This is a genomic window from Mycobacterium sp. UM_CSW (genome assembly GCF_000455205.1).
GTDB lineage: Bacteria > Actinomycetota > Actinomycetes > Mycobacteriales > Mycobacteriaceae > Mycobacterium.
The window spans coordinates 1-42,269 of the sequence record NZ_AUWQ01000030.1 but is presented as its reverse complement, the minus strand read 5'-3'; the positions used below and the strand labels follow the sequence as shown (position 1 = coordinate 42,269).

Sequence of the window (42,269 nt, the reverse complement as noted above, 5' to 3'; positions counted from 1 at the left end):
CCGCCGTCGCCGCCGTTGATAGAGCCGGCGGTGCCCGACAACCCGGTGCCGCCGGTCCCGCCCATCCCGCCGGTGCCGCCGACACCGCCGTTGCCGAAGAGGACGCCGCCAGTGCCGCCCGCGCCTCCGACGCCGCCGGTTGCGCCGGCCCCACCGGCACCGCCGGCCCCGCCGTTGCCGAGCAACCCGGCGTTGCCGCCTCGGCCCCCGGGTTGCCCCGGCAGGCCAGACCCGCCGTTGCCCCCGTTGCCCCATAAGAGCCCGCCCGGCCCGCCGGGCTGCCCGGTCCCCGGCGCCCCATTGGTGCCATTGCCGATCAACGGGGTCCCCAGCAACAACTCGGTGGGCGAGTTGATCGCGCCTCGCACGTCTTGCCAAACGGCTTGCAACGGCGAAACATTCGCCGCCTCGGCCGCCGCATAGCCCGAGGCCGCCCCCCGCAAGGTCTGCGTGAACTGGTCGTGAAACGCCGCCGCCTGCGCGCCGAGTCCCTGGAAGTACTGGCCGTGGGCGGAGAACAGCGCCGCGAGGGCCGCGGACACCTCATCGGCCGCCGCGGGCAGCACCCCCGTCGTCGAGAGGGCAGCCGCGCGGGCCGCGCCGAGCGCCGAACCGATACCGGCCAAATCCGCTGCGGCCGACGCCAGCGTCTCCGGTGCGGCGATTACGAACGACATGTCGGTCCACCTACCAGCTAGCCCCGTTTGTCACTAGCCCGGCGGTCCTCCATCCGTCAGGTGCAAGCAACGTAGCAGGACGGCCGAGGGCAAGCCCGAGGTTTGGCTCAGGGCCGGCACCGCAATGAAGCCGGCGGCAGTGCGCCCGCGACGAAGTAACGCACCACCGCGGTATCCACGCACTGGTCGCCGTTGAACACGGCGGTGTGCTGGGTGCCGTCGTAGCTGATCAGCGGCGCGCCGAGCTGCCGGGCCAGGTTGACGCCGGCCTGGTACGGCGTGGCCGGGTCGTGCGTCGTGGAGACGACGACGGCCTTGCCGGGCGCGACGGGCGCCGCGGCGTGCGGCCTCGAGGTGGCGGGCACCGGCCACAGCGCGCACAGGTCGCGCGGCGCGTTTCCGGTGAACTGCCCGTAGCTCAGGAACGGGGCGACCTGGCGCATCTTCTGATCGGCGGCGACCCAGGTCGCCGCATCCGTCGGTGTCGGCGCGTCGACGCAGCGCACGGCGTTGAACGCGTCCTGGTCGTTGCTGTAGTGCCCGGCCTTGTCGCGGCCCTCGTAATCGTCGGCCAGCATCAGCAGGTCGCCGGCGTCGGTGCCGCGCGCCAGCCCGAGCAGGCCACTCGTCAGGTACTTCCAGTGCGCCGGGGTGTAAAGCGCGTTGATGGTGCCGGTGGTCGCGTCGGCATAGCTCAGCCCGCGCGGGTCCGACGTCCGGCCCGGCTTGGCGACCAGCGGGTCGACCAGGGCGTGGTAGCGGTTGACGAATTGAGCAGGATCGGTGCCCAGCGGGCATCCGGCCGAGCGGGCGCAGTCGGTGGCGTAGTCGTTGAAAGCCGTTTGAAATCCGGCCATTTGGTTGACGTTCTCGGTGACCGGGTCCACGGTCGGGTCGATGGCGCCGTCGAGCACCATCGCCCGCACGTGATCGCCGAACGCCTCGAGGTATGCGGTGCCCAGCTCGGTGCCATAGCTGTAGCCGAGGTAGTTGATCTGTTCGTCGCCCAGCGCCTGGCGGACCGTGTCCATGTCGCGCGCTACGGATGCGGTGCCGGCGTTGGCCAGGAACGCGTTGCCCATCCGGCTGGCGCATTGCTGGGCCAGGTGCTGGTTGATCTGCTCGATGTGCGCCACGCCGGCCGGGCTGTAATCGACCATCGGTTCGCGGCGGAACGCGTCGAAGTCGGCGTCGCTGCGGCAGCGCAACGGCGGGGTCGAGTGGCCCACCCCTCGAGGGTCGAACCCCACCAGGTCGAAGTTGCGGGTGATATCGCTGTTCTCCAGGTCCGATGCCATGCCGGCGACCATGTCGACCGCGGAGGCGCCCGGGCCGCCCGGGTTGATCAACAGCGATCCCATCCGTCGTCCCGTCGCGGGCACGCGGATCACCGCCAGCTTGGCTTGCGCGCCGCCCGGATTGGCGTAGTCGACGGGGACCGACACGGTGGTGCACTGGGCGGTGGGGACGTCGCTGGTGTCGGTCAGGAATTGGCTGCAGCTGCCCCAGTTCTGCGGGCGCGCCGCAGCGGCCGGCGGAGCCGGGGTCGGGGTCTGGCCCGCACCCGGTTCCGGGGTCGCGCCGGCCACCGGCAGTGGCAGCACCGGTTGTCCCGCAACCAGAATCCCGAACGACAGCAGCGCCGAGCTCAACGGTCTCAGGCGCGACATGGCTGTCAATATTTGCAGCATCGAATACCCGTCCGAACGCGAAATGGTCACGGCTTGATCTCGCCTCGGCGCGTCGCCGCCTGGTCGCGTCGTCGGGCGTTGGGTGTGAATCGTGGGCGTTCCATGTGAGCCTAGGGCGGGAAAATCGCCGAAACCCCGCCCTAGGCGCACACCGAAAACCGCCAGCTCACAATCAAGGCCCAGTGCGGCGCCGCAAACCCTCTAGCACTTGGCGCCGCTCGGCGGCGTGTCGCCGCCGATCAGGTATTCCGTCACGTAGTCGTCGATGCAGCTGTCGCCCTGGAAGACCACCGTGTGCTGGGTGCCGTCGAAGGTCAGCAGCGAGCCGCGCAGCTCCTGCGCCAAATCGACGCCGGCCTTGTAGGGGGTCGCCGGGTCGTGCGTGGTCGACACCACCACCGTCGGCGCCAGGCCGGGCGCCGTGATGGCGTGCGGCTTGCTCGTCGGCGGCACCGGCCAGAACGCGCAGGTGCCCAGCGGCGCGTCGCCGGTGAACTGCCCGTAGCTCATGAACGGGGCGATCTCGCGTGACCGGCGGTCCTCGTCGATCACCTTGGCGCGGTCCGTAATCGCCGGCTGGTCAACGCAATTGATCGCGACCCGGGCGTCGGTGGCGTTGGTGTAGTGGCCGTGCGGGTCGCGGCGCATGTACATGTCGGCCAACGCCAGCATGGTGTCGCCGCGATGGTCGGCCAGCTCGGACAGGCCGTCGGTCAGGTGGTGCCACAGCGACGGCGAGTACAGCGCCATGATGGTCCCGACGATGGCGTCGGCATAACTCAACCCGCGCGGATCCTTGGTGGGTATCGGCCGGCCGACCATCTCGTTGTTCGGGTCCACCATCGGGTCGACCAGGCTGTGATACACGGTGACCGCCTTGGCCGGGTCGGTGCCCAGCGGGCAGGTCGGCTGCTTGGCGCAGTCGGTGGCGAAGTCGTTGAACGCGTCCTGAAATCCCTTGGCCTGACGCAGATCCGCCTCGATCTGGTCGGCGTTCGGGTCGACGGCGCCGTCGAGGATCATCGCGCGCACCTTGGTGGGATAGGCCTCCGCGTAGGCCGAGCCGATCCGGGTGCCGTAGGAGTAGCCGAGGTAGGTCAGCTTGTCGTCGCCCAGCGCAGCGCGGATGGCGTCCAGGTCGCGGGCGACGTTGACCGTCCCCACGTTCGCCAGGAAGTCCTTGCCCATCTTGTCGATGCAGCGGCCGACGAACTGCTTGGTCTCGTCCTCCATGTGGGCCACGCCGGCCGGGCTGTAGTCGACGTTCGGCTCGGTGCGCAGCCGGTCGTTGTCGGCGTCGGAATTGCACCAGATCGCCGGCCGCGACGAGCCGACCCCGCGCGGGTCGAAGCCGACCAGGTCGAAGCGTTCGCGGATGCGCTTGGGCAACGTCTGCACGACGCTCAACGCAGCGTCGATGCCGGACTCACCGGGGCCGCCGGGATTGATCACCAGCGAGCCGATCTTGTCCCCGGTCGCGGGAAACCGAACCATCGCCAGCGTCGCCACGTCGCCGTCGAGGTGGTCGTAGTCGACGGGCACCGCCAGCCGGCCGCACATCGCGCCGCTGGGGATCTTGGCCTTGGGGTTGGACGAGCGGCACGGCGTCCATTCGATCGCCTGACCCAGCTTGGGCCCCGCCATGACGGCGCGCCCGCCGACAACGCGGAGACAGCCGCCGAGCAGCATCGCCACGGCGGCGAGCGCCATCCAGATCAGCAGCGTGCGCGCGACCTTGTCGCGGCGAGACAACCCCATGCCCACATATGCTGCCAGAGCCAACCTGAGATTCTGATGAGCGCCTCCAGCGGCGAACTAACAGACGGCCGCGAGCAGTTCTTCCATCGCCACCGCGAAGTCGTCGGCCATCTCCCACAGGTCCGGCAGCAACTCCGGGCACGAGATCAGCCCGACGTCCAACGTCCCGTTCAGCGACATCACGGTGATGTTGAGCCCCGAGCCGTGGAAGATCGGACCCAGCGGATACATCGCCTTGACCTCGCAGCCCAGGAAGTACAGCGGCTCCTGCGGACCCGGGACGTTGGAGACCACCAGGTTGTGCACCGGCATGGTCTCGGTCAGCCGGGTCCGGGCGTACAGCCGCATCGCGACGCCGAAGACCGCCGGCGCGGCGAACTGCGTCCAGTCCTGCAGCAGTGAGGCGCCGATGGCCGAACTATGTTCCTTGGCAAGCGAATTCGCCTCGGCGATGGCCTTGAGGCGCTCGACCGGATCGGCGATCTCGGTGTGCAGGCTGGAGAACATGGCCGAAACCTGGTTGCGGCCCGGGCGATCCGACTTTCCGTGCACCGACACCGGAACGGAGGCCACCAGCGACGTGTCGGGCAACGCGTCGCGCTCGGCCAGGTACTGGCGCAGTACCCCCGACACCAGGGCCATCACCACGTCGTTGACCTTGACGCCGAAGTGGTTCTTGACGGTCTTGACGTCCTCGAGGTCCAGCTGCGCGTACGCGATGTTGCGCCGGCCGGTGATGGAGGCGTTGAACGCCGTCCGCGGCGCGGCGAACGGACGCGCCATCGCCTGGCCCTCGACAGCCTTGCGCACCGTCGCGACCACCGAGGACACGGTCTGAGGCACCACGTTGGCCAGCCGCAGCGGCCGGCTGGCGAACCGGACCAACCCGCCCGCGGCGATTTGCCATCCGCTGCCGCCGCCGACGCCGTCCACCGGATCGGGTGCGGGCGCGTCGGCCTCGGTGGCGCACAGCTGCGACATCAGATTCGCGCCCGTCACCCCGTCCACCCCGCAGTGGTGCACCTTGGTCATCACCGCCAGCCGATCGGAATCGGCGCCCGCCACGCCTTCGATGACCCACATCTCCCACAGCGGCCGGCTCCGGTCCAGCGGCAGCGACGCGATGTGCCCGCAGATTTCCGACAACTCGCTGCGGCCGCCCGGCGGCGGCAACCCGATGCGGTGCAGGTGGCGGTCCACGTCGAAGCTCTCGTCCTCCACCCACACCGGGTGATCGAGGTTCAGCGCGCTGTCGGCGAGCTTTTCGCGGAACTGCGGCATCGCCTTCAGACGCAGCGTCAGCGCGTCGCGCAGCCGGTCGAAGGTGTAGCCGCCCGGCATCGTCGACGTGTCCACCTCGATGATCGAGCAAACATGCATAGGCTGCGCGGCGGTCTCGAGGTACAGGAAACTGGCGTCGAGGCCGCTGAGCCGCTGCATGCGGAGAATGGTATGACTCACACCACACGGGCGGTGCAACCGCGCACCCGAGATGGCAGAATGGCGGGAGTCAGCGAACCCGGGGACCGCAATGGCCACGAGGATCGATCCGACCACTACCAGGGACAATGATGTCTGAGCAAAACCCTTATGGTGCCAATCCGGCTGCGCAAGCCAAGCCGCCGATGCGGATTCGCACCCACCACCTGCAAAAAATGAAGGCCGAAGGCCACAAGTGGGCCATGCTCACGGCCTACGACTATTCGACCGCCCGGATCTTCGACGACGCCGGCATTCCGGTGCTGCTGGTCGGTGATTCGGCCGCCAACGTGGTGTACGGCTACGACACCACGGTTCCGGTCTCGATCGACGAACTGATCCCGCTGGTGCGCGGCGTCGCGCGCGGTGCCCAGCAGGCGATGGTCGTCGCCGACCTGCCGTTCGGCAGCTACGAGGCCGGCCCGGCCGCCGCGCTGGCCGCCGCGACCCGGTTCATGAAGGAGGGCGGCGCGCACGCCGTCAAGCTCGAGGGCGGCGAGCGGGTGGCCGACCAGATCGCCTGCCTGACCGCGGCGGGCATCCCGGTGATGGCCCACATCGGCTTCACGCCACAAAGCGTGAACAGCCTCGGCGGCTTCAAGGTGCAGGGCCGCGGTGACGCCGCGGAGCAAACCGTGCACGACGCGATCGCCGTCGCCGAGGCCGGCGCGTTCTCCGTCGTGATGGAGATGGTGCCGGCCGAGCTGGCCACCCAGATCACCGGCAAGCTCACCATCCCGACCATCGGGATCGGGGCCGGTCCCAACTGCGACGCCCAGGTCCTGGTTTGGCAGGACATGGCCGGCCTGAGCGCCGGCAAGCCTCCGCGGTTCGTCAAGCGGTTCGCCGATGTCGGGGCCGAATTGCGAAAGGCCGCAACGCAATACGCGCAAGAGGTGGCCGCGGGTTCCTTCCCCGCCGAGGAGCACTGCTTCTGACGGCCGCTTAGCCGAAAGGCGCGCAACCCGCCCTTTCCCCCGCGTGAAGCGGCGGCCTCGGTCATGCCGGGGATTGCTGAAACCTCTTGTGTGACACCGCTGGTAGGGTTGCTGCTATGGGCGACCGGGGCTCGTGAGCGGGGTTGAAGAAATCGTCGGCAGTAATCGTGGTGGCCTCGTGCACCGCCGAACGGTCCTGGCGTTGCCGCTGGTACTGGCGGGCGGCGCCGCACTGACGCGAGTGCCCCGCGCCGCCGCGCAACCGGCCCCCGGCCCACCGGAATCGAGCCGGTGGTCGACCGAGCGCGCCGACCGCTGGTACCGGGCGCAGGGCTGGCTGGTCGGTGCCAACTACGTCACGTCGAACGCGATCAACCAGCTGGAGATGTTCCAGCCCGACACCTTCGACCCGCTGCGCATCCACGTCGAGCTGGGCTGGGCCCGCTCCGCCGGATTCAACGCCGTGCGGGTGTTCCTGCACGACCAGCTGTGGACCCAGGATCAGCGCGGCTTCCAGGCTCGCCTCGCCCAGTTCGTCGCCATCGCCGCCGACCGCGGCATCAAGCCGCTGTTCGTCTTGTTCGACTCGTGCTGGGACCCCTTCCCCAAGGTCGGGCCGCAGCGGTCCCCGACGCCCGGGGTGCACAACTCGGGCTGGGTGCAGGGCCCGGGCGCCGAACGCCTCGGCGACCGCGGCTACCTCGACACCATGCGGGCCTACGTGACCGGGGTGCTGACCCAATTCCGCAACGACGACCGGGTTTTGGGTTGGGACCTATGGAACGAGCCCGACAATCCCTCGCACCACTACGCGTCGGTCGAGCGGCCGGACAAGGAGCAGCTCGTGGCGGACTTGCTGCCGCAGGTGTTCGCGTGGGCCCGTTCGGTCGATCCCGTCCAGCCGTTGACGAGCGCGGTGTGGCAGGGCGAATGGCCCGACGCCGGAAGCACCAGCGCGATCGCCGCCATTCAGCTGAGCAACTCCGACTTCCTGACGTTCCACTCCTACGGCGAGCCGGCCGGCTTCGAGAACCGCATCGACGAGCTCGCCTCGCAGGACCGGCCGATCGTCTGCACCGAGTACCTGGCCCGGCCGTTGGGCAGCACCGTCGCGGACATCCTGCCAATTGCCAAGCGCCGCAAGGTCGGTGCGATCAATTGGGGGCTCGTCGCGGGCAAGACCCAGACGTACTTCCCGTGGGACTCGTGGGATCACCCGTACGCCTCGATTCCCGACGTGTGGTTCCACGACCTGTTGCAACCCGACGGGCGGCCGTTCCAGGAAAGCGAAATCCAAACGTTCCGTCAGCTGACGGGCGGGGCGATGCATCTCAATCAGTAGCACCGCGATATGGCACCCTATGGGTTGCCCATCACGCCGCGTCAATGGAGCCGAGAATGCCTGTAAAAGCGCCGAAAACCTCGCGTCATCTGGAGGTGGAGCGCAAGTTCGACGTCGTGGAGTCCACGGTATCGCCGTCGTTCGAAGGCATCGCCGCGATCGCTCACGTCGACAAGTCGCCGGTCGAATCGCTGGACGCGACGTACTTCGACACGCCGGGGCAGGACCTGGCGCGCAACAAGATCACCCTGCGCCGCCGCACCGGCGGTCACGACGCGGGCTGGCACCTCAAGTTGCCGTCCGGCCCGGAGGCGCGCACCGAGGTCCGCGCGCCGCTGGACGCGTCGGATCCCGACACCGTGCCGGACGAGTTGCGCGATGTGGTGCTGGCCATCGTCCGGGAGCGCCCGCTCGTACCGGTCGCCCGCATCAGCACCGAACGCGAAACCCAGGTGCTCTACGGCGCGGACGGGGCGGCGCTGGCCGAGTTCAGCAACGACCACGTCACCGCGTGGGCGGCCGGCGACTCCGACGCCCAGCCCGCCGAACAGGAGTGGCGCGAGTGGGAACTCGAGCTCGCCGAGGGCAACGGCGCGGCCGACACCGAGCTGCTGAGCCGGTTGAGCAACCGACTGCTGGACGCCGGTGCCGCGCCCGCCGGTCACGCCTCCAAGCTGGCCCGCGTGCTCGGCACGCCGACGCCTCCCGACGGCGCGGCCGAGCCGGCCGACCCGGTGCACCGGGCGGTGGCCGAGCAGGTCGGCGAGCTGCTGGTGTGGGACCGGGCGGTGCGCGCCGACGCCTACGACGCCGTGCACCAGATGCGGGTGACCATCCGCAAGATCCGCAGCCTGCTGGCCGACTCCGGTGACTCGTTCGGGTTGTCCGAGAACGCGTGGATCCTCGACGAGCTCCGCGAGCTGGGCAACGTGCTGGGCGCGGCCCGCGACGCCGAGGTGTTGGCCGAGCGCTACCAGCAGGCCTTGGACAAGCTGCCACCCGAGCTGGTGCGCGGACGCATCCGCGAACGCCTCGTCGACGGGGCGCGCCGCCGCTACCAGACCGGGCTGCGGCGGTCGCTGATCGCAATGCGCTCGCAGCGATACTTCCGGCTGCTCGACGCCCTCGAGGCCTGGGTGGCCGAAGCTCCCGCGGCGGTTCCGGGCGAAGAGGCTGCGCCGGTGAGCCTCGATGCGGCTTACCGCAAGGTCCGCAAGGCTGCGAAGGCCGCCGCCCAGGTGGAATCCGGCGACGAGCACGAACGAGACCTGGCGCTACATCGAATTCGCAAGCGCGCCAAGCGACTTCGCTACACCGCTGCGGCGACCGGCGCCACGCAGGTGTCCGAGCAGGCGAAGGTCATCCAGACGCTGCTGGGCGATCACCAGGACAGCGTCGTCAGCCGCGAGCACCTGGGCCATCAGGCCGAGGCCGCGCACACGGCCGGCGAGGACACCTTCACCTATGGGCTGCTGTACCAGCAGGAGGCCGACCTCGCCGAACGGTGCCGCCAGCAACTCAACGACGCGCTGCGCAAACTCGCCAAGGCGGTGCACTAAGCGCCGAAGCGGTGGGCGGACGAGTTGGCCTGTAAGCCGGATTCTGTTCCCCGCCGCCGCGGCATGAGCAACGGCGGCGGGGCGGCGACCATCCATCTGGACACTCCGTTGCCGGGTGCCTCGAGCGGCCTACCCGCAGGCTCGGGCGAGCAACCCTCGAACGCCTGCGCAGCCGCACCAGGTGCGGCCTTCTTGGCCTTGCTTCGGGTGGGGTTTGCCTAGCCACTCCGGTCACCCGGAATGCTGGTGCGCTCTTACCGCACCGTTTCACCCTTACCACCGCGAGGGTGGCGGTTTGTTTTCTGTGGCACTTTCCCGCGAGTCACCTCGGATTGCCGTTAGCAATCACCCTGCTCTGTGAAGTCCGGACTTTCCTCGACTCGACATGCGAGCCGCGGCCGCCCGGCCAACTCGTCCGCGACGGTCCACGGTACTCGCTGGAGAATCTGCTGACCAGCGGCATTCGGGCATATCAGCAATTACCTAATCATTGCCTAAATAGCGAAGTTGGTGTCACATTGAACGTCATGACAGAAACCGAAGGGTATGTCGATCAGGCGTTCGCGGGACTCGCCGATCCGCAGCCGATGTACAAGGCGTTGCGCGAAACCACCCCGGTGTTCCGCTCGCCGACGGCGTGGGTTCTCAGTCGTCTGGCCGACATCGAGATGGCCCTCAAGCACACCGAGTTGTTCTCGTCGAACATGGACGCCGTCGACCTCGGCAACGTCCGACCGATGATCCCGCTACAAATCGACCCGCCCGATCACGCGAAATACCGCCGCGTCCTGGATCCGCTGTTCACCCCGCGGGAGATGGCCCGGCGTGAACCCCTCGTCAGCGAGCTGGTGAACGAGATGATCGACCGCTTCGCCGGTCGCGGCGAATGCGACTTCCACGAAGAGTTCGCTGTTCCCCTCCCCTGCACCGTATTCCTTCAATTGCTCGGCCTGCCGCTCGAGGATCTCGACCAGTTCCTGGAGTGGAAGGATGGCATCATCCGGCCAGCGGGCGACTCGGGCTTCGACCGCCGCCACGAGTCCGGTGCTCCGACGGCGCAACAGATCTACGAGTACTTCGACCGTGCCATCGACGACCACATCGCCAATCCGCGCGACGACGTGCTGTCCGCCATGATCGCGGCGAACGTGGAAGGCAAACCGCTGACGCGCGAGGAGCTGCTCGACATCTGCATCCTGTTCCTGATCGCGGGGCTCGACACCGTAACCGACTCCCTGGACTGCTTTTTCGTGTTCCTTGCCCGCCACCCCGAGCACCGTCGCCAACTCGTCGAGCAGCCCGACATCCTGCCGAGCGCCATCGAGGAGCTGTTGCGCTGGGAGACGCCGGTGCCGGGCGTGGCCCGCGTCTGCGTCCAGGACACCGAGGTGGGCGGATGCCCGATCAGCAAGGGCGAACGGATCAGCCCACTGCTCGGCGCGGCCAACACCGACCCCGCCGAGTTCCCCGATCCGGAGGTGGTGGACTTCACGCGCAATCCGAACCGGCACCGCGCCTTTGGCGGCGGCCCGCACCGCTGCCTGGGGTCCCACCTCGCCCGCATGGAGCTGCGAGTGGCGCTGCGCGAATTCCACCGCCGCATCCCGAATTACGAGGTCAAGCCCGGCACGCAGCTGACCTATACCGCCGCGCTGCGGTCGGTGGAGACGCTGCCGCTGGTGTTTCCGGCGTCATGACCCGCATTGCCGTCGACCCGGACCGCTGCACGGGACACGGCCGCTGCTACACGTTGGCGCCCGACGTCTTCGACGCCGACGACGTGGGTCACTGCGTGGTGCTCGTCGAGGAGGTCTCGGGCGAACTCGAGGCGCAGGCCAAAACGGGTGAGCAGAACTGCCCGGAGCAGGCAATCACGCTGTCGCCCTGAGGATTACGCGAAGCACACCACGCTGCGGGCGCCGCGCCCCGCGGACATGTCGGTGAACGCCGCCTCGACGTCGTCGATGCCGATCCGCCGCGTCACCAACGCTTCGAGGTCGAGCTTGCCGCGTTGGGCCAGCGCGGCCAGCACCGGGATGTCGCGCGCCGGGTCGCTGGCGCCGTAGACGCTGCCCTGGACCGCCTTGCCGTCGGCCATCAACGACAGCGCGGGAAACGTCACCTCCTCGGCGATCCCGGCGGCACCCACCAGGGTCACCTTGCCGCCGCGGCGGGTGGCCTCGTAGGCCAGGCGCATGGTGGCGGGCTTGCCCACCACCTCGATCCCGTGGTCGACCCCGAGGCCGCCGGTGAGGTCGCGCACCGCGGCAACGACATCGGCTTCGCTGGCGTCGATGGTGTCGGTTGCCCCGTTGGCCACCGCGGCTGGAAGCTGGCCGGCGGCCCGGTCGGCGGCGATGATCGGCGCCGCACCGGCCAGCCGCGCACCTTGGATGGCGGCCAAACCGACACCGCCGCAACCGATCACGAGCACGCTCTCCCCAAGGCGCACGGCCGCGGTGCGCATCACTGCGCCGACCCCGGTGGTGACGCCGCAGCCCAGCAGCGCCGCGAGGTCGAGCGGCAGCGACTCGTCGACCCGCACCACCGCCGCGGCCGGCAGCAGCGTCTCCTCGGCCAGCGACCCGACGCCCATTCCCGGCCACACCGGCGCACCGGCGCCCTCCGCGTACGGGCCGCCGTAGGCGTGGTCGTAGCCGTGCACACACAGCTGGGCCTCGCCGCGCAGGCAATGCGGGCAGGAGCGGCATGGCACGTTCCACGTCAGCACTACGTGGTCCCCCGGGCTGACGGTCGTGACGTCGGCGCCCACCTCGGCGACGATCCCCGCCCCCTCGTGCCCGAGCGTCGACGGCAACAGCGTCGGTATCGCCCCGTCGCGCAACGACAGATCGCTGTGACACACCCCGCTGGCGTGCAGCCGCACCCGGACCTCGTGGCCGGCCAGCGGTCGCAGCGCGAGCTCCTCCACCGCCGTGGGCTGTCCGACCTCGCGCAGCACGACCGCTTTCATCGGACCAAAAATGTGATCGGCGTCATAGCGACTTACGATGGCGGGACAACCGCACCGGGTCAAGGGAGACGGGCGATGACAACTACAGTCCACAAAGCGCCGGCGACGGATTCGGTCCTGACCATCGGCGGCCAGCCGCAGGAAGGCGCCGCGGGAACCTACCCGGTGCACAACCCGGCCCGCCCGGCCGAGATCGTCGGCCACGCACCCGCCGCCGACCGTGCCCAACTGGACGCCGCGGTGTCGGCGGCGAAGCGGGCGGCCCCGCAATGGCGCGCGCTCGGGGTCGCGGAGCGGGTCGCCGCCATCTCGGTGGCCGCGGCCACCGCCGCCGAACAGCTGGCCGCCCGTGACGGCGCGCGGCTCTACACCTGCGAGCACGGCAAGGTGCTCACCGAGGCGAACTTCGAGATCAGTACCGGGCCGGGCCTCGCCGCCCTGATCGGCTCGATGGCCGAGGCGGCGCTGGCACCCGAGCAGGTCGACCCCGGCTCCGTTTACCCACGGCTGCACCGGGAGCCGTTCGGCGTGGCCGCGCTGGTGCTGCCGTTCAACTGGCCACTGGCGCTGACGATGACGAAGCTCGCGTCGGCGCTGACGGCGGGCAACACCGCCGTCGTCAAGGTGCCGCCGAGCTGTCCGCTGGCGGCGCTGCAGCTCGCCGGGGCGGTGGCCGCGGCGCTGCCGCCGGGCGTGGTGAACGTCCTGTCCGGACCGGGCAGCGAGCTCGCGCAGGCGCTGGTCACCCATCCGGGCATCGACCTGATCTCGCTGACCGGCGGCGTCGCCACCGGGCGCGCCGTCATGGCCGCGGCCGCCGCGCGCCTCACCCCGGTGCTGCTCGAGCTGGGCGGCAACGACGCGGCGATCATCGCCCCGGACATCGAGGTCACCGACGAGCTGGTGGAGCGGCTGGTGACGGCGACCTATACCACCGGCGGCCAGGTCTGCATGGCGATCAAGCGGCTGTACGCGCCCGCCGGCAAGGTCGGCGAGCTGGCCGAGGCGGTGCTCGCGCGCTGCGAGCGCGAGGTGATCGGCGATGGCCTCGCCGACGAGACCACGCTCGGCCCGTTGCACACCGCCGCCGGACGCGACAGGGTCGCCGCCCTGGTCGGCGACGCCGAGGCCCAGGGCGCGTCGGTGCGCACCGCGGGTCGGATCCGCGAGGCCGACGCCGACTCCGGCGGTTACTTCGCGCTGCCGACCGTCGTCACCGACCTCGCCGCCGATTCGCGGCTGGCCACCGAGGAGCAGTTCGGTCCGGTGCTGCCGATCTTCGGTTACGACGACATCGACGACGCCGTAACCGCCGCCAACGCAACCGAATTCGGCCTCACCGCGTCGGTCTGGACTGGGGACGACGCGCTGGCTGACCGGATCACGGGCCGGCTCGTCGCGGGCACGGTCAGCGTCAACTGCCATGGCCTGGCCGCCCAAGACCCGCGCCTGCCGTTCGGCGGCTGCGGCCAGTCAGGCCTCGGCCGGGAACTCGGTGTCGACGGGATCCGGGCGTTCACCCAGCCGCGGACGTTCGTCCGGCATCCGGTGCCGAGCTAGCCGCTACCGGCGATCGGCAGTCCCGGGCACAGCTTGACGTAGCCCATATCCGGCGACACCCAGTCGCGCCACTGCTGACGGCTCATGTTCGAGGTCAGCTTGGCGCACAGCATCTCCGGCGAGGCATCCGCCGGCCATAGCCGCACCGTGGTGTCGGCGCCCGCGGAGGCCAGCCGTTGCCCGTCGGGGCTGTACGCCACGCTGAGCACCGGGCCGGTGTGGCCCTCGAGGTAGGCGCCGAACGGCTGGCCGGTGGTGGCATCCCAAAGTTGCAGCGTGCCTTCGCTTTCCGCGGTGGCCAGCCGCCGTCCGTTGGGACTGAAGGCTACGGCGTTCACGGTGTCGCCGGTTCCTCTCAGGGGGTCGCCGACCGGTTGTCCGGTTCCCGCGTCCCACAGCCGCACGGTCTGGTCGCCGCTCGCGGTGGCCAGCCGGCGACCGTCCGGGCTGAACGCCACGCTGAACACCGGGCCGGCGTGGTCGGCGAGGACGGCGAGCGATTGGCCGGTGCCCGCATCCCAGAGCCGCACCGTCTGGTCGACACTGGCCGAGGCCAGCCGGCGACCGTCCGGGCTGAACGCCACGCTGTCCACCCTGCGGGTGTGGCCGGTGAGGGCGATCGACTTACCGGTGGCGGCGTCCCACAGCCGCACCGTCTGGTCGTCGCCGGCCGACGCCAACTGGCGGCCGTCGGGGCTGAACGCCACGCTGAGCACGGGGCCGGTGTGGCCGCGCAGCGGCGCGCCCACCGGTTGGCCAGTCCCGGTGTCCCACAGCCGCACCGTCTGGTCGTCGCCCGCCGAGGCGACGCGCCGCCCGTCGGGGCTGAACGCCACGCTGTTCACGTTGCCGGTGTGGCCGCGCAGCGGCGCGCCGACCGGTTGGCCGGTGCCGGCGTCCCACAGCCGCACCGTCTGGTCGTCGCTGGCCGAGGCGAGGCGGTGTCCGTCGGGGCTGAAGGCCACACTGTTCACTTTGCTGGTGTGGCCGACCAGCGGTGAGCCGAACGGCTGGCCGGCGTCCCACAGCCGGACCGTGGCGTCGCTGCTGGCGGTGGCCAGCCGGCGCCCGTCCAGGCTGAACATCACGCCGTTCACGATGCCGCTGTGGCCGACGAGCAACGGGCCGCGGTCGTGTCCGGCGTCGGCGTCCCACAGCCGCACGGTCTGGTCGGCGCTCGCGCTGGCCAGCCGGTGTCCCGCGGGGTCGAACGCCACGCTTTGCACCGGCCCGGTGTGACCGGTGAGTGGCGCGCCCACCGGTTGACCGGTGTCGGCATCCCAGATCCGGACCGTCGTATCCATGCTCGCGGAAGCCAGCCGGTGCCCGTCGGGGCTGAACGCGACGCTGAGCACCGGGCCGATATGGCCGACGAGGGGGGCGCCGATCGGTTGGCCGGTCCGGGCGTCCCACAGGCGGACGGTCTGGTCGTCGCTCGCGGAAGCCAACCGCTGCCCGTCCGGGCTGTACGCCACGCCGACCACCGAACCCGTGTGGCCGACGAGCCGGGGACCGGGCGTGTAGCCGGCCCGGACGTCCCACAGCTGCACGGTGCGATCGCTGCTCGCGGAGGCCAGCCAGTTCCCGTCCGGGCTGAACGCCACCCCGAGCGCCGAACCGGTGTGACCGCGCAGCGGTGCGCCAACCGGGTGGCCCGTCTCGGCGTCCCAGATTCGGACCGTCTTGTCCATGCTCGCGGAAGCCACCCGGCGCCCGTCCGGGCTGAACGCCACGCCGATCACGTTGTCCTGATGACCGGTCATCGCCGCGCCGACCTGTTGGCCGGTCTCGGCGTTCCACATCCGCACCGTCTTGTCGAGGCCGACGCTGGCAAGCCGGCGCCCGTCGGCGCTGAACGCCACACCGTTCACCGCGCCGGTGTGCCCGGTGATGATTTTGAGGGTGCTGGCTCGTTGGGCCACAGCGGTGTAGAGCGGCCCGTCGTCGGCGGGAGTGAGCAGGGCGCGCGCGGCGAGGATCTGCTGGAAGGCGCGCGCGTCCCCGCCGGGCTGGGTGCCGGCCAGCATGTCCTGCGCCTCGGCGATCAGGATCTGCCGCTGGGTGAGCAGCTTCTGGTGCAGCTGGCTCTGCGCCTCGTGTCGCGCTTGGACGGCCTGCACACCGAGCATCACGGCAACGAGGGCGACGACGGCGGTGACCGCCAGCGCGGCAGCGAGGATCTGTAACCGTTTCCGTAGGGCAGCGGCGCGCCGCTGGGCGGCTTCGAGTCCGACTTGCGGGCCGTCGGCGCGGGATGCCAAGGCGGCCTTGGTCTTTCCCGTACGTCGCCGGTCTCGGTGTTCGCGGACCGCGTCGGTGAGCACATCGTGCGTGAGTTCGATGCGCTGCGCGCCGTAGTGTTCCTGCAGCCGTAGCAGCCGCGACCCGATCAGCCGGGACAGTTCGTCCTCGGTGAGCCGGGACGGCACCGCTTCCTCGCGGACATAGCTGTCGCGGAATCCCTTCTCGGTGATGAGCTCGGACTCGATGAACTGCGCGACGCGCGGGGGAAGGTCGCGCACGCACGACAGGTAATAGTTCGACAGGATGTCTCGCCTGGCGTCCTGGACCAGCCGGTCGTCGAAGTGGCTCTGCCCGCGCCGCTTCCGCTCCTCGTTGAGCTCGCGGCAGAACAGGCTGAGCAGCGCGGGTTCGACCTCCAGGGCGTCGAAGTCGTCGGCGGGACGATCGACGTCGGCGAACGGGACGCCGCGGGCGCGGTGCAGGTCCTCGCCGGCGACGATCCCCACCACCCGGCGCGCGAGCGGACGGGGCATCAACTCTTCGGCCGGCTTGTACACCGTGTCGACTGCCTCGCTCGTCCCCATCGGCAACAGGCGCATCCGTGACTGCCCTAGCGACGGGATGAGCTGGTGCCAGTCGTCAAGATCCGGGACAGATTCCTCCCGCAGGCAGAGCAGTAACTTGTAGCTGCCCTTCCGTTCGGCCAGCTCACCGAGCTCATCCCTGAATTCCCGAACGAGATCGGCAACCCGCTGAGCGGGTGCAACGAGTTCCTCGAACTGGTCGACAACGATCACCGGCGTCAGTAGCTCGCCCCGCTCGCTTCGGAGCTCGAAGTCGTCGCGACGCAGATATTCCGAAAGAGATTCGTCCTCCGCAGGCAGCACCGGATCGGGCACCTCGGCCCGAATCGAGTCGAATAGCGATTGCCGCAATTGACGAGTCAGCGGTGCGGCGCCCGGCGCAACGTCAAGGCGCACATAGACCGGCAGAAAGTCGTTGTCGCGCAGCAACGGGAATAGCCCCGCGCGCAACAACGACGTCTTGCCGACGCCGGACCGCCCGTACAACAGGGTGATCGGAGCGTCGAGAACGCAGCTCAGCAGCGTCGTCGATTCGTGGCCGCGCCCGTGGAAGAACGCGCTCCCGGATTCCTCGAACGACTCGAGCCCCGGCCACGGGTTTTCGCTGTCGAGCTGTTCGGCCGCCGTTGCGCGCGTCATGCCGCGTCGCCAAACGCCAAGCGCCCGAAGGCATCCGGATCCCGCAGCGCTGCGCGCTCCGCATTCGCCAAGACAACCGGAATCGACGAACGGATCGTTCGGCGGATCGCGGTCAAGTCTTACGCTCCCATGCGTCCCCCGGGCCTACAAAAGCCCAAGATATGCGGATGGCCAGGGTGTCGGAGGCTAAATCACTTTTTTCATATCTGCAAGCCGAAGCGGGTATCGGCGATTTCGAGACTACCCGTGCGGTCGGTTCACCGGTTTTCCTGCACGGCAAGGTGTTTGCGGGGCCCAATCGGGGCGGTGAACGCGGGTAGAGTGGCTCGATGGCCGTCGCCCCGTCGAATGAGCGGATGATCGCGGGCGTCGCCGCTGCGTCTGTCTCGCTCGGAGTGGCCCAGCTGGTAGGCATCCCATTCGGCGCGCAGGCCGACGCGCGTGCCGCGATCGGCGCGGTGGCCGTCGACGTGACACCGGGGCCCGTCAAAGAGTGGGCGATTCAGACCCTCGGCTCCCTGGACAAGCCCTTCGTCGCCGTCGTCGTGCTCGTGGCGATCGCCACGATCGCCGCCATCGCGGGGAGCTTCGAGACTGCGCGCCGCCCCATCGGGAGCGTCACGATCGCAGCGGCGGGCGTCCTCGGATGCCTCGCGGTCTTGTCGCGGCCGGGCGCGACGGCCGTCGACACGATCCCGACGCTCGCCGGCGCCGCCTGCGGCGTGGCGACCCTTCGTTTGCTGACCCGTCGGATCCGGTCGGGGTCGGACGGCGGGGCCACCGACGACCCGGACGCGGGCAGGCGCAGGCTGGTCATGCTGGGGCTGCTCGGATTCGGAGTGGTGGGCGGCGTGGCGGGTGCGGTCGTCACGCGGTTGGTGCATTCGGTGGCCGCCGACCGCACCGGCTTTGCGCTTCCCCGCCCGCGCACGCCGGCGCCACCGATACCCGCCGACGTGCAACCGAACGGCGTTGCGCTGCCGAGCTTTATCACGCCCAGCGCCGACTTCTACCGGGTGGACACAGCACTGACCGTTCCCCAGCTCAGCCACGGCGACTGGCGGCTGCGCGTCCACGGCATGGTGGACCGCGAAACCACCTATAGTTTCGACGACCTGGCCCGCTTCGACGTCGTCGAAACGGTGACGACGCTAACCTGCGTATCGAATCCCGTTGGCGGAAACCTGATTTCGACCGGCGTCTGGACCGGCTACCGGGTGGCCGATCTGCTTGCCGCGGCCGGGGTGCACGCGGACGCCGACATGGTGCTCTCGACGTCGATCGACGGGTTCACCGCGGGCACGCCCGTTCAGGCGCTCACCGACGGCCGCGCGGCACTGCTGGCGGTGGGCCTGAACGGTCAGCCGCTCCCGATCGAGCACGGCTACCCGGCCCGGCTGGTGGTACCCGGGCTCTACGGCTACGTGTCGGCGACCAAATGGGTCGTCGACGTGGAGCTGACCCGCTTCGACAGGGCGAAGGCGTACTGGACGCGGCAGGGCTGGGCGCCGCGCGCGCCCATCAAGACCGAGTCGCGAATCGATGTGCCGAAGGATGGTCAGCAGGTGCCCGTGGGCCCCGTGGTCTTCGGCGGTGTCGCGTGGGCACAGAATCGCGGCGTGCGGGCGGTCGAGGTCCTCATCGACGACGGGGTCTGGCAGGCCGCCGAGCAGGGCGCCAGTTATTCCAACGACACGTGGCGGTTGTGGCGCTTTCCGTGGCAGGCGAAAAGCCCTGGGAAGCACACCATCTCCGTGCGCGCCACCGACAACACCGGCGCCACCCAGACGGCCGATCGGGTCGGTAGCGTCCCGGACGGCGCCACCGGCTGGCACACGGTGGACTTCACCGTCGTGCAGGCGTGAACTATTTTGCCGAAAGCTTGCGCCAGCTGAACACCACGATCGCGAGGCCGACCAGCACCGTGATGGGCCCGATGATCGACCAGGTCGTCGTGTTGCTCATCGGGCTACCGAGGAGCACGCCAAAACCCTGCAGCGCCCAGATCAGACCGAACAGCGCGACAATCACCCCGAACGCGAGCGTAACGACGAAAGTCCTTCGCATAGGGGCAGGCTACGCCGGTGCACTCATCGCATAGCGTCGGCCGTCGCAATGTGCCCGTCGAAGCCGAACGTCGTCGCCAGATCGCGGTAGCGACCCACGGACTCGCGATATGCCCCCTCATGGCCGCGGGCGCGCGCCACCAGCGCCCGCATGCGCAGCAAAGCGAGTTCGTTGACGACGAAGCCCGGCTCGACCGGCGTGGCCGCCAGCCGGTCGATCACTGTTTGCGCCTCGTCCACGTCGGTGTCGTTGCCGCGCAACAACAGAGCGGAAACGAGCGCGGCACTGGCGGCGCCGCGCACCAGCATCTCTCCGGATTCGGTCAGCTCGTTCACCGTCGCGCGGGCAATCGCGATAGCGTCGTGGACGTCGCCGGCGGCGGCCTTCAACTCGGCGATGCGAATGTCGGCCATCGCCACACCGAGCAGGTTGCGCTGTCGCAGCTGGGCCTCGCGTCCTTCGCGCAGCACGTCCAACCCGGTGTGCGTATCCGCCGGCGCCGCGTGGGTCAACAGCAGCCCGTGGGCCACCTGCGCGAGCGCGACGGCAACGTCCTCCCCGGACCTTTCGGCGTTGCCGAGCACGTCGGCCGTTTCGGCCAGTGCGGCGGCATCCGGCAACAGCAAGCCGTTCGTGACGGCGACGGTGTAGCCGTAGGTGATCACGATTACGAGACCGGAGGGCCCCCGCAGGCCTTGCTGTATCGAGATGGCGCGTTTGAAGTCGGCGCGCCAGGACCGCTGACCGAGCGCCGCGCGGGCATGCGCGCGGTAGATGAGCGCGACCGCCAGCGGAGATCCCAGCCCGGATACGTTGCCCTTCGAGCCGTCTTCGCCGACCAGCTCGATCACTCGCTGCGCCACGCGCAGCGCCTCGGCCGCTTCGCCCACATGGAGCTTGGCGAACATCGCCGCGGACATCACCGCGAAGTGGTTCATCTGGTCGTCCGCCGAATCGAACAGGGCGATCTGCTCCGACGCCAGCCGGGCCGATTCGTGATGGCGATTGGCGGAGGTCAACGACAACATCACGCCGGACAGGCTGGCCACCAGCCAGACCCGGTTGCCCGATGCGGTGCACAACTCACGCAGGTCCGCGAATCCGGTCTCCTCGGCGGTACCGCCCACCCGCCACGTGCTGTAGCACAGCATCGTCCTGGGGTGGATCTGCAGCGCGACGCGCTCTGGGAGCTCCGAAGGTAGCGCGTCTGCGACTGTGCGGGCCCGCTCCCAGCTGCGCCGCGCAGCGACGATATCCCTGGCCATCAACCACGCGCCGGCCCGCATGTGCTGCGCGTAGGCGCCGAGCGAATCGCCGGCGGCCTCCAGATGTTCGGCTATCAACGCGGCGTTCTCGTCGGCCGATCCCGGATCGTGTGCTCCCATCGCCGCGGCCAACCGGCGATGCAGCGCGGCGCGGTCGGACTTCAATTGCGATTCATAGGCCACCGCGCGGATGAGGGGATGGCGAAACGCGTACTCGATGCGCGGCGCCGCAGCCACTTGCTCCATGAGGTCGGCCTCGATCAGCGGGGCGACTTGCGGTCCGTCCACAACGCCGGCCAACAGGTCGGCGTCGAGCCGCGATCCGATCACCGCTGCGGCGTTCAGGGTTCGTTTTGCCCTGACATCAAGGCGGTCGATGCGGGCCGCGAGCGTCGCATACAGGCTCGCCGGAACCGTCACGTCGGCGATGTCGCTGGCGCTGCGGTAGCCGCCGCGCTCGCCCTCGAGGACACCGCGTTCGGCGAGGTCGCGCACCATCTCCTGGGCGAAGAACGGGTTGCCTCCGGCACGCTCGGAAATCAGCGCCTTGATGGCCGTAACCGACGGATCCGGCCCCAACAGCTGACCCAGCAATGCGCCGGTCTCTGCGCCACTGAGCGGGGCGAGTGAAATGGTCTGCGCACCAGGCGCATCGAACAACGGTCCGATGTATTCGGGGCGGTAGGTGATCAACACCGCGGAGGGCGTCTGGCGAACGACGCTCAGGAGCTCACCGAACATCGACTCGCTGACGCGGTCGATCCAGTGTGCGTCTTCGACGACGTACAGCGCCGCTGTGGTTTGCGCCAGCCATGCCGAGCGGAGTAGGGCGGTCAGCCGTCGTCGCCGCGCGTCGGGGTCGACGTCCGGGAGCGTTGCCTCAGGGTCCCGTATGCCTAGCAGGTCGTCCAACAGCAGCAGATCTTCGGCGTCGCCGGTGGGAATGCGATCACGCACACGCGTCCGCGCCTTCGCGCTGTCGATGTCGTTGAGTCCCAGGCGACTCCGCAGCAGGCCCGTCACCGCGTGGAACGGCACGTCGCTGGTGTGGGACTCGCAGTAGGTGACGAACACCTCCGCACCGAGGTTGCCGGCCAACGCGGCCGACTCGGCGACGATGCGGCTCTTGCCCATTCCCGGCGAGCCAAGGACGCCGATCACTCGTCCCGCACCGCCGAAGGACTCCTTGAAGATTTCACCGATGGTGCTCAGCTCCCATGTTCGCCCTACCAGCGTCGGGTCGTTTCGCCGGCCGTGCCGGTGCTCGAGGACGCCGACCAAGCGGCACGCGGCCACCGAAGCGCCGGCGCCCTTGATACGCACCATCTCCGGCGCGGCGAGCACCACGGCGTCCTCAACCAGCCGGGCAGTGGACAGGCTCAGCATCACACCACCGGGAGGCGCGGCCGACTCCATCCGCTGGGCCATCCCCACCTGCTCACCGATCGCCGTGTAACCCATTGCGCTCGAACCGATCTCACCCGCGATCACCTGGCCGGAGTTGAGGCCCACGCGCATCCGCAAGTTCACGCCGTCGCGGCGGCCGATGTCGTCGGCGAGGCCGGCAACCGCCTCCTGGATCCCCAGTCCCGCCAGGCAGGCTCGGAAAGCGTGGTTTTCCAACGCAATTGGCGCTCCGAACACGGCCATGATGCCGTCGCCGGTGAACTTGTCCACAGTCCCGCCGTAGCGCCGCACCACTACCCCACAGCGGTCAACGAGTTCTGCCATGATCTCACGCAGACGCTCGGTACCCACGCGCGCTGCGATCTGCATCGATCCGACCACGTCGGCGAACAGAACGGTGACTTGCTTGTACTCGGCGCGGGTCTCGGCGTCGCCGACCGGTGAACCGCAACTATGGCAAAACCGCGCGTTCGCCAGACGCTCGGTGCCACATGTCCGGCACGCCGATGCGGTGGGCGACCGATCATTGGCGGCTTCCGCGAAACGCGGCGCGTCGGCACTAGGCGTGGTCATGGGCTTCCAGTCCGCACGGCAGCCCGCGTTGACGTACCCAGGCATGGTGACGCTTGCCCAGCGGCGTCACCGGTTCGGCGACGCCATCGAGGTCGTCATAGATTGACCGGGCATCGAGGGTGGCCCCCAGCGCGGCGAAGAGTGTGTTCATGCCCAACGTCAGTCTCGGGAAGAAGACGAAATCGCCGGGAATCGATAGGCGCCGAGCAGGATGATCCGCAGAGCGAGCATCAACCAGTCCCCGGGTTACCCGCATCGAGCCGTCGTGGGTATACGTGACCGGCTGCGGTGCTAGCAGCTCATGCAGAATCTCTGCCCACCACTCGTACGCCTCGTCGGCCGTGAGTGTGGAGTCGCCGGCCAGGAAACCGGTTTGGATCATCAGGTCGCGCAGTTCGTGTTTCCGCCCCTCGACCGCGGCACGAGCCATCCCGACGAAGCTGCGGCGCTGACGCTCGGACAGGACCTTGACGCAGCCGAAATCGACGAATCCGACCCGCCCGTCGGTGCCGAAACGATAGTTGCCTGGGTGAGGATCGGCCTGAAACAGATTCGCGTGCCGGAACGAGCCGGCCATGAATCGCGAGATGGCCTCTGCCCAGGCATTTTTCAGGTCTTGGTCGGCCTGTCGCGCCGATGACCAGTCCAATCCGTCGAGGTATGTCATGGTGAGCACCCGGTCACCGGACGCCTCGCCAATGACCTCGGGTACCCGGATGAAGGGATGACCGCGGTAGAGCTCGCTGAATGCGGTGATATTTGAGGCTTCGTGGCGGTAGTCCACTTCTTCGGCGATGCGCGTCGCGATCTCGCGTGTTGCAGGCCGCAGATCGGGCATCGTGGCACCCGCGGCCGACGAGAGGAATCGCAGGACGGTTGTCAACAGTTCGTGGTTCGCCAGATCGTCACGGATCGCTTCTGCCGCACCGGGATACTGAATCTTGACGGCCACCTCGCGACCGTCACGCAGCACCGCACGATGCACCTGCCCGATGGATGCCGCCGCGATTGGTTCATTGGTGAATCGCGAAAATACCTCCTCTACCCGTCGGCCCAGATCGGTGAACACGATGTCTTTGGCGAGGTCGGGGTCCATCGGCGGCGCATCGGCCTGCAACCGCGCCAGCGCGGCCTGGTACGGCCAAAACGCGCCGCCGACCGAATTCGCGTCGAACATGGAGAGAATCTGCCCGACCTTCATCAGCACGCCCTTGGAGTGCCCAAGCAGCTGCGAGTACCCCTCGGCGGTCCGTTCGTGGAAACGCGCGACGGCCCCAGCGTCGCCCGTCTTCTCGCGCAGCCCCGCCACAATCCGTCCTCCCGCCGCGCGCGCAGTGAATCCCGCTAGCGGCATGGTTCGGCGGATTCGGCCGCGCGGTATCTCGCCTCTCGTGGTCGGCGTCGCGAACCTTCTTGGCGGAGAATCGACCTCAAGTGAGGTCATCGCTTCGGCCATTGCCATGTGGCCCTCAAATCCGAGCGACGTTGCCAAGGCGCCGTAGCGCTGCACCAAGTCACGGTAGCCGATTTCGTCCCCGCGAGCCCGCGCCACCAGCGCCCGCAGTCTGAGCAGCCAGATCTCGCGGAGCACCACTCCCCCGCCCGCGGGGCCGGTCGCCAATCGGTCGATTGCGCTCCGGGCTTCGTCTATGTCGGCGTCTGCCCCGCCGGCCAGCAGCGTGTCGACCAGAACGCTGGTGGCCCAGGTAAAGTAGCCGCGCTGCCCCCTGAAGTACAAGTCGTCCACCGCTTTACGCATCAGCGGCAGAGCGCCGTCGCGATCTCCACCCGCAGCCCTGTCGCGTGCCGCATACACCTCAAGGATCGGGAGCTCGGACATGTAAAAGCGCTCCCGCAGACACATCTCACGGACCTCCGCCAGCACCGACGATCCCCGCTCACGCTCCGTCTGCGAATCCCGGTGCGCCAGTGCGATCCCCATAGTCATGCGCGTCAGGCCCAGCGCAATGTCGTCGCTGGATCGCTCGGCGACTCGCAGCGCCTCGCCGATATTTGCGAGCGCGGAGTCGTCGGCCAGCATGATCCCCATTGCTATCGCGGAGGCGTATGTCACGCTCACGACGTAGCCGTACACCATTGGATCGGCCCCCCATCCCATGGCGACGGCCTGGTCGAAGTCGTCTCGCCACCCGGAATGGCCCTCAGCCCAGCGGGCGGTGCCGCGGACCGCCAGGGCGCCGGCCACCAAAGGCTCGACGAGAGGGTTGTTTTGGGCCGCGTCGATCGCAGCCTGTGACCAACGCAGCACGTCGTCGATATGCCCGGCTTCCAGCGTGGTCGGGAGCGCCACGAAGGACAGCAGAATGGTGAGCGTCGGATCGCCTATCGACTCCACCAGGGTCATGTACTCGGATGCCAGCTGCGCGGCTTCTCGCACCCGCCCGCGCAGCATCAGCATCGGAAGCTGGCCGGCCATACCGAAGGCCAAAGACCCCTTATCGTCGGCCGCCTCGCACAGCTCCTGCAGTTCCTCGAAGCGTGCCTCAGCATCGGGCGCACGCACCCGGCCGGCGTTGGCGCACAACATCGCACGTGGCGCTATGCGCGCCGCGGTGCGGTGGTCGTCGTCGGTCCGTAGTGCGTCGGCGAGGTCCCGTGCCCGCGCCCAGCACCGGTCGGCCGCGACGACATCCCGCTGGGACAGCCACATCCCGGCGCGCATGTGCCACCCATAGGCCCCAGCGACGTCGCCCGCGGCCTCCAGATGTTCGGCGATCAGCGCTGCGTTCTGGTCCAGCGAGGCCGGGTCACGTGCCTCGATTACTCGCGCCAGGCGCCGGTGCAACTCAGCGCGATCGGATTTGAGCTGTGATTCGTAGGCCACGGCGTGGATCAACGGGTGGTGGAACACGTACTCCCCACCCCGCATGTCGCTCGCCTGATCGATCAGCTTGGACTTGACCGGCTCATCAACGGCCGGCTGCACCTCCAGCGCGGTGAGTAGGTCGCTGTCGAATCGCGACCCGATCACGGCCGCGGCGCTCACGCACCGCTTGGCCGCCGGGTCCAAGCGGTCTATGCGGGCGGCGATGGTCGCCTGCAACGTCGCGGGCACATTGACGTCCGCGACAGCCGTACGGCAGACATAAGCGCCCGGGTCTCCGACGAGCACCTCGCGCTCTGTCAGGTCGCGAACGATCTCCTCGGCGAAGAACGGGTTTCCCGACGCGCGATCGGCGACGATCGTGGTCAGCTCGGTTACGGATGAATCACTGCCCAGCAGCTCAGTGATCAGCGCCGTGGAGTCTGGATCGCTCAGGGGTGCAAGGGAAATCGTTCGTGCGTCGGCTGTGCGGGTCAATGCTCCCCGGTATTCCGGGCGGTGAGTAATCACCACCATGATGGAAGTCTGCGATACCACCGACAGGAATTCCGCCAGCATCGACTCGCTGGCGTCGTCCAACCACTGGCCATCTTCGATGACGAAGACCGCCGGCGTGGAGCGGGCCAGCCAGGCGCCGTTCACGAGTGCCGCCAGTCGCCTCCGGCGGGCATCCGGGTCGATGCGAGGGGCCGCGACGTCAGGGTCGGCGATGCCCAGCAGGTCGTCGAGCAGCAGCAAGTCCTCGGCATCGGCGCCGGGAAACCGGGCGCGCACCTGAACGCGGGCGTCGGCGCCGTCGATGTCACCTATCCCGATGGCCGCGCGCAATAGCTGCGAAACGACGTGAAGGGGGATCTCGCTGGCGAGTGACTCGCAGAAAGTCCAGATAACGTCGACACCGCGGGCGCGGGCGATCGCGGCAGCCTCGCGCACCAGGCGGCTCTTGCCGATTCCGGCGTCCCCGACCACCCCAACGACCACGCCGTGACCGCTCATCGAGCGGTCGAGCAGCTCGGTGAGGGCGCTGATTTGCTGTTGGCGCCCCACCAGGGTCGATCGTCCGCGATCGAGGGGACCCCGTGCCGTCATCCCGACAAGACGGCGCATGGGTACCGGAACGTCGGCGCCCTTGATGCTTACCATCTCCCGCTCGCTGAGCATCGCAACATGCTTGACCAGACGGGCGGTTGACTCGCTGACGACGACACCACCGGGCGAGGCGGCGGATTCCATCCGCTGTGCCATGCCGACTTGCTCGCCGATGGTGGTGTAACCGAGCCGCCCGGAACCGATTTCGCCGGCGATCACCTGACCGGAATTGAGGCCCACCCGCAATTGCAGACTCACACCGTCGCGGTAGTGGACCTCGGCGGCCAACCGGACGGTCTCGTCTTGGATGGCAAGCGCCGCGCGACAGGCACGAATCGCGTGGTCTTCCAACGCAATTGGGGCGCCGAACACCGCCATGATGCCGTCGCCGGTGAACTTGTCCACGGTCCCGCCGTAGCGCCGCACCACTGCCCCACAGCGGTCAACGAGTTCGGCCATGATCTCACGCAGACGCTCGGCGCCCACCCGCGCTGCGATCTGCATCGATCCGACCACGTCGGCGAACAGAACCGTGACTTGCTTGTACTCCGCCTGCGTCCCGGTGCCGCCGACCGGTGAACCGCAACCATGGCAAAACCGGGCATTCTCCAGAGGCTGGGCCCCGCACGTCCGGCATGCCGCTCCGGTCGCCATCCGACCCTCCGCTGTCCCGGGCCCCCCAGCGTTTGCAGTGGTCCTCACAGAATAGGTGGTTGGGACACACCCGCGAGAGGAACTGAGGTAGTCCACTACGCGTGTGATGCGCTCCCCCGCCCCCAAGACTTCGTGGTGAAAGCACGACACCGACGACCTCTGGGGAACACCATGACCATCGCGGTTGATGCGCCGATCTGCCCGAGCGTGTTCGAGGCGGGCCTCCCGAGGATCAACTACGAGCACTGCCAGAGCCCGGACGAGGCGCACGAAATCCTCCGGGCAGCGCGACGCCAGGCGCCGATCGCCGTCAGCCCGCACGGGCCGGAGCTGCTGACCTACGAACTGGTCAGAAGCGTGCTGCGCGACCCCCGATTCCGGATGCCTCAGGGCATGTTCCTGGCCTCACAAGGCATCACCAGTGGCCCGTTGTGGGAGCGGGTGGCAGCCAGCCTGATCAGCCTCGACGGGCCCGAACACCAACGGCTGCGACGACTGGTCTCCCAAGCCTTCACACCGCGCGCCACCGCACGGCTGCGCACGACGATCGTCGATGTGATCACCGAACTGGTGGACCGCTACGCCGCTACGGGACGCTGCGAGGTGGTCGGCGACATCGCTCGGCAATATCCGATCCCGATCATCTGCGCGCTGCTGGGCGCGCCGGCGGAGGATTGGCAGCTCTTCTCGGACTGGACCGACGACATCTTCAAGGCCTTCAGCTGGGACGTCGCCGCCCACGAGCGGACCATCCTGACCGCGTGGGAGGATCTCGACGCCTACATCGACGACATGGTCGCCCAGCGGCGCCACCGGCTGACCGACGACCTGATCTCCGAGCTCATCCGGGCCGAGGACGACGGCGATCACCTCAGCGCCGACGAACTACGGATGCTGGCGGCCGGCCTGCTGATCGCCGGCACCGACACCACCCGCAACCAGCTGGCGGCCTCGGTGCAGGCGTTGTGCGAGCACCCCGGCCAGTGGGAGCTGCTGGCCCAGAATCCCGAGCTCGCCAACAAGGCCGTCGAAGAGACGATGCGCCACTCACCGATCGCGGCCGCCACGCTGCGCACAGCGCGCGAGGACGTCGAAATCGCCGGATTCATGATCTCGGCCGGCACGCTGGTCATCGCCAACACCGCCGCCGCGAACCGCGATCCCGCCGTGTACGACGAACCCGACCGCCTCGACATCACCCGCGACGGCGCCCCGCCAATGCAAACGTTCGGCGCCGGCATGCACTACTGCCTGGGCGCCAACCTGGCCCGACTTGAGCTGGCCGAAGCACTCGCGATCATGACCCGGCGCATGCCCAACGCCCGCCTCGCCGGTCCGGCCCCATGGAAGCCCCTCAGCGGGCTGAGCGGACCCATATCACTGCCGATCGAATTCGAGCCCGGGCATTAAATGCGAATTTGTCCCGGCTATAACGCCTCGTTGTTACGATTCGACTTTCGCTGATCGCTGGCGGCCGGTGTCACCGGCCCTGCGAGAGGGGACAAGATTATGTCGCTGCTCAGCATCGCGCTGGACGTAATTTCGGCCGCGAGTGGGAATTTGCAGAGTTTGGGCGCTGAATTGAATCGCGCGAATGCGGCCGCGGCGAGCCAAACGACCGCGATCGCGGCACCCGCGGCTGATGAGGTGTCGGCGGCGATTACCTCATTGTTTGGCGCGCACGCCCAGGAATTCCAAGCCTTGAATGCGCGGGCCGCAGCCTTCCATGCCGCGTTTGTGAACCTGTTGAGCGGCGGGGCCGCGCAATATGTGAGCACCGAGGCGGCCAACGTCCAGCAAGCTTTGACAAGCTTGTTCAATGCGCCGGCCACCGGTCATTCTGCCGCGGTTCCCGCCGGCGCGCCGCTGCCTGGCCCTTCCACCCAGACGTATGAGTTGGGCCCCATCGGGACGACGGTGACCTCGACAACCATTCCTCTTGCTACCCCCGGCACCTCCCGAACGGACTACTACGGAAGCGTCAACCTAAACACTCCATTCGGCAATGTGCCGGTGACGTCGTTCCACGGCACGACCGTCGACACCGTCCAAGGCGCGTTCGCGCAGAACGGATATGTCAACACTCCGCTTGGCCCCGTCGGGGGATCGATGACCGTCGATGAAAGGAACGGCGGAATATTGGAGCCCACCCACGCGTCGGTGACCGTATTCGGGTACACCTTCGGGGATCCGGGCTATTAGGAGCCGTTCGACTTCGTCTTGGTCTGATCGATTTCGTCGCTCGCTATCGCACGGTTCGGATGACGAACGCGTCGATGCTCTCGTCGTAACCGACCGTCTCGTCCACGAACAGTTCCCCTACCGTGTGGCCGTCCTCGGCAACCGCGATAAAGCGCGCTTCTTCCTCGTCGTATGTCACCGACCCTTGCACGAACACCGCCGCCACCTCGTGCCCGTCGGCTCCGAAAACGACAAGCTTCAACCCTCCGGCTTCCTTGACGTACTGCGCCGCTTCGGCACGTGTCTTGGCCATCGCAGGGATTCCTTTCTGCCGGTGCTGTGGTCAATGCTTACGGCATCGCCTCGGCCCACTTCATCTGGCCCTCGAAGCCCAGCGATGTTGCCATGGCGCGGTAGCGGTCGCGACTGTCGTGGTAGGCGGCCTCGTTTCCGCGGGCACGGGCCAGCAGCGCACGAAGTCGCAGCAACGTGATCTCGTGCACGACGAAGCCGGGATCGGTCGGCACGGCCGCCAACTTGCCAATCGCGCTGTCGGCCTCATCGAGATCGCCGTCACCGCCACGTTGCAGCAGCGCCTCCACGAGGACACTGGTGGCCAGCGCGGTCCAGATGCACCCGCCGGAGTTGAACAAATCGTCGGCGACGACGCGGGCCAATTCGATGGCGCCGTCGATATCGCCGGTCCGCGCCTTTTCCCGGGCGACGTGGGCGTCGATCAACGGCAGGTTGGTTATGGCGAACCGGTTGTTCGCGGCCCGCTCTCGCACTTTGGCGAGCAACTCGAAGCCAAGTTCGCGCGCGGGGCCGTCCTGATACGACAGGGCGAGGCCATGAACTCCTCGAGCCAGGTCGAGGGCGAGATCGTCACCCGATTGCTGTGCCATCGACAGGAATTCCGCGGTGTCGCGCAGGGCAGTCGCATCCACTACCAACACCCCGTACGGGATGGCGTGCACGTAGGTGAACCACATGACGCCCCCATGAGTCCCGGGGTCAGTCATGAGCGCGCGAGCCGTTGCGATGCTCTGATCGAAGTCATCTTTCCAGTCGGCGATGCCTAGGCACCATCGGGCAAGGCCGCGCATGGTGGTCGCGTTCGTCAAGGGAGATTCGAAGATCAGGCTGCCTTTGCCGGTATCGCCCTCGGCGAGATCGATTACGAGTTGGGCGAACCGCAGCACGTCGGCCATTTCGGCGGTTTCGTTTTTGGCAATCATCGCGGTGAAGGACAGCGCCACCGTCAAGGTGGGATCGTCGATTGCCTCCAGCAGTTGGACAAGTTCGTCGGCAAGTTGCGACGCCTCGCGACGCTGCGCCTTCATCACCCGCCACGTCAGCAGCCCGGCCATCCCAATCGCTAGCGAGCGCCGATCGGCTGCGGCTTCGCTTAGCTCGCGCAGCTCCTCGAAGCCCGTGTCGGCACCACTACCGCCGATCCGATATGCGGTCGCACACAACAGCGTCCGGGGGGCGATACGCATAGTCAAGCGATCACGGTCGTCGAGCGGTAGCTGATCGGCGACCTGGCGCGCCCGCCGCCAACTCGTCTGCGCCGCACCCATATCACGGAAGGCCGACCACGTGCCGGCACGCATGTGCCAGTCGAAGGCCGCATGCAAATCCCCTGCTGCCTCAAGGTGTTCGGCGATGAGTGCCGCGTTCTCGTCCGCCGATCCACGCGCTTCGACCGATGCAGCGAGCCGTCGATGTGACTGCGCGCGAACGGATTTGAGTTGGGATTCGTAGGCAACCGTGCGGATCAGCGGATGGCGAAACGCGTAATCGGGATTGGGCGTGAACCTGACCTGAGTGACAAGTTCTGCCTCGATCAGCGGCACCACGTCTACGTCGGGGACCAGTTCGGCCAGCAGCTCGGTGCCGAAGCGTGCCCCGATGACCGCCGCGGCATTCAAAGTCTGTTTTGCTGACGCCGCGAGGCGATCTATGCGCGCGCCAATCGTGGCTTGCAGCGTGGCCGGTACGTCGACGTCTGCGACGTCACCGCGCCGCTGGTAGGCGCCGGGCCGGCCTTGCAGCACGCCGCGTTCGGCCAGATCGCGAACCATCTCCTCGACGAAGAACGGGTTTCCGGCCGCCCGTCCGGCGATATGCGAGGCCAGTCCGCCCGTCGACGAATCAGCGCCGAGTAGCTCCGCAGTTAACGCCTGGGTGTGCGCATCGCTCAACGGCCGCAAGGCAATCGATTGAGCACCGGGGATGCGGCTGAGCGCACCCTGATATTCCGGACGGTAGGTGATCAGTACCAGCGACGGGATCTGTGGCACCACGGCCAGGAAGTCGGCCAGCATCGACTCGCTGATTTCGTCGATCCAGTGCGCATCCTCGATGACGTACACCGCCGCTTCGGGCCGGTCCAGTGCGCCGGCATTGACCAGCGCCGTCAGTCGCCGGCGGCGCGCATCGGCGGCGATATCGGGCAGCGGCATCGCTCCATCGCGGATTCCCAGCAGGTCGTCCATCAAGAGCACGTCTTCCGGGTCCGCCTGAGGAAACCGGTCACGAATGTGCTTGCGTGCGGTTTCGGCGCCGAGTTCTTCGACTCCGAGTGCTGAGCGCAGCATCCTGGCCACCACGTGGAACGAGATGTCACTGGTATGCGACTCGCAGTAGGTGCCGAACACCGGCACACCGCGAAGGCCCGCGAGCGCGGCTGTCTCCCGCACCAGCCTGCTCTTGCCAATGCCCGCCGGCCCCACGATGTTGACGATGCAGCCCGTACCGGCGATCGCCTCTTCGAAAATCCCGCTGAGGGTGGTGAATTCCCAGGCACGCCCGACCAGTTTCGATTCGGTACGACGATGCGGCTTATGTTCACCGACGGCCAACAAGCGCCTGGCGATCACAGTGTTGCCGCCTTTGATCTGCACTGGCTCGGGCTCGCCGAGGACGACGGCGCTGCCGACCAATTTGGCCGTCGAATCGCTCAGCATCACCCCGTCCGGCGGTGCCACCGACTCCATCCGCTGGGCCATGCCGACCTGCTCACCAATGGCGGTGTATCCGAACCGTGCCGAACCGAGCTCACCGGCGATCACCTGGCCGGAATTGAGGCCCACCCTCAGTCGCAGGTCCACCTCGTCACGGTTACGAATGTGGACGGCGAGCGTCTGCGCCGCTTCCTGAAGACCCAAGGCAGCCAGACAGGCGCGAACGGCGTGGTCCTCCAACGCTATCGGCGCACCGAACACGGCCATGATTCCATCGCCGGTGAACTTGTCCACCGTGCCGCCGTAGCGCTGCACCACGGTCACCGCGCTATCGACTAAGTCCGCCATGATTTCCCGCAGGCGCTCCGCGCCCAGCGCCGCGGCGATATCCATCGAATGCACGACGTCGGCAAACAGGACCGTCACCTGCTTGTACTCCGCGGACTGCGCGGGCCGAGCCACCGCCGCGCCGCACTCACAGCAGAACTTGGCGGCCGCGGCCAGCGCGGTGCCGCACGCCCCACACGACAGTCCCACCCTCGTCAGGGCACCGCGACCGTCGTTCTCCACCCGAATATCGTGTCATCCCTGGTCAAGGGGCCTCTCGCAGCGAAGACGCGGCGCCAGCAGTATGAGTCATTTATACTCATACCATGAGTAAGCGGCTGCAGGTTCTTCTCGACGCGGACGAGTGGGACGAGCTGCAGAAAATCGCCCGCCGGCATCGCACAACTGTCTCGGAATGGGTGCGCCGCACCCTGCGCGAGGCCCGGGAACGGGAGCCAACCGGCGATCTCGACACCAAGTTGCGGGCCGTCCGAACCGCCGCGCGTCATGAGTTTCCGGCGCCTGGCATTGAGCAAATGCTCGAGGAGACCGAACGCGGATACCTGGAGCCTCCTGAAGCTAACCAGTGATCTTCGTCGACACCAACATCCCCATGTACTTGGTGGGCGCCTCACGCCCACACAAGCTGAATGCGCAACGTCTGCTGGAATCCGCACTGTCGGCGGGCAACAGGCTTGTCACCGACGCCGAAGTGCTACAGGAAATCTGTCACCGATATGTGGCGATCGAGCGTCGCGAGGCGATCCAGCCGGCCTTTAACGTGATCCTCGGGGTGGTGGACGAGGTGCTGCCGATCGGGCACGCCGATGTCGAGCTCGCCAAGGACACACTGTTGCGCTATCAAGGCCTCTCGGCGAGGGATGCATTGCACATCGCCATCATGACCCGGAACCACATCGCTCAACTGATGAGCTTCGACCGCGGCTTCGACGCATATCCGGGCATCACGCGACTCGATTAGCCGCAACTTTGCTTTCATTGCATAGATAGCATTGACAGCGCCGGAAAACCGACGATAGTCATCAGGTATGGCGCTGCTGCCAGACCCTGATCCCCGGCAGCGACAGCACGTCGTGATCTCGGTGGACGACCACGTCATCGAGCCGCCCGATCTGTTCATCGGCCGGCTGCCCGCGGCGCTGTCCGACCGCGCCCCGAAGGTCGTCGAGACCGACGACGGGCGCCAGGTGTGGCGCTACGAGGGCCGCGAGTATCCCAACATCGGCCTTAACGCGGTGATCGGACGGCCCCGCGAGGAATGGAGCATGGAAGCCGCCCGGTTCGACGAAATGCGGCGCGGCTGTTGGGATGTCGACGCCCGGATCGCCGATATGGACCTCGCCGGTATCTGGGCATCGCTGAACTTCCCGTCGCTGATCGCCGGGTTCGCCGGCACCGTCTTCTGGAATAGCGACGACCTGGAGCTGGGCCTGGCCACCCTGCGGGCCTGGAACGACTGGCACCTCGAGGCGTGGGCCGGTGCCTACCCCGACCGGATCATCCCGCTGCAGCTGCCGTGGCTGGCCGACCCCCAACTCGCGCCCGAGGAGGTCCGCCGTAACGCCGCGCGCGGCTTCAAGGCCGTGAGCTTCCCCGAGCTGCCGGCCCAATGCGGGATTCCAAGCCTGCACAGCGGCGCGTGGGATCCGTTCTTCGCCGCCTGCGAGGAGACCGGCACCGTGGTGTGCCTGCACACCGGCTCCGCGCAGTGGGCGCCAATCCCCGCCCCGGACACGCCTTTTGAAACCATCACGACCCTGTTCCCGGTGAACGGTCTGGTCGCGTGCGCCGACATGCTGTGGTCGGGCATCCCGGTGCGGTTCCCGGGGCTCAACATCACGCTGGCCGAGGGCGGTCTCGGCTGGGCGGCCATGCTCGGCGACCGCGCCGATTACGTTCTGGCGCATTCAGCTTCGGGCCACGAGGGCGGGGCGTGGAAGAGCGACCTGCTGCCCAGCGAGGTGCTGCGGCGCAACTTCTGGTTCTGCTCGATCGACGACCCGCACGCGTTCGGCGCGCTCGACGCGATCGGGGCCGACCGCATCCTCGTCGAAAGCGACTACCCGCACGCCGACTCGACGTGGCCCGACACCCAAGAGGTGGTGGCGCGCAACGTCGCCGGCCTGTCGGCGGAGGACGCGGCCCGGATCACCCATCGCAACGCCGCACAGTTGTTCGGCCACCCGCTGCCCGACGACGGGTGGCTCGCCAGAACGTAGGAGGCCCGCACGTGCTTGACTTGTTGATCCGCGACGCCGAGATCGTCGACGGCACCGGCGCGCCCGCCCGCCACGGCGACGTCGGCGTCAGCAACGGGCGCATCGTCGCCGTCGGTGACGTCGACGACATGGCCACCAAAACCGTTGACGCCCAAGGACAGACACTCGCGCCCGGGTTCGTCGACCTGCACACTCACTACGACGCGCAGCTGTTCTGGGACCCGACCGCAAGCCCGTCGGTGCAGCACGGCGTCACGACCGTCTTCGGCGGCAACTGCGGCTTCACGCTGGCGCCCGCGGCACCCGACCAACACGACTACCTCACCCGGATGCTGGCGCGGGTCGAGGGAATGCCGCTGGACGCGCTGCGGGCCGGCCTCGACTGGGGCTGGGCATCGTTCGGCGACTGGCTGGCCCGCCTGGACGGCCACACCGCGGTCAATGCCGGTTTCCTCGTCGGCCATTCGGCGCTGCGGCTGGCCGCGATGGGCGCCGACGCCGTGGGCGGCGAGGCCACACCGGAACACATCGACAAGATGGTCGCGGTGTTGCACGAAGCGCTGGGCGCCGGCGCGCTCGGGCTGTCGACCTCGCAGTCGCCCACCCACAACGACGGTGCCGGGCAACCGGTTCCGTCGCGCAGCGCTTCGCGCGACGAGCTGGTGACACTCGCGGGCGCACTCCGCGACCATCCGGGCACCACACTGGAGGCCATCATCCCCGGCTGCCTGTCCGGCTTCACCGACGACGACATCGCGCTGCTGACCGACATGTCGGTGGCCGCGGACCGCCCGCTGAACTGGAACCTGCTCGGCGTCTCGGCGGCCAACCCGACCGGGCACGAAAAGCAGTTGCGCGCCTTCGACGCCTCGGCCCGACGCGGCGGCCGGGTGGTGGCGCTGACCCTGCCGCAGGCCATGAAGATCCGGCTTTCGTTCCTGTCCGGCTTCGTGCTCGACGGGCTGCCCGGCTGGCGCGACACGATGCACCTGCCGGTGCCCGAACGGCTTGTTGCGCTTGCCGATCCGCAGGTGCGCCGCCGCCTCGCCGAGGGCGCCGCGTCCAAGGAGGCCGGCATGCTGCGCGGCCTGGCGCAATGGGACCGACTCGTCATCGTCGAGACGTTCGCCCCCGAGAACGCCGACGCGACCGGCCGCAGCGTCGGGGCGATCGCCGCCGACCGGGGTGGCGAGCCCTTCGACACGCTGCTGGACATCGTGATCGCCGACGAGCTGCGCACCGGCCTGTCCCCGCCGCTGACCGGTGACGACGCGGCCGACTGGCGGGAGCGCGCCGAAGTGTGGCACCACCCGGGCGCGGTGATCGGCGGCTCGGACGCGGGCGCCCACCTCGACATGATGTGCGGCGCCATCTACACGACGTCGCTGCTGGGCCGGGGCGTCCGCGAGCATCAGGTCGTGACGCTCGAGGAGGCCGTCCGGCTGATCACCGACGTGCCGGCCCGGTTCTACGGTCTGACCGAACGCGGCCGCATCGAGCCTGGCTGGCACGCCGACCTGGTGCTGTTCGACCCGGCCACGGTCGACCATGGGCCCGAACGCACCCGCTACGACCTGCCCGCCGGCGCGCCGCGGCTGGTCGCCGACGCCTACGGGATCACCTCGGTGCTGGTCGGTGGCGTCGAGGTGTGCCGCGACGGCGCCGCGACCGGCGCCCTGCCCGGCACCGTGTTGCGGTCCGGACGCGACACCGAGACGGTCAAAGCCTCGTGACGACCCAGGGTTTCGACCCCGTCGAGCTGCAGGGCGGGCTGCTCCTGCAGGTCGAGAACGTGCACGAGCGGCTGCGCGACGCCCGCGAACGGCACCGGGTGATGATCGGCAACCCCTTCGCCGAGATCAGCTCCGTACAGGTCGGCGACCTCGGGGTGACGGTGCTGGGGTACGAGGAGTGCCAGACGGTGCTCACCCACCCCGACACCTTCTCGTCGTCGATCTACGACCAGATCATGGGCCCGGTCATGGGCGTCACGCTGCTCGAACTCGAGGGCGCCGAGCACCGGGCCAGCCGGGCGCTTGTATCGCCGTCGTTCCGCACGGCGCTGCTGGAACGCTGGCGCACCGAGCTCGTGGAGGTGGTCGTCCACGAGCTCATCGACCGGTTCGCGCCGCGCGGGCGGGCCGAGCTGGCCCGCGAGTTCACCTTCGCGTTTCCGGTCCAAGTCATCGCCCGGATCATGGGCCTGCCGCGGCAGGACTACCCGCGCTTCCAGCGGCTGTCGATCGAGTTGCTCAACGTGGTCTACGACTGGGAACGCGGGCTCGCCGCGTCGGCGGAGCTGAAGGCCTACCTCGCGGAGATCCTCGCCGAACGGCGGCGCCGCCCGCAGGACGACCTGATCAGCACGCTGGCGGAGTCCGAGATCGACGGCGCCCGTCTGACCGACGACGAGATCTTCGCGTTCCTGCTGCTGATCCTGCCCGCCGGCGTCGAGACGACCTACCGCGCCTCGGGCAACCTGCTGGTGGCGCTGCTCACGGAGCCGGACCTGCTGGCGGAGCTGCGGGCCGATCGCGGCATGCTGCGCGGCGCCTTCGAGGAGGCGCTGCGCTGGGAGCCACCGATCACCACGGTGGTACGACGGGCGGTCCGGGACTGCGAGCTCGGCGGGATCGCGATCCCGGCGGGGGCGACCGTCAGCGTCAGCGTCGCCGCCGCCAACCGCGACCCGGCACGCTACCCGGACCCGGACCGCTTCGACCCCACCCGCAAGAACATCGCCCACCTGACGTTCGGGGGCGGACCGCACCTGTGCCTGGGCATGCACCTGGCGCGGATGGAGGGGACGGTGGCCATCGGCGCGCTGCTCGACCGACTGGGAGACCTGGGGTTGGACCCGACCGCCCCGGCACCGCACGTCGTGGGCGTCGCGTTTCGCTCGCCGGCCGCGCTGCCGGTCGAGTTCACTCCCGCTTGACCAGCGCGTGCCAGGCCATGTCGGCGATCGCGTCGCAGTAGCGATCGTCGATAGGCAAATCGGAGTAAAGGACGCGAACGTTCAGCGGCGCCAGCATGATTTGCACAGCCGCCAGGGTGTTCACCCCGGCACGCAGTTCGCCGCGTTCCCTCGCCCGGTCGATGACCGCGCGCAAGGCGTTAAAGCGTGCCTGCCACACCAGCATTCGGGTTTCTTCGTCGTGATGGCCGGGACGTTCCATGACGAGCGCCCGCGTGAAGGCGCGGCCCTCCTCGGAGTTGAGCCGCGCGATCGCTCTGCGCGCGAACGCCAGCAGGTCTGAACGCAACGAACCGGTGTCCGGTACCGCACTGAAGGCCTCGGCGTCGGCGAGGGCCGCATCGACGATGAGTCGCTGCCGGCTGCCCCAGTAGCGGTAGACCATCGCGGGATCGAGGTGATGGCGCTCCGCCATCGCCTCGATGCTGAACCGCTCCACACCCCAGCGGACAAGCTCATCGAGCGCCGCCGGCATCACCCGCGCCCGGACATCGGCGGGAACGGGCTCATCGAGTGGCTGAGACGGCTGCATCCTCGCCCCCTACAAGTAGGCGGTCTGGTTCACCAGCCGCACCGACGAAGCCCCATCCGAATAGAACTCTGCGATGCTCAGCGAGGCCAGGTCAAGATGCAGCCGGTAAAGGATCCCCGGCCCCGCGTCCAGCGCCAGCCGCAGCAGCATCTTGATCGGCGTCACGTGGGACACCACCAGCACCGTCGCACCCTGGTGTGCTTCGATGACCCGGTCGCGCACCCGCAGCACGCGGTCGAGCACCGCGTCGAAGCTTTCCCCGCCCGGCGGTGTCGTGCCGGTGTCGCGCAGCCACCGCCGGTGCAGTTCCGGATCGCGTTCGGCCGCTTCGGCGAACGTCAGGCCCTCCCACGCCCCGAAATCCGTTTCGATCAGGTCGTCATCGACCGCGACGTCCAGCCCGAGCGCCTTGGCGGCCGCCGCCGCGGTCTCGTAGGCCCGTTGCAGCGGCGAGGAGATCACCGCGGCGATCCCGCCACGCTCCGCCATGTAGCGCGCCGCGGCCCCGGCCTGCTGGCGCCCCACCTCCGTCAGCGCCGGGTTGCCGCGCCCCGAGTAGCGGCGCTCCACCGACAGTTCGGTCTGCCCGTGCCGCAGCAACAGCAGTCGGGTCGGCGTGCCCCGCGCCCCGGTCCAGCCGGGCGACGTCCTGGCCTCGGCCGCAACGCTTTTCGTCGGCTCGGCAACCGGCGGCTCGGGTTCGGTCAGGTCTTCGTCGATGCCCGCCGCGGCGTCCATCGCCTCGTTGGCCAACCGGTCGGCGTGCGAGTTCTGGGCCCGGGGCACCCAGGCGTAGGAGACCCGGTCGAACCGCGACGCCAGCTTTCGCGCCTGCGCGTGCAGCTCGATCAGGTCGGGATGCTTGACCTTCCACCGCCCGGACATCTGCTCGACCACCAGCTTGGAGTCCAAGAAGGCCTCGACCTCGGTGGCCCCCATTTGCAGGGCGTCGTCCAAACCGGCTATCAGGCCTCGATATTCGGCGACGTTGTTGGTCGCGACGCCGATGGCCTGCTTCGTCTCGGCCAGCACGGTCGAGCGGTCCGCGGTGCGCACCACCGCGCCGTACCCGGCGGGTCCGGGGTTGCCGCGCGACCCGCCGTCGGCTTCGACGACGACCTTCACTGGTCGAACCCCTTGACCCGCAACAGGATCGCGCCGCACTCCGGGCAGCGCACCAGCTCGTCCTCCGGGGCGGCCGAGATGCGGGACAGTTCGCCGCGGCCGATCTCGATCCGGCAGGCGCCGCACCGATGCCCGAGCAACGGCCCGGCGCCCGGCCCTCCCCTGGCGCGCTGCCGCTCGTACATGGCGGACAGCGCGGGATCCAGTTCCGCGGACAGGGTGTCGCGTCGCGACGAACGAGCCTGGCGGGCCTCGTCGATCTCGGCAATCGCGGCGTCGAGCGCCTCTTGGGCGCTGGCCAGTTCGGACTGCAGAGCCTCGACCGCGCGCTGCTCGCCGTCCAGCTGGGCCTGCAACTCCTCGCGGCGTTCCATTACCTCCAGCAGCGAGTCCTCGAGACTGGTTTGACGCCGAAGCAGGGTCTCGAGCTCGTGCTGCAGATCCGACAATTGCTTGGCGTCCGTGGCACCGGATTTGAGCATCGAGCGATCCCGGTCCTCGCGTTGCCGCACCGCCTCGATCTCCGACTCGAACCGCGACACCTGGGCGTCCAAGTCTTCCAGCGCAATTCGCAGCGCACCCAGCCGATCGGCGGCGGCGGTGTGGTCGGCCCGGATCCGCTCCACGGCCTCCTGCTCGGGCAGATGGCTGGCCTGGTGTGCGATGCGGGACAGCTCGGCGTCCAGTTTCGACAACTCGAGTAGCGAAAGTTGCTGTGCGACCTCAGCTTTCATGGCTGTTCTCCCCGTCTTTCCCCGTCTCTCCCGTCTCGGCCACCTGCCCCAGCGTCCAAGGGTCGGTGCGGATGGTGCACACCCGAACGGGTAGCGCCTCCCCGAAGCGGGACCGCAGTATGCCGGCGGCCTGCTCGCACCAGGGGAATTCGCTGGCCCAGTGTGCCACGTCGACCAGGGCCACGTCCGAGGCCCGGCGATGCTCGTCGGCGGGATGGTGGCGCAGATCGGCGGTCACATAAGCCTGCACGTCCGCGCGGGCCGCGGCGGCCAGCAGCGAATCCCCGGCGCCGCCGCACACGGCGACCCGCGACACCTGAGCATCGGGGTCCCCGGACGCACGCACGCCCCACGAGGTCCGCGGCAGCGCGGCGCCGACACGGGAGACGAAGCTGCGCAAGGATTCCGGTCGTGCCAGCGTGCCGATCCGGCCCAGCCCCGCGTCGCTGGGCGGGGGCACCAGAGCGAAGATGTCGAACGCGGGCTCCTCGTACGGATGGGCGCCGCGCATCGCCGCCAAGACCGCTGCCCGGGCCCGCGCCGGTGCGACCACCTCGAACCGCTCCTCGGGCACCCGCTCGACGGGGCCGACGCTGCCGATCGCCGGCGAGGCCCCCTCGTGCGGCAGGAACTGTCCGATGCCGCTCACGCTCCAACTGCAGTGCGAATAGTCGCCGATGTGGCCGGCGCCGGCCTCGAACACGGCCTCGCGCACCGCCTCCGCGTTCTCCGTCGGCACGTACACGACCCACTTGTCCAGATTGCCCGCGGCCGCGAGCGGTTCGAGCACGGCCTCGACGGTGAGCCCGAGGGCCTCGGCGAGCGCGTCGGACACCCCGGGCGAGGCGGAGTCGGCGTTGGTGTGCGCGGTGAACAGCGATCGCCCGCTGCGGATCAGGCGGTGCACGAGCGCGCCCTTCGGCGTGCTGGCCGCCACGGTGTCGACCCCGCGCAACAGCAACGGGTGATGCGCCAGCAGCAGTCCGCCGTCGGGAACTTCGTCGACGACGGCCGGCGTCGCGTCGACAGCGACGGTCACTGAGCCCAGCGCGTCATCGGGGTCGCCGCACACCAGCCCGACCGAATCCCACGATTGCGCGAGATCCGGCGGGTATGCCTCGTCGAGCACCTCGATCACGTCGGCCAGCCGGACGCTCACCGCAGCGCCTCCGCGATGGCCTGGATCAGCAGCGGCCAGTCCCGTCGCACCGCCGCCCGCAGGTACCGGCCGTCCAGGCCGACGAAGGTGTCACACCGGCGAATGGCAATGCCCTTGCGCTCCAAGTCGGTTCGTATCCGGTCGCCGTCGGGCAGGCGGAACAGCACGAACGGGCCCCGGCCGTCGACCACGTCGGCGCCCACCGACGCCAGGCCGGTCACCATCTCGGCGCGTAACTCCGCCAACCGCAGCGCACCGGCCGCGGCATCGGCGACGGCCCGCGGCTCACAGCAGGCCGCGATGGCCGTCAGCTGCAGGGTCCCCACCGGCCAGTGCGCGCGCTGCGCGGTCAGCCGCGCCAACAGCTCCGGCGCGCCCAGCGCGTAGCCCACCCGCAACCCGGCCAGCGCCCACGTCTTGGTCAGGCTGCGCAGCACCAGCACGTCGGGCAGCGCGTCGCCGGCCAGCGACTCGGGCTCACCGGGAACCGAATCGGCGAACGCCTCGTCGACCACCAGGATCCGGCCGGGCCGGCGCAGTGCGAGCAGTTGCGCGCGGGTGTGCAGCACCGAGGTGGGGTTCGTCGGGTTGCCCACCACGACGAGGTCCGCGTCGTCGGGCACCAACGCACCGTCCAGGCGGAACGGGGGCTCCAGCAGGACGTGCCGCACCGGCACCCC

At 68.8% G+C, this 42,269-nt stretch carries 30 protein-coding genes, 1 other RNA gene and 1 pseudogene; 14 read left to right on the top strand and 18 right to left on the bottom strand.

What is annotated here, in order from left to right; all coding sequences use genetic code 11:
* From N415_RS12580 to N415_RS12565, 4 genes are all read right to left on the bottom strand, one after another.
* Window positions 1-677, bottom strand: a 677-nt coding sequence (locus N415_RS12580; protein WP_152531348.1) for a PE family protein, incomplete at its 3' end; no start/stop codon positions are given.
* 107 nt (window positions 678-784) lie between these two features.
* Window positions 785-2,356: an alpha/beta hydrolase gene (locus N415_RS12575; RefSeq protein ID WP_152531350.1), complete on the bottom strand. Its 1,572-nt coding sequence runs from the start codon at window positions 2,354-2,356 to the stop codon at window positions 785-787.
* A 213-nt stretch (window positions 2,357-2,569) separates the two neighbouring features.
* Window positions 2,570-4,132, bottom strand: coding sequence for an alpha/beta hydrolase (locus N415_RS12570; protein WP_152531349.1), 1,563 nt, complete (start codon window positions 4,130-4,132; stop codon window positions 2,570-2,572).
* A 51-nt stretch (window positions 4,133-4,183) separates the two neighbouring features.
* Window positions 4,184-5,566, bottom strand: a complete 1,383-nt coding sequence (locus N415_RS12565) for a wax ester/triacylglycerol synthase family O-acyltransferase (RefSeq protein ID WP_068181778.1) — start codon at window positions 5,564-5,566, stop codon at window positions 4,184-4,186.
* A gap of 131 nt (window positions 5,567-5,697) precedes the next feature.
* Here N415_RS12565 and panB point away from each other — a divergent pair, with 131 nt between their 5' ends.
* From panB to N415_RS12550, 3 genes are all read left to right on the top strand, one after another.
* The gene (panB, locus tag N415_RS12560) at window positions 5,698-6,543 is read left to right on the top strand and encodes a 3-methyl-2-oxobutanoate hydroxymethyltransferase (protein WP_068181792.1); all 846 of its coding nucleotides are present in this window, start codon (window positions 5,698-5,700) and stop codon (window positions 6,541-6,543) included.
* Window positions 6,544-6,721: 178 nt separating this feature from the next.
* Window positions 6,722-7,885 (top strand): cellulase family glycosylhydrolase, encoded by a 1,164-nt coding sequence (locus N415_RS12555; protein WP_068181775.1) that lies wholly within the window; start codon window positions 6,722-6,724, stop codon window positions 7,883-7,885.
* Window positions 7,886-7,941: 56 nt separating this feature from the next.
* Entirely contained in the window at window positions 7,942-9,444 is a 1,503-nt protein-coding gene (locus tag N415_RS12550; protein WP_068181772.1) for a CYTH and CHAD domain-containing protein, read from the top strand.
* Between the two features lie 16 nt (window positions 9,445-9,460).
* Here N415_RS12550 and rnpB read toward each other — a convergent pair.
* Window positions 9,461-9,858: RNase P RNA component class A (gene rnpB, locus N415_RS12545), an RNA gene on the bottom strand.
* A gap of 113 nt (window positions 9,859-9,971) precedes the next feature.
* Between rnpB and N415_RS12540 the strand changes: the two genes are divergently transcribed.
* Together N415_RS12540 and N415_RS12535 are read left to right on the top strand one after the other, a co-directional pair.
* Window positions 9,972-11,141 (top strand): cytochrome P450, encoded by a 1,170-nt coding sequence (locus tag N415_RS12540; protein ID WP_068181770.1) that lies wholly within the window; start codon window positions 9,972-9,974, stop codon window positions 11,139-11,141.
* The gene (locus N415_RS12535) at window positions 11,138-11,332 is read left to right on the top strand and encodes a ferredoxin (protein WP_068181767.1); all 195 of its coding nucleotides are present in this window, start codon (window positions 11,138-11,140) and stop codon (window positions 11,330-11,332) included. The genes N415_RS12540 and N415_RS12535 overlap by 4 nt, the downstream gene beginning before the upstream one ends.
* A 3-nt stretch (window positions 11,333-11,335) precedes the next feature.
* On the opposite strand, the gene N415_RS12530 is transcribed toward N415_RS12535, so the two are convergent.
* Window positions 11,336-12,418, bottom strand: coding sequence for a Zn-dependent alcohol dehydrogenase (locus N415_RS12530; protein ID WP_068181764.1), 1,083 nt, complete (start codon window positions 12,416-12,418; stop codon window positions 11,336-11,338).
* A gap of 75 nt (window positions 12,419-12,493) precedes the next feature.
* Here N415_RS12530 and N415_RS12525 point away from each other — a divergent pair, with 75 nt between their 5' ends.
* The gene (locus N415_RS12525; protein ID WP_068181761.1) at window positions 12,494-13,978 is read left to right on the top strand and encodes an aldehyde dehydrogenase family protein; all 1,485 of its coding nucleotides are present in this window, start codon (window positions 12,494-12,496) and stop codon (window positions 13,976-13,978) included.
* Here the strand turns inward: N415_RS12525 and N415_RS12520 are convergent.
* Complete coding sequence (locus N415_RS12520) at window positions 13,975-17,445, bottom strand: hypothetical protein (RefSeq protein ID WP_068181758.1); 3,471 nt, start codon at window positions 17,443-17,445, stop codon at window positions 13,975-13,977. The genes N415_RS12525 and N415_RS12520 overlap by 4 nt on opposite strands.
* A gap of 329 nt (window positions 17,446-17,774) precedes the next feature.
* Here N415_RS12520 and N415_RS12515 point away from each other — a divergent pair, with 329 nt between their 5' ends.
* Window positions 17,775-19,310, top strand: coding sequence for a molybdopterin-dependent oxidoreductase (locus N415_RS12515; RefSeq protein ID WP_068181755.1), 1,536 nt, complete (start codon window positions 17,775-17,777; stop codon window positions 19,308-19,310).
* 1 nt (window position 19,311) lies between these two features.
* On the opposite strand, the gene N415_RS12510 is transcribed toward N415_RS12515, so the two are convergent.
* The 4 genes and pseudogenes from N415_RS12510 to N415_RS33370 form a co-directional block, all read right to left on the bottom strand.
* Window positions 19,312-19,512: a hypothetical protein gene (locus tag N415_RS12510; RefSeq protein WP_068101948.1), complete on the bottom strand. Its 201-nt coding sequence runs from the start codon at window positions 19,510-19,512 to the stop codon at window positions 19,312-19,314.
* A 23-nt stretch (window positions 19,513-19,535) separates the two neighbouring features.
* Window positions 19,536-22,757 carry an adenylate/guanylate cyclase domain-containing protein gene (locus tag N415_RS12505; protein WP_081665215.1) on the bottom strand — a complete coding sequence of 1,074 codons (3,222 nt, stop codon included), beginning with the start codon at window positions 22,755-22,757 and terminating at the stop codon, window positions 19,536-19,538.
* Window positions 22,744-24,111, bottom strand: a complete 1,368-nt coding sequence (locus tag N415_RS30625) for an AarF/ABC1/UbiB kinase family protein (protein WP_081665216.1) — start codon at window positions 24,109-24,111, stop codon at window positions 22,744-22,746. The genes N415_RS12505 and N415_RS30625 overlap by 14 nt, the downstream gene beginning before the upstream one ends.
* A 2,010-nt stretch (window positions 24,112-26,121) precedes the next feature.
* Window positions 26,122-27,345, bottom strand: a pseudogene (locus tag N415_RS33370) (adenylate/guanylate cyclase domain-containing protein); the annotation flags it as partial.
* Between the two features lie 171 nt (window positions 27,346-27,516).
* Here N415_RS33370 and N415_RS12495 point away from each other — a divergent pair.
* Together N415_RS12495 and N415_RS12490 are read left to right on the top strand one after the other, a co-directional pair.
* Window positions 27,517-28,755 (top strand): cytochrome P450, encoded by a 1,239-nt coding sequence (locus N415_RS12495; RefSeq protein WP_068181750.1) that lies wholly within the window; start codon window positions 27,517-27,519, stop codon window positions 28,753-28,755.
* Window positions 28,756-28,854: 99 nt separating this feature from the next.
* Window positions 28,855-29,547 carry a PE family protein gene (locus tag N415_RS12490; RefSeq protein WP_068181747.1) on the top strand — a complete coding sequence of 231 codons (693 nt, stop codon included), beginning with the start codon at window positions 28,855-28,857 and terminating at the stop codon, window positions 29,545-29,547.
* 43 nt (window positions 29,548-29,590) lie between these two features.
* Here the strand turns inward: N415_RS12490 and N415_RS12485 are convergent, their stop codons facing one another.
* Window positions 29,591-29,839, bottom strand: a complete 249-nt coding sequence (locus N415_RS12485; protein WP_068181745.1) for a hypothetical protein — start codon at window positions 29,837-29,839, stop codon at window positions 29,591-29,593.
* A 37-nt stretch (window positions 29,840-29,876) separates the two neighbouring features.
* Window positions 29,877-32,957, bottom strand: a complete 3,081-nt coding sequence (locus N415_RS12480) for an adenylate/guanylate cyclase domain-containing protein (RefSeq protein ID WP_343203458.1) — start codon at window positions 32,955-32,957, stop codon at window positions 29,877-29,879.
* 191 nt (window positions 32,958-33,148) lie between these two features.
* Here N415_RS12480 and N415_RS12475 point away from each other — a divergent pair, with 191 nt between their 5' ends.
* From N415_RS12475 to N415_RS12455, 5 genes are all read left to right on the top strand, one after another.
* A complete protein-coding gene (locus tag N415_RS12475) occupies window positions 33,149-33,412 on the top strand; it encodes an antitoxin (RefSeq protein ID WP_068181743.1) in 264 nt (87 codons plus the stop codon).
* The gene (locus N415_RS12470) at window positions 33,409-33,804 is read left to right on the top strand and encodes a type II toxin-antitoxin system VapC family toxin (protein ID WP_068181740.1); all 396 of its coding nucleotides are present in this window, start codon (window positions 33,409-33,411) and stop codon (window positions 33,802-33,804) included. The genes N415_RS12475 and N415_RS12470 overlap by 4 nt, the downstream gene beginning before the upstream one ends.
* Window positions 33,805-33,871: 67 nt before the next feature.
* Window positions 33,872-35,062 carry an amidohydrolase family protein gene (locus N415_RS12465; RefSeq protein ID WP_068181739.1) on the top strand — a complete coding sequence of 397 codons (1,191 nt, stop codon included), beginning with the start codon at window positions 33,872-33,874 and terminating at the stop codon, window positions 35,060-35,062.
* An 11-nt stretch (window positions 35,063-35,073) separates the two neighbouring features.
* Window positions 35,074-36,795, top strand: a complete 1,722-nt coding sequence (locus tag N415_RS12460; protein WP_068181736.1) for an amidohydrolase family protein — start codon at window positions 35,074-35,076, stop codon at window positions 36,793-36,795.
* Window positions 36,792-38,000, top strand: coding sequence for a cytochrome P450 (locus N415_RS12455; protein WP_068181732.1), 1,209 nt, complete (start codon window positions 36,792-36,794; stop codon window positions 37,998-38,000). The genes N415_RS12460 and N415_RS12455 overlap by 4 nt, the downstream gene beginning before the upstream one ends.
* Here N415_RS12455 and N415_RS12450 read toward each other — a convergent pair.
* From N415_RS12450 to N415_RS12430, 5 genes are all read right to left on the bottom strand, one after another.
* Window positions 37,987-38,514, bottom strand: coding sequence for a TetR-like C-terminal domain-containing protein (locus N415_RS12450; RefSeq protein WP_239645524.1), 528 nt, complete (start codon window positions 38,512-38,514; stop codon window positions 37,987-37,989). The genes N415_RS12455 and N415_RS12450 overlap by 14 nt on opposite strands.
* A 66-nt stretch (window positions 38,515-38,580) precedes the next feature.
* Window positions 38,581-39,696, bottom strand: a complete 1,116-nt coding sequence (locus tag N415_RS12445; protein WP_068181724.1) for a bifunctional RNase H/acid phosphatase — start codon at window positions 39,694-39,696, stop codon at window positions 38,581-38,583.
* Window positions 39,693-40,430 carry a zinc ribbon domain-containing protein gene (locus N415_RS12440; RefSeq protein WP_068181722.1) on the bottom strand — a complete coding sequence of 246 codons (738 nt, stop codon included), beginning with the start codon at window positions 40,428-40,430 and terminating at the stop codon, window positions 39,693-39,695. The genes N415_RS12445 and N415_RS12440 overlap by 4 nt, the downstream gene beginning before the upstream one ends.
* Window positions 40,420-41,589, bottom strand: a complete 1,170-nt coding sequence (locus tag N415_RS12435; protein WP_068181719.1) for a Nif3-like dinuclear metal center hexameric protein — start codon at window positions 41,587-41,589, stop codon at window positions 40,420-40,422. The genes N415_RS12440 and N415_RS12435 overlap by 11 nt, the downstream gene beginning before the upstream one ends.
* On the bottom strand, window positions 41,586-42,269 hold a 684-nt coding region (locus tag N415_RS12430; RefSeq protein WP_152531347.1), incomplete at its 5' end, for an aminotransferase class I/II-fold pyridoxal phosphate-dependent enzyme. The genes N415_RS12435 and N415_RS12430, both read right to left, overlap by 4 nt.

Bases quoted from the DNA above. Each gene is read 5' to 3' on its own strand.
- N415_RS12565 (WP_068181778.1), bottom strand. From the start codon at position 5,566: ATGCAGCGGCTCAGCGGCCTCGACGCCAGTTTCCTGTACCTCGAGACC.
- panB (WP_068181792.1), top strand. From the start codon at position 5,698: ATGTCTGAGCAAAACCCTTATGGTGCCAATCCGGCTGCGCAAGCCAAG.
- N415_RS12550 (WP_068181772.1), top strand. From the start codon at position 7,942: ATGCCTGTAAAAGCGCCGAAAACCTCGCGTCATCTGGAGGTGGAGCGC.
- N415_RS12540 (WP_068181770.1), top strand. From the start codon at position 9,972: ATGACAGAAACCGAAGGGTATGTCGATCAGGCGTTCGCGGGACTCGCC.
- N415_RS12535 (WP_068181767.1), top strand. From the start codon at position 11,138: ATGACCCGCATTGCCGTCGACCCGGACCGCTGCACGGGACACGGCCGC.
- N415_RS12530 (WP_068181764.1), bottom strand. From the start codon at position 12,418: ATGAAAGCGGTCGTGCTGCGCGAGGTCGGACAGCCCACGGCGGTGGAG.
- N415_RS12525 (WP_068181761.1), top strand. From the start codon at position 12,494: ATGACAACTACAGTCCACAAAGCGCCGGCGACGGATTCGGTCCTGACC.
- N415_RS12520 (WP_068181758.1), bottom strand. From the start codon at position 17,445: ATGACGCGCGCAACGGCGGCCGAACAGCTCGACAGCGAAAACCCGTGG.
- N415_RS12515 (WP_068181755.1), top strand. From the start codon at position 17,775: ATGGCCGTCGCCCCGTCGAATGAGCGGATGATCGCGGGCGTCGCCGCT.
- N415_RS12510 (WP_068101948.1), bottom strand. From the start codon at position 19,512: ATGCGAAGGACTTTCGTCGTTACGCTCGCGTTCGGGGTGATTGTCGCG.
- N415_RS12505 (WP_081665215.1), bottom strand. From the start codon at position 22,757: ATGACCACGCCTAGTGCCGACGCGCCGCGTTTCGCGGAAGCCGCCAAT.
- N415_RS30625 (WP_081665216.1), bottom strand. From the start codon at position 24,111: ATGCCGCTAGCGGGATTCACTGCGCGCGCGGCGGGAGGACGGATTGTG.
- N415_RS12495 (WP_068181750.1), top strand. From the start codon at position 27,517: ATGACCATCGCGGTTGATGCGCCGATCTGCCCGAGCGTGTTCGAGGCG.
- N415_RS12490 (WP_068181747.1), top strand. From the start codon at position 28,855: ATGTCGCTGCTCAGCATCGCGCTGGACGTAATTTCGGCCGCGAGTGGG.
- N415_RS12485 (WP_068181745.1), bottom strand. From the start codon at position 29,839: ATGGCCAAGACACGTGCCGAAGCGGCGCAGTACGTCAAGGAAGCCGGA.
- N415_RS12475 (WP_068181743.1), top strand. From the start codon at position 33,149: ATGAGTAAGCGGCTGCAGGTTCTTCTCGACGCGGACGAGTGGGACGAG.
- N415_RS12465 (WP_068181739.1), top strand. From the start codon at position 33,872: ATGGCGCTGCTGCCAGACCCTGATCCCCGGCAGCGACAGCACGTCGTG.
- N415_RS12450 (WP_239645524.1), bottom strand. From the start codon at position 38,514: ATGCCGGCGGCGCTCGATGAGCTTGTCCGCTGGGGTGTGGAGCGGTTC.
- N415_RS12440 (WP_068181722.1), bottom strand. From the start codon at position 40,430: ATGAAAGCTGAGGTCGCACAGCAACTTTCGCTACTCGAGTTGTCGAAA.